This is a genomic window from Flavobacterium sp. 316 (assembly GCF_000967805.1).
Taxonomy (GTDB): Bacteria; Bacteroidota; Bacteroidia; order Flavobacteriales; family Flavobacteriaceae; genus Flavobacterium; species Flavobacterium sediminilitoris.
The window spans coordinates 38000-79308 of the sequence record NZ_JYGZ01000009.1 but is presented as its reverse complement, the minus strand read 5'-3'; the positions used below and the strand labels follow the sequence as shown (position 1 = coordinate 79308).

Below are 41309 nucleotides of genomic sequence, written 5' to 3'. Positions count from 1 at the left end.
CAAAAGCCCTCTGTTTGAATTACAGAAAATCTATAGTAATTGTTAAAGCTGTTTTTGCTTATTATCTTTACAATCAGACGTTTCTTTTTTTACTAATTCTTCAAGAGTTACGCTAAATACTTCACCTATTTTTTCTAAATGATTTGCCCAAGAATGACTAACTCCATTTTCTATACGAGCATAAGCAGACTGAGAAATAGCTAAATAATCTGATGTTTCCTCTTGCGACCATCCTTTCTGTTTGCGAAGCATTTTTAATTTATCTCCTATTATCTTATTCATATCTACTCTATTCTTAGCTATAAAAGTTATTTTTTACTATTTTTGTTATTGTTTTATATTATTTAAATTCAAATGTAGTAATTATATTTACTAAAACCAAAAAATGGACATTAAAATTTCCAATATTAAAGAAAGAATTTTATATTTTGCTAAAAATCAAAGTATTAGCTATGAATTTTTTTGTGAATCCATAGGCATGACATACGGCAGTTTTAAAGGAATTGCTAAAAAAAGACCTTTAAACTCAGATGCTTTAGAAACTTTAATTACCAAATATCCACAAATTAATTGTGAGTGGCTTTTGACTGGAAAAGGAAGCATGCTTTTAAATGATATCCCTACTACTATAAACGAAAGTGCTTTATTAGAGGAATTAGAATTAAAAAATAAAACATTAGCACTTTATAAAGAAAAAGTGACTTTTTTAGAAGATAAAATGAAGAGGATTAGTACTGGAAATGAAAGTGATGAACCTGCATTATTGCAAATGATTAAAGAAATACATCATATTGTAGTTAGTAATGCGATAAATGATATTATTAAGGTAAATGAAGAAGAAGGGACTAAAGAAAAAGGACAAAAACAAGTTAATACTTAATAAAAAAACTACTTCAATGAAAGTAGTTTTTTATTAAAATTCAATTCTTGAAATTAATTTATCCATTATCCCTTTAGACACATCATCATCTAATTCTTGAAGTTTCTGTTTAATTTGCAAGAAGACCTTATTAGCTTCCTCTGAAGTAATAAGCCCTTCTTGTTTATCCTTAAGAGTTGACTTTGCTAATGATAATAAAATTATTAGTTCATTATTTTTCATGAATTGCAATTTTTAAATCTAACAAAGCTTCTAATAGTGATACTTTATTTTTATAATACTTTTCTTTCTTAATGAACTTATCTACAAAAAGAATGAGTAGTATAAAACAAATTACTACTGCAAATGCATAATGATAAGAATATCCCATGTCAGAATCATTATCACTGACCATCCAAAATAGATTTGCGCTAAATATAAAAATAGGGAACACAAAACTTATTCTCAATGGTCTAAAATTAGCACCTATAGCCAAAATAATAGGAGATAACGTTGTAGTTAAAGCAAAAATAAAATTTTCAGTACTACTATAACCAAAATTATAATCCAACTCAAAACCCAACTTATCAGTATAAGTAATTAATGCTGATAAAACCACTAAAAATGTTCCTATAATTCTATTTTTCATAAATTAATTTTTATCCCCGTGGAGGAATCCTAACTCCACCATCTTTTGTTCTTGAAGACTCATCACTTTCTGTCTCTATTGAATCTGTAACATCGTCTCCTCCAACAATTGTAAGCAATTCTTTTTTTGTTAAGACTTTAGCTTTTAATTGTATATTTTTTAGAATTTTCATACTAAACTTTTTATTTGATTAATAATAGTTATAAAAGTAATCATTCTAAACAATTTATAAAAGTTACCACAAATTTAAATGAAAGCCTTATATTTTTAGTTACAGAAAATCTATAGTAATTGTTAAAGTTGCTGTTTTGAGTATTTTTATCTATTTTAATTTAGCAATTAAGTTAATACATTGCATCATTAAATTTAACCCGCTGAGTGTAATTAATTTTTGATGATTTTTTTATCAGTTCGAGTGTTTTTCGACAGAAAATCGTATCGAAAACAAGAAAAATTTCATTAAAAACGGTTCTCGATACATTTTTTGTTCCGTTTTACTGCACAAAAAACACTCGAAATGACGTTTTTAATAATTACACCCAACGGGTTAAATTTATTACTGGGAAAGAATAATTACAATGATGAAAAATGTGTTATGCAAAAAAAGAACACTATTACCCGAAAAACGCATAAGACTCTAAAAGAAAACTTTTTAATTTAGCCTTATAATTTTTTATGTATAACAAATTAATAAGCAATAATTATGGGAAAAATCAATTCAATCATTATAGTAGCTTTAATTATTTTATCGTGTAATGATGTTAATACTATTGAAAACAACATTAAAACAAAAGATATAAACAATAAATCAACCCAATCGGGAATTAATGTTTACCAGAAAGGGAAAGAGTATCAAGCATGGTATTTTTTATCGGATCCAGATACTGGAGAAAGAATACGGTTCTTAAAACAGCAATAAGATTTGCTTAAAATCTGCTAAAATGAAGAAAAATGTAGAAGTTTTTAGAATATAGTATAAAAATAAACGCATAAAAAAATCCCGATAAAATCGGGATTTTGTTTTTATAACACTACAGATAATTAGTAACGACCACCTCTATTGTTATCTCTGTTGTTAGAAAAGTTTCCTCTTCCTCCACCACCATTACCATTACGGTTGAAAGATCTTCTTTCACCTTCTGGTTTTGGTTCTGATTTGTTTACTACAATAGTTCTGCCTTCAACAGTTCCACCGTTTAACTCATCAATTGCTTTCTGAGCTTCTGCGTCATTTGGCATTTCAACAAATCCAAATCCTTTACTTCTTCCAGTAAATTTGTCAGAGATAATCTTAACTGAATCAACAGTTCCATACTCTTCAAAAAAACCTCTTAAATCTGCTTCCTCAATACTGAACGGAAGACTTCCTACAAAAATGTTCATAAATAAAATTTTATTTGCCAAAGGTAGTCTTTTAATAGATACAAAAATCTTTTATTTCATTTATTTTCAATGAAATAGAAAAAAACTTTTTATTTTGATGATTATTTTGCGCTTGTTAACTCAAAATATTGTCTTTCAATCATTTCTTGATGATCTGGGTGTGCAATCTTAACCATCTCATCAATCCTTTTCTTCAGTGTTTTACCGTATAAATCGGCAATTCCATTTTCTGTAATTATATATTGAACATGAGAACGCGTCGTTACAACTCCTGCTCCTTGTTTTAAATAGGGTACAATTCTACTTTCTCCTCTTTTTGTAACAGAGGGTAATGCAATTATTGCCTTACCGCCTTCGCTTAAAGAAGCACCTCGCATAAAATCCATTTGTCCTCCAACTCCTGAATACATTTTCCCGCCTATAGAGTCGGCACAAACTTGTCCTGTAACATCTACTTCTATTGCAGAATTTATCGCAATCATTTTTGGGTTTTTACGAATCACTGCTGTATCGTTTACCATAGATGATTCTCTTAACTCTACAAAAGGATTATCGTTTACAAAATCGTATAGCCTTTGTGAACCAATTAAAAACGTTGCTAAAGCTCTACCTCTAACCGTTCCTTTATAATTACAATTAATAACGTCTTTTTCTATCAAATCAATTACTCCATCGGAAAACATTTCAGTATGTAATCCTAGGTTTTTATGATTCGTTAATTTACTTAATGCTGCATTTGGAATATTTCCAATTCCCATTTGTAAGGTGCTTTTATCGTCTATTAAAGATGCAACATATTCTCCAATCTTCTCTTCAACATCTGTAAAAGGAGCTACTTCATGACAAAATATAGGCAAATTAACATCTACTAAATAATCTATCTCCGAAACATGGAGAATTCCATCTCCAAATGTTCTAGGCATTTGCGGATTTACTTGAGCAATTATTGTCTTTGAATTTTCAATAGCTGCAATTGTTGCTTCTACAGAAACACCTAACGAACAATATCCGTGCTTATCTGGTGGTGAAACATGAATAAATACTACATCTAATGGTAATACATTTTTTCGAAACAAGCGTGGTAATTCACTTAAAAAAACGGGTGTATAGGAACCGTTCCCTGCTTGTAAAGTATGTCGAACATTTTTTCCTATAAAAAAAGAATTTACATGAAAACTGTTCATTAATTCTGGATTAGCATATGGAGCTTCTCCTTCTGTGTGCAAATGACAAATTTCGACATCTCTTAATTCTGATGCTCTTTCTGATAATGCTTTTGTTAATATTGTTGGTGTTGCAGCAGCTGCTTGGACATATACTCTATCTCCAGATTTTACTATTTTTACAGCTTCCGCAGCCGTTACATACTTACTCATACCTAATGATTTTTATTTACTACAAATTTACTATTGAATGAAATCTTAAAACATGACATTTCTCAGGTTTGAATTATTTTTTATACATTTGAAAAAGCATCTTATCTCAACTATCAAACTTTATGAAATTAATTTTTCCTAGTTCTTTATTACTCTTATTTTTAGTTCTATCATGCTCTGAAAAAAAAACTGAATTAACCGTTTCTTATAAACTTCCGGAAAAACTAGATGAAGTTTCTGGTATTGCCTACATCAACAACAAAACCTTTGTTATTGAAGATAGTAAAAACAAAAATAGCATCTATATATTGAAAAAGAACGGAAAGATTGATACCGAAATAAATATCGAAAATATCGAAAACGAAGATTGGGAAGATTTAACTTCTGATGCTTTAGGAAATGTATATATTGGGAATTTTGGGAATAACAAAAATAACAGAAAGGATCTAAGTATTGATAAAATTTCTATAGATCAGTTAGATGAAGATTCTATTTCTGCAAATGAAAAAATTACTTTTTATTATCCTGAACAAACTCTTTTTCCTCCTAGTAAAAAAGAATTATTATATGATTGTGAGGCTTTTTTTGAATGGAATGGTTCTTTTTATTTATTTACTAAGAATAGAAGTAAGGGTTTTGATGGCACTACTTTGATTTACAAAATCCCTAACAAGGCAGGGCATCATAAAGCACAACTTTTAACTACTTTTAAAACTTGTGATGATTCTAAAACTTGTGCTATTACTAGTGCCGCAATAAGCAATGATGGCTCTAAAATGGTTTTATTAACTCATACTACTATTTGGTTGTTTGAAGATTTTACAGATGATTATTTTACTAAAGGGAAAATTAGTGCATTAGAACTGCATCATCAATCTCAAAAAGAAGCAATTTGTTTTAAGGATGATGATACTATTCTTATTGCTGATGAAAAGAAGACTAAAGATGATGGCAATATATATGTTGTTTCTTTAAAAGATTTAAAAACCAAATCCTAATCCGAAAGCGACTCTAATACCATCTGACGAATTAAAGATTCCTAAATTAGCTGTTATCAATTCTACTCCATTTATAAAGAGACCTCCTCCGTAGGAATTATTCCATTTGTTTGAATCTTCTCCTTTTAGCCAAACTCTTCCGTAATCGAAACCTCCATAAACTCCTATTCGCACAGGAATAAATCTTGTTTTTACACTATTAAAGCTATATCTTAAATCAGTATTTTGATAAAAAGATTGATTCCCAACGAAGCGTTGGTTTCTATATCCTCTTAATCCATCTGTTCCTCCAATTGATGCTCCTTGATAGAATTCAAAATTATTGCCAAAAACAATATGACTTTTAAATTGTGTGGCTAATACTAATTTCCCTGAAGCATTTAGTTTATGATTGAAGCTTACTTCTGGAATTAAATATCCATAATTTCTATTTCTTTTATCTATATTTGATTTATATCCTACAGATAGAGCAGTTTTCATTCCTAATGTTGGATAAGCTTTGTTATCATAATTCTCAAAATGATAATTAATTTCTGCTCCTACAAATTGTACCTCATCAAATATATATTTTGGTAATTGAATGTTATTTTCTACAAATCTGTCTTTTGTATCGTCTACTTCAATTGATTCATAAGTCATTTTAAATGTGGCTATACTTCCTGATCTGCTTCGCCATTTTAATGAAGGAGAAATACTAAATGTTCTTACTTTTACACGATTATAATTTAGGCTATAATCATCATCAAAATTCTTTGTTTCATTTCCATATCCAAAGAAGTTTTGCGTAAAGTTTGGACTTTGCAATCCTGTTTCAATTTCAAAATTAAATTTACCTAATATCCTGGCTATTTCTAGTTTATAGAATAGTTCATATCCTTTTGTAGCAAAATAATAAGCTCCTTTTAATTGATGCTGGCTCGAAAATGGGTTTCGCTCAAATCCATATTTGGTAAAAACATTTGTAAATCCAATTTTAAATCCATCATCTGGATTGGCTCCAATAACAGGAATTATTTGGTTTGTGTTGTTTTTTATTTTTTTATAATCATATACGTTTATATCGTAATCATCTTGTTTTTTGACTGTTGCTTTCTGCGCTTTTTCAAAATTGTTTTTCTTTGATTTATAATCATATATAACTATATTTTTTCCTTGTTCTACTTTATAATTATCGTTGTTTTGACCTCCAATAAGTCTGATTTTTATTTTTTCGCTTTTTCCTATTACTTCAAATGTATCATCATCGTCTAAGCCATAAATCCATATTTCTTTTGTTTCTTGAGGATTATAGGTTCTGTCATGAAATTTGTCTTGATAAGTATTGTCTTTTTTTCTATATAATGATACTTGAACTTTTCCGTTTTCTAAACAATTTACTTGTATATAATCGTCTTTATTTGTAGCTGTTAAAACAGCAAATTTATTTATCAATTTAAAATATCTATCTGCTATTTTTTGAAGGTTGTTTCTTCTGGCTTTTAGGATTTCTTTTATTTCAGAAATGGTTTCACCTTGTATTTCTTTAGGTATAGCCTGAAAAGCTTCATCTATTACCTCGTTTGTAATTTTATTTTGAATATGTTTTACTTGTTCATCCCAAATAGTTTTATCTGATTGATTTATAAATGCCATATCTAATGGGAAAGGTTCTAAATTAAATCCTTTTACATCTTTTAAATCTGCATCATATTTACGTAATATTTTTGCCACAGGAATCAGTCTCACAGCAGCTCCTAAAAGAAATCCATCAGACATTTTTGAGAAAGCTTGATCTCTATCTCTTGGTAAAGGTCTATAAATTATTTTTCCGTTTTCTTTAAATTCTAACCATCTCCATTGATCTTGATGTCTGTCCCAATCTCCTATTAACATATCAAATAATCGTGCTTTTATATAAGCTGTTTCATCGATAATTTTGGACTCATCTGAATGAATTTCTTGTAATAAATCGTTTGTGCTGATTATTTCTCCTGAAAAATTATCGCCTGCTAAGTCAACATGTCCATCTGATGCGTGCTCTTCTAAAAGATATAATTCATCACCAAATTCCTGATTAAAACTACCTAATGCTTTTTGCTTTGGAATATAAAACAATCTTGGATTTAAATGATATACTCCTATTGCATCGGAAAGCAATGTCATTGTAAGTGGCACATAAGGATAAGAACCTGTAAATACGTCTTTTACTAAGTTCTCAGAAGCTGTGTTTCTAAATTGACCTTCAACATATTGATTTTTAAACATAGCAGCTTGTATATATTGAGATGCTTCTTTTTTCATAGCTCTCATTACATATTGTTTTCCATCTTTTGCTTCTAATCGTAGGGCTTTTGATTGTGTTCCTCCTCCTTTTCTTACTGGAACTAATCCTCCAAATAACGTATCTAAGTTTACTGTTTTTGCTAAAACAGGGATACTATAGTCTTTTCTATATCGTTCTCCCCATAAAAAAGTATGAAACTTTCCTTTTTTGGTTTCTTCTGCTGTGTAAATCGATGCTTTTATAGAATCTTGTACAATTGGCAAAAGTGTTTCTTTAAATTGAATATCTGCAACTCCATAAACTTGAGTTGAATATTCTATGCTATCTTTTTTAGCATTAATAAACTTAACATTTGACGCTCCGTTCTCATATATTTCTAAAATTGCAAAACCGTTTGCAGCATGTGAATATTTTCCGCCACCAATGGTTCTTGTTGGAGTTGTTTTAGAACCTGAACCACTTATTATTTGTGGTAAATTATCTTCTACTAAATATTGTAAGCTATGTTCGTGTCCTGAAACGAAAATAACTCTATCATTAAATTGCGATGCTGCTATAATATTTTTTCGTAATTCATTATAATGCTTATTTTGCATATCTGCATTTACAACACCTGTCGTTTTTCTAAGTATATTTTTGATATATCCTAAAGGAAAAAAAGGTTGATGATAATTTTTAAAAGAATATTGTCCGCCATGTGGTCCATTACTAAACATTGGATGATGAATGGCTACTATTGTTGTTTTTCCTCTAGCTTTTTTGATTTCACTTCTAAATTCATCTAAAAACTGTGTTTTCGTTTTTATTTCACAATCGTCATTAATCGTAGGATGTTTATCCCAATTTGTAATGTACCATTCTGAATCTACTAGAATTAACACAATATCATCTTTTATTTTTATGGTTTCAATAGGACAACCATCTTTTGGTAAAAATGATTTTTTACCTAGTTTTTCTTCAACATATTCTTGCTGTCTTTTTAATCCTTCAACCCCATTGCTATACCAATCGTGATTTCCTGGCAAAAAAATAGTTTTCCCTTTAAATTGCTTAACTGCTTCTATCTGAACGTTAAGTTGATGTTCTGCTAATTCTCTTCCTTTGTCTTCTTTTTTAGGTAATCCCTTTGGATAGATATTATCTCCTAAAAACAAAACTGTAGCATTTTCATCTGTGACTTCTATATTTTTAGAGAATTTCTCTAGTGCAATTGTTGTACTATCTTTTTTAGCATTTCCTGCATCTCCCATCAAATAAAAAGTATAAATTACTTTTAATGAATCTTTCTCTAACGCTGTTATTGTTTTGTCTTTATCATCAATTTGTAATTGCATTGTAGCACACGAATTGAATAAGAATAATAAGAGGATTACTGTTGAATAGTAACGAAATGCATAAACATGTGTATTAACCCAAAACATTTTCATAAATTAGTCGGATAAAATGAAACCGATGAATTTGATTTTAAAAGCAGAAAATTTTGTAGAAAACTTATTTAAAGAAAAACTTTCCGAGTCTTTTACCTATCATAACTTTGATCATACTAATAGTGTGATTCAGGCTGTTATTGAAATTGCTAATTATTATCAAATTTCTTACGAAGATAAAGAAAAATTAATTATTGCTGCTTGGTTTCACGATACAGGTTATACTGTTGATACTAAAAATCATGAGGAAATTAGTGTGCAAATTGTAAAATCTTTCTTAGAAGAAAATAATGCGTCTGAAGACTATATTGATTTTGTATCTCAATTAATTAGAGCTACTGTTTTTGACTATGTTCCAAAAAACAAATATGAGCAAATAATGAGAGATGCTGATTATTTTCATTTTTCTAATAAAAATTATTTTAGCATTTGTGAAAAATTAAGAACAGAATGGGAATTAACTTGTAATAAAACTTTTACTGATGAAGAATGGGCAAAAGAAAATTATAAGATGTTAACAAAAACACATTCCTATTATACTTCTTATGCATTAGCTAATTGGAAGCCTAAAAAAGATAAAAACATTCAAAAAATAGAAAGTTTATTACTTAATGATACTTCTGTAAGTGATATTGAAATGGAAAAGAAAAAAAAGGAACCTAGACCTGAAAGAGGTATCGACACCATGTTTAGAGTTACGCTAAACAATCACACTCGTTTAAGTGAAATTGCAGATAGTAAAGCTAATATTTTATTATCCGTAAATGCTATTATTATTTCAATTGCGCTATCTACTATTATTCCAAAACTTGATAGTCCTAGTAACCAACATCTGATAGTACCTACATTCGTTATGTTGATATTCAGTGTTGTTTCTATCATTTTTGCTATTCTTTCCACTCGTCCTAAAGTAACTTCTGGAATCTTCACAAGTCAGGATGTAAAAGATAAAAAAGTGAATTTATTATTTTTTGGAAATTTTTACAAAATGCCTTATCATGATTATGAAGAAGCTGTTAATGAAATGATGAAAGATAGAAGCTATTTGTATAATTCTATGATTAAGGATTTATACTACTTAGGTATTGTTTTAGAGCGTAAATATAGATTGTTACGTATTACGTATAATATATTTATGCTAGGCATTATTATATCTGTTGTTGCTTTTGTTATTGCTTTTCAAACCAAATTGTTTTAACTCTTAACTGATTTCGTTTAAAAGGTCTTGGTAAGAATATTTTTTATCTAGAACAATATCATTTACTACTTTTACTCTAAGTGCTTTTAACCCAGAAACGCCTTGCAATTCTTCTATTTCAAATTGTTCAATTGAAGGTTCAAGTATGTTTTTATATTGAAGAAACTTGATATATTTTAGATATTCAACTTCTTCGTGACTATGAGAATAAACAATTGTTATTTTTTCTTTTGAAGTTATTCTTTCTTGTGTTCCTAAGATATGTGCTTTATCAATTCTCTTTTTTACTATCTCATATCTTGCATTATAAGATCCGTCAACATCAAAACGTTTTTCGTCCATTCTAAATCTAATGGATAAAGGTGAACTAAACACCAATATTAACGAAGTTACTTCTAATACGAAAGGCAATGTTTCTTTAATTTTATGGTGTTCTAATTCCATCTCGCAAAGTGTCTGCAATTGCCATAATCTTAAATTATTTAAATAAATTTTATCAAATGGCACAGATGGTGCTATTGTAGCTCCAATATACAAGTTATGCTCTACTCCATCGGTTTTAAAACGTTCGTAATAATGAGGATATATTTTTTGTGCTTCTGCTTGTTTTTCATCTAAAATAGAAGCCATTTTTTTATTGATAACCGACAATGTATAATCAAAATCTTTTCTGGATTTATAAAACATTCCTGTTTTGGGATCTAAACTTTCAAAGTAGTCTTTTATTTTTACTTCTACCGTAGAAATTGCTTTTGCCGATTCTGCAATAGGATGAATTTCTGTTTCTATATAACGTTGAATCTGTTGTTCGGTATCTGCTTTTAAAGGTGAATTTAGTTCTTCTAAAAAACCTATTAATTCAAACATTTTTTGATCTAAAATAATTAAGTCATTAGATTCTTTTATTGTACCAACGATGTCTATTAATGCTTCAATCTGACTTTTTAGATCTGATTTTACTGTTTGATTTCTCTTCTCCGAAGAACCTTTTATATCTATTTGACCATATAAAGGATATATTTCTTTAAAGGTTATTTCTTTAAAAATATAGTCTTTAGTATTTGATGCAGAACTAATGTAGTTTTGCGCTTCTTTTTTAAATTTCCAATAGACACTTGGGTGTATTGTTGTATATTCTTTTTGAATAATGGCTTGTTCTAAATTTTCAATTTCATTATAAGAACGTTCAACTGTATCTACAATGTAAGGCAAAATTAAGTCTATTTTATTAGCATTAATTGAATTTAATGCTCTTGGAATAGATGATACAACTTCAATTATGCCTAATAATTTATTGTCTTTTATTATTGGTACTAAAATGCAACTTTTAATATTTTGTTTAAGTAGTCTTTTTGCTAACGCTATTGATTGAAATTTTTCTACATCTGATACAACTATCTTTTCTTTTTTATCTAATAAAGATTCTAATGTAAAATTACACAAAACGCTTTCACAATTTACATCTTCAATATCATGTAACAAATAACTTACTAGCTTGTCTTCATTAAAAAATGATTTTTCAAAATTTGCAGTATAATCATTATACTTTGCGAAACCTATTTTAACATCTTTGGTTTTAAAAATAGATTTAAAAATATCTTCAAAATCATGTTCAAAGTTATGTTTTTCAACTTCCGATTTTAACAAATTAGTTTTAAGATTTGAAACAGCGCTTTCTACTGTTACATCTACAAGAGTTACAATTCCAAATCCTTTTAAAATCCAAGAATTAGGTGGGAATTTTTCTTTCCATAATGCTAAATCATCATAATTATCAATAAGTTCATAAATTTCTTCTTGACTTAGCGGTATCATTTTATCTGTTGGAATAACTTCAATAAAATCGGCATTATATAAAATTCTATAATGGTTCATAATTCCATTTTCATCTGGAATATCATAAAAAAGAGGTTGTCTATTATCTATATTTTGATTGTAATAAATATTTAAAATAATATGACAATTCATAATGTAAAATTGATGCTCATCAAAATCTCTTATTTCAAAATCAAAAGTTGTCCCTGATGAGTTTAATATCTTTTTAAATCGTTCGGTATAATTAAATGTAAAATTTATAAAAGGGAGTGTTACTGCTTTAATTTCATTATGAGTTAAAACAGTAGGAAATAAATCTGCTAATAAATTTCGTATTGTAGTTTCATTTTCTTTTATGAACGATACATCTTGAATTCCGTTTATAAGTTCGGGTTTATCTTCAACTTGTTTTAATAAACTTTTCGCATAATTAGCTCTATATTCAATATCAGACTTAGCTATTTCCTCTAACTGTTCAATTAAAAGATGGAAAGAAATAAGTGTTTTAAAAGGACTTGGATATAGATATTCTAATTCCATAAAAGTAAAATTTTACACAAAAATACGAATATTTATCTTAAAAATAGTGAATAGTTTGTTAAGACGAGTGTCTATTATTTACATTCAAATCTTATATTTATATAGAGCTAAAAGTAGAAAAAGGCTGTTATTGTATATCCTAATTTAGGATTGTTTTCTTTTTAAAAACAAATTAGATTCCTTATAAAAGAAATAGTCTTATAAAAGATTAAAAATTGTATTTTTGCGATTAGAATTTGATTATTATGATTATTATAAAAACCAAAGAAGAAATTGAATTAATGCGTGAAAGTGCATTAATCGTTTCTAAAACATTAGGAATGCTGGCTACAGAAATTAAGCCTGGTGTTACTCCTAACAAACTAGATAAACTAGCTGAAACTTTTATAAGAGACAATGGTGCTATTCCTGGATTCCTAGGGCTGTATGGTTGTCCTTCAACACTTTTAACAAGCGTTAACGAACAAGTAGTTCATGGGTTACCTACGGACAGACCTTTAGAAGATGGTGATATTATAGCTGTAGATTGCGGTGCTGTTTTAAATGATTTTTATGGCGATCATGCCTATACATTTGAAGTAGGTGAAGTTGCTGAGGAAACAAAAAAGCTTTTACAAGTTACTAAAGAATCTTTATATATTGGTATCAGAGAAACTAAAGTAGGTAATCGTGTAGAAGATATCGGTTATGCCATTCAACAGTATTGTGAAAAACATGGATATGGAGTTGTTAGAGAACTATGTGGTCATGGATTAGGACGAAAACTTCACGAAGATCCGGAAGTACCAAATTATGGCAAAAGAGGTCGTGGAAAAAAATTAGTAAACGGAATAACAATTGCTATTGAACCTATGATAAATCTTGGTGCTAGAAACATCAGAACTTTGAAAGATGGTTGGACAATTGTTACTGCTGATGGAAAACCTAGTGCACATTTTGAACATGATGTTGCTATTGTAGATGGAAAACCAGAATTGCTTTCTACTTTTGCATATATTTATAAAGCTCTTGGTATAATAAGCAATGAAGAAGATGAATTTAGACAAGTTCCATTAGTATTATAAATTTATGAATTGTAAATCTTGTTCATCAGAAATAAAAGAAAACAACCGTTTTTGCTCAAACTGTGGGTCAAAAATCGTCAATGACAGACTTTCTCTAAAAGGAACATGGGAAGAATTCGTTGGTCCTTTTTTTAGCTGGGATAATAATTTCTGGAGAACATTTTTTGATTTATTCACAAATCCTAAAGATGTATTAGAAGCCTATATAAGTGGTGCTAGAAAAAAATATTTTCAACCCTTTTCTTTTATAATTCTATATGCTACTATTGCTGTATTTTTTTATAAGTTTTTTCCATTGGAAATTATAATGGATTATTCTAAAGGTTTTACGGATGGACTCAACACCTCAAATCCATCAGCAAAATTGCCAAAATTTGACATGAAAAATTATATGGAGTCGATAATGAGCTATTATAATTTTTTTGTTTTGTTATTAATTCCAGTATACGCCTTAACCAGTCTCATTATATACAATAAAAGGGGACATAATTTTTTTGAACACCTAGTCTTTAATAGCTATATACAAACCAATTTAGGCTTCATATCTTTAGTGATGCAAGTTATTTTGGTTAATGTATTAGGGATGAATTTTGGTGTTTATTCTATTCTATTTTTGTTCATTTTTATATTTTTTACTATTTATATTTTTAAAAAACTCTATAACCAAAATTTAAAACAAAGTATTTCATCAGGAATTAAATATATCTCATTATTTTTTGCATTGTATTTTGGAATAATTGCCGTGTTTTCAATTTTATTTGGTATAATATATGCTTTGACACTTTTAAAATGAAAAAAATATTCAAGTTTATTCTTAATACAATTCCAAGACCAATTCTTATACGATTAAGTATTGTAGTTCGTCCTGTTATTGCTTTTTTATTAAAAGGAAACACGTTTACTGATCCTATTGATGGTAGAAGTTTTAAAATGTTTTTACCCTATGGTTATGGTACACAACGAAACAATGTACTTTCACCAAGTACTTTATCTTTAGAAAGACATCGTTTATTATGGTTGTATTTACAAAACGAAACTAATTTCTTTACTTCTGAAAAAAAGTTAGCAGTTTTACATTTTGCACCTGAACAAGAGTTTTACAAACGATTTAAAAAACAGAAAAATATAAAATACACTACTACTGATTTGTTATCACCTTTGGCTGATGTAAAAGCTGATATTTGCAATCTACCATTTAAAGATAACGAATATGATATCATTTTTTGCAATCATGTTTTAGAACACATTCCAGATGACACTAAAGCGATGCAGGAATTGTACAGAGTTTTAAAACCTGGCGGAATGGGTATTTTTCAAATTCCTCAAGATTTATCTCGTGAAACAACATTTTCAGATGATTCTATTACTGATGCTAAAGAACGTGCCAAAATTTTTGGTCAATATGATCATGTTAGAGTTTATGGTCGTGATTATTTTGATAAATTAAGAAGTATTGGTTTTAAAGTAGAAGAAGTAGATTATACAAGTACGATTCCATCAGAACTTGTAACGAGATATTGTTTAGCAAAAGGAGAAATTATCCCTGTTTGTTTTAAATAATCTAAACTATATGCCTTTTTCAGAAAATTCTAATCATGCTTTAGCATTTGATCTTTCATTTGATCCTATTTTAGAATCATATATTCCAAATGCTTTCATTGTTGAACAATTGGAAGGTGTTTTGTATTACATTAAAAAAAATGCAAATTCAAAAACAATCTCTGAATTGGATTACAATTTAGAGGCAAATGAATTACAATTACTTACGCTTTGTGAAAAATTAAATTCTAAAAATTTACTTTCTAAATATAAAATAAAAAATAAAGTAGCTAAAAGTTTGGAAGTTTTATTAAGTGATGATAAAACTAAGAAAGTAATTGACCATTATGTTCATTTTATACTTGAATCTTTTTTTAAAATAATTTCAAACACAAAATCACCATTAAGTTTAGACATCAATAAAAAGAATGTTTTTCATAAGCAACAAGTTTCTTTTTCTGATGTTGTTTTAGAACCTAAATTGCGTTTTTCAAAAACACCTGAGAATATTATTTATTGTTTAAGTCTTTTAAATCATAAAACGGTAATTTATCCATTTAAAACTAATTTTAAAATTTTATTTAATGAACCTTCTTGGGTTTCTATTAATAATACAATTTATACTATAAATCATATAAATGGAAATAAGTTAAAACCGTTTCTTTCAAAGAAAGAGGTTTTAATTCCTAATAAAAATAGTATTGAATATTTTAATACTTTTATTAAAAACGTCATCAAAAAAGTTCCTATTGAAGCTGATGGATTTACTGTAGAAACAAATAATAATTGTAAAGGTTGCAGAATAAAACCTATACTTCATCTTCAACATAAAATATATCTTTTAGAAATTATCTTTATATATGAAGATTATGAATTTTCCATTACAGATGAAAAAACGAAACATATTAATCTTAGCCATAATGATTTAGACGAATTTACCGTACATCAAATTATTCGAAATAAAAAGGAAGAAAAAAGAATTGTAAAAGCACTGGAACAATTAGGATTATTTTTTCTTACAGATGCGTTTGCTAGTTTTAATAAAAATCTTACTGAGTTAGACGAATTTTACAACATCACTGAATTAATCAATAATCATGAAAAAATAAGTAATGCTTCAATTGCTATAGATTTACAATTGAATAATACTAAGATTAACACGCACTCTTCTACTATTTCTTCAAATTTTATTGAGAAAAAAGATTGGTTTGACATTGAAATGATTATTGAAATAGAAGATTTTAAATTCCCTTTTTCTAATATTATTTCGCATTTAAAAACAGGAAATCGATTATATGAATTACCCAATGGAAGTCTGTTTCTTATTCCTTTTGAATGGTTTAGTCAGTACAAACCTTTAGCTGATTTTGGAAAAACAAGAAATAACACTATTCAAATTCAAAAGAATCAGTTTACTTTATTAGAAGAAACAGGAATTGCAACAGAAAAGGCTTTCAATAAAGATATTATAGCTTATAACACTACTGGAAATATAAAAGCCACTCTTAGAAATTACCAAGAAGAAGGTGTAAACTGGTTGATTAAAAATTACCAATTAGGCCTTGGATCTTGTTTAGCAGATGACATGGGATTAGGAAAAACCATTCAAAGCTTAGCTTATTTAGATTTTGTTTATACTCATTTTGAAAATGATTTTATTATTACCGAAGAGGTTTCAGATTCTTTAGATTTATTTAGTTCAAATCAACCTAGTATTACTAAAAAACTCAAAGCATTAGTTGTGGCTCCAAGTTCATTAACTTATAACTGGTTTAACGAAACTAAGAAGTTTACACCTTATTTTACGCGATTAAATTATACAGGTTTAGACAGAAAGATAAAACGAAAAAAACTAGATAAAGTAGATCTTGTTTTCACTTCATACAATCTACTTTTAAAAGATATAAATCTTTTAAAAACGCTTCATTTTAATTTTTTAATTATAGATGAAAGTCAGCAAATAAAGAATAGAAATTCACAGATTTACAAAGCTATAAACACTATAAATGCAACTCATAAGGTTTCTTTAAGCGGAACACCTATCGAGAACTCTTTAAGCGATTTATGGAGTCAAATGCAGTTTATAAACCCAAACTTATTAAATACTTATTCTTTTTTTGAATCTCATTTTAAAAAACCAATTGAAAAATCACACAATCTTCAAAAAGTAAAGGAATTAAAATCATTAATTAATCCGTATTTATTAAGACGAACAAAAACGGAAGTTGCTAAAGATTTACCTGAGATATCCGAACAGGTTTTTTATTCTGAAATGACAGATGAACAGAATAAATTATATGAAAATGAGAAATCAATTATTAGAAATTATTTAATTGAAAAACAAATTAACTCTGTTGACCAAAAGCCAAATTCAAAAATATCGATTTTAAATGCGCTTTCTAAATTAAGACAATTAGCGAATCATCCTATATTGATAGGAGAAGAAATGTCTTCTGGGAAATTTACTGATGTGACAGCTTATATTGAAACTTTATTACAAGCGAAACAGAAAGTTTTAATTTTTAGTTCTTATACTTCTCATCTAAAAATTTACACAGATTGGTGCGATAAAAACGGAACACTTTATAGCTTATTAACAGGAAGTACAAAAATAAAAGACAGAGAAACAGAAGTTGCTAATTTTCAAAAAGATGAAAACACATTGCTATTTTTCATTTCACTAAAAGCTGGTGGAGTTGGATTAAACTTAACAAAAGCTTCTTATGTTCTTATTTTAGATCCATGGTGGAATCCGTTTGCCGAACTTCAAGCAATAGGTAGAGCACACAGAATAGGACAGGAAAATCAAGTTAATGTAATTCGTTTTATTGCAAAAGATAGTATTGAAGAGAAAATTAGCCTTCTACAACAATCTAAAAAAGTAATTTCAGATAGTATTATAGAAAATACCATTCCTGAAGAAGTTTTTAATAATATTCATTATATTTTAGAATAAAAAAATCCCACAAAAGTGGGATTTTCTTTAGATACTTGTTTATAGTTTACTCTTCTGGCATCAATATAGCGATAACTTTTTCTTTCGTTAAGTATTTTTTGGCTACTGCTTGAATTTCTTTTGGAGTAATTGCTTTCACTTTTGCTTCATAATTTAAAATTTCTTCTGGATTATTATCGTTCATATAAGAACTTGTAAGGTTTGACATCCAAAAGCTATTTTCTTTTATTTTCTTTTTATAATCTAATTTTTCTGCTTCAATAAATTTATCAACATCTTTTTGTTCTGGTCCGTTTTCTATTATTTTATTTAATTCTCTCAATGCTGAAGCTGTTAATGTTTCTGCATTTTCTGGACCACATGGAAAATTAATTGAAAAACTAAAACTACCTGCTGGTACTTTATTCATATTTCCTCTTGCTCCTACTCCATAAACACCACTTTCATTTTCTCTTAGTTCTTCAACTAATTTGATGGTTAATACTTCTGCTAATGCATTTAAAGCAAAATCTTCTTTAGCATCATATTTACAATCTCCATAGAACATTATATTTACAGTACTTTTAGGATCTTTTCCTTTATTTATTATCTTTTTATGTTCACCTTTTAACATTCTATAACCTAAATCGATTGCTTTTTCGCTATCTTTTTTAGCAGGTAATGATGCTAAATATAATTCTGAATATTCTATTAATTTTGCTTCGTCAACATTTCCAACAAAATAGAAATTAAAGTCTCCTGCATTTGCAAATCTTTCTTTGTATATTTTATAAGCTAATTCATAATCTGCATTATCATAGTCTTCTGCTTTTGGAAAACCTAAGTATCTTGGATTTTCTTTGTTTAGATATGAGTATAACTCATTAGAAAAGTACATTGAAGGCATTGACAACATATTTGAAATAAATCCTTTTTGTTTTGTTTTATATCCTTCAAAAGCTTCCTTGTCCATGTTTAAATCTGTAAAATAAGCATGAATCATTTGCATAAGGTATTCAAAGTCTTTTGGTGTTGATGATCCTCTCATTCCTTCTACTGTTGAAGAAACAAAAGGATTAACTCTAGCGATTTTACCTGTCATGAATTTATTAATATCATTTTTATTCATGCCAGAAAAACCTGCTTCTGTTAAGCCACCCATTGCTACAGATACTTTTTTATAATCTTCATTAGAAAGTGTGTTTGAACCTCCAAAACTTAATGCTTGGAACATAATTTCATCGTTCTTGAAATCTGTTTTCTTATAGATTACTTTTGCTCCATTCGATAATGTAAATGTTGCAACGTCTAATTTGTCATTTTTTTCAGTTTTAACCACTTTTCCTTTTTTAACTGAATTTCTAAGTAAACTTTCTGCTACAGCAGTTTCTTCATACGGTTTTAATGCTTTTTCATCAATTTTCATCGCTTCTAAAACATCTTTCTCTGTTGGCTTTGCCACACCTTCTTTCTCTGGACCTGTTAGAATAACAACTCTATTGTCTTCTTTAATATATTTTGAAATTAAATCATTTGTTTCCTTTATAGAGATTGTTGGCAATAATTGTTTCATTGCTGCAAATGTCCATTCAATACTAGGCGCTGGTTCTTGCTCTAAAAAGTTACTTTGCATAGCCCAAACGTAGTTCTCAGACTCTGTTTTATCTCTCTCATTATATTGTCTCTCAACCTGATTTAGATATTTTGTTTTAGCTCTTTCCAATTCAGATTCAGTAAATCCATATTTTCTTACCCTTTCATTCTCTTCTATTAATACTTTTAAAGCATCTAATTGTTTGTCTTGTGCCACCATAGCAAAAGACTGAAAAGCTTCTTTATTTCTAGCAAATGTACCTCCATGATATGTGTATCCGTAAGTAAAAGGTGGTGTAGGTGAGTTTTGTTTTTCTTCTAATCTATTATTCAACATTGTTGAAAACAATCCTTCTATAAGTTCTGTTCTAAAATCTCCTACTGTAACTGTTTTCTTTGGTTCTGTATAGTCTTTATACAATAATCTTACTTGTGAAAAAGCAGCTTCTTTATCGCTTTCAACAGCTATAAATGTTTCTTTGTGATTTGGCACTTCAAACATTTTACGAGGCTTTTCCTTTTTTGGGTTTTTATATGAAGAAAAGTGGTCTTTTATTTTTTTCTCCATTTCTGCCACATCAATATCTCCAACAACTACTACACTCATTAAATTTGGTCTATACCAATCTTTATAGAAACTTGTTAATTTATCATAAGTGAAGTTTTCAAGAATTTCTTTTTGACCTATAGGTAAACGCTTTGCATATTGCGAATTATACATCATTTTTGGCATAAAACGTCCCATCATTCTTTTATCTGCTCCAAGTCCAAGACGATATTCTTCTAAAACCACACCTCTTTCTTTATCAATTTCTTCAGGAGTAAGTGTAGTATTAAACGCCCAATCTTCAATGATTTGGAATCCTTTTTCTAATTTTTCTTTATCATCTGAAGGAATTGGTAAGAAATAAACGGTTTCATCAAAACTAGTATAAGCATTTAAATGTTGTCCAAATTTAACACCTATACTTTGAAGATAATCAACTAATTTATTTTTTGGAAAACGTTTTGTTCCGTTGAAACACATGTGTTCCATAAAATGTGCTAATCCTTGTTGTTCATCTGTTTCTAGTATAGAACCTGCATTAATCATCAACCTAAGATCAACTTTATTTTCAGGTTTACTATTTTTTTTGATGTAATACGTTAATCCATTTTTTAATTTTCCTGTTTTAACGGTTGGATCCATAGGAATTGGACTGTCCATTTTAAGCTCTTGAGCAAATCCAATAGCAGACATTGCTGACAATAAGATGTAAAACGATTGTTTAATTTTTTTCATTTGTTATAGTATTTTGTTCTAAAACTAAACCTATAACACAAAAAAAACTAAATTATTATATATAAATTAACTTTTAATCTAAAGAAATAACATTTTAAAGAATTCTAAGTTATCATTATTTAATGTAACAATATATTTTTAAAGTTATCTGTTTCAAATCGTTGCATTTCATTATTTTCATCCGCATAAAGCAATAAAACATTTAATTCTGGATGCTTTTTTACGAATGTTTTCACTTGTTCTAAATCCATTATCATAAAAGCAGTAGCATAGCCATCAGCCATTATACAGGTAGGTGCTAAAACTGTTGCACTTAGAATAGTGTTTTTTTCTCTCTTCCCTGTTTTTGGATTTATAATATGAACAAATTTTTCTCCTGTAATAGAATCTGTTATTACTTTACGATAGTTTCCAGATGTTGCCATTCCAACATTCTCTAGTTGAATTGTTGCTATTAACTTTCTTTCATCTGGCTTTTGTAATGGATCATCTATACCTACAATCCAACTTTTATTATCAATACTGTTTTTTCCCAAGGCGAATAATTCTCCTCCTATTTCTATGATTCCATTTTCAATTCCTTTTGATTTTAAAAATTTCACTACAACGTCAACAGAATAACCTTGTGCTATTGAATTAAAATCGAAATAAATAGCAGCATATTTTTTTGAAATTGTTTTGTTTTCGTTTATCTTAACCTTATTAAAACCAACATATTGCAACAAACTATCAATTTGATTTTGAGTAAGATTTTGATGTTTTTTACTAGGTCCAAAACCATAAGCATTTACTAAAATTCCAATTGTTGGATCAAATAGTCCTTCTGTTTCATTAAAAATTTGATTTGAGGCTTTAAATGTATCAACAAAAAAATCATCAATAACAATAGTACTATCTCCCAAATTTATTTTAGAAATTTTAGAATCATTTCTATAAGTCGAAAGTGACATATCAAAAGCTAAGAGCAAAGAGTCTATTTGCAATTTAGAAACTAACTCTTCATTAGCAATATATTTAATTGCATAAGTACTACCTTGAGCTTCTCCTTGAATTACAAAAAAAGTATTTTCTTTTTTTTCACAAGAAGTCATTAATACAAAAAGTAGAAGTAGACTATAAAAGTTCTTTATATCCATTGTAATTGATTATATAATCGGATGAAACGTAAACTGGTTTTTCGAAATCTTCTGCATTGGCAATGCCAACGCCTGCAAATAATACTTTTGCATTTTTTGTTTTTGCATGATTAATAAATGTTTCTACAAACAAAACATTGGGTTCATCTGGATTTATAGGATAAGGAACCGCTTGTACCATGACAAAGTGTAATCTATTTTGTGTGTCTACACAAACAAATTGAGGATGTTTTTTTAATTGACTATTAATTGCAATAAATTCGAAACCTTTTTTTTCAAGGTCTTTCCCTACATGATTCATTGCAATTTGATGTAGTTCTTGTTCTGTAAGTTCTTCCATAGTACAAAAATACAAATAAGCTTGAATAGAAATTAAAAAACCGATTCATTTCTGAATCGGTTTTTTAAAATATTATCCTCCAAAATCATCAAATCTGATGTTCTCAGGATCAAGTCCGAAGTCTTCACCCATTTTTTGAACTGCTTTGTTCATCATTGGTGGACCACAGAAATATAATTCAATATCTTCTGGATTTTCATGATGTGATAAATAGTTATCAATTACTACATTATGAATAAATCCAACGAATCCGTCACCTTCTCCATTAACACCTTCTTTTACTTTCCAGTTATCTTCTGGTTGAGGCTCAGATAATGCTAAATAGAATTTAAAGTTAGGAAAATCTTTTTCTAACGCTCTAAAGTGATCTGTATAGAACAACTCTCTCTTTGAACGACCTCCATACCAATATGTTACTTTACGTCCTGTTTTAACAGTACGGAATAAGTGATATAAATGAGAACGCATTGGTGCCATACCTGCTCCTCCACCTACATATAACATTTCTGCTTCAGTTTCATTAATGAAGAATTCTCCATAAGGACCTGAAACCACTACTGGATCACCTGCTTTTCTTGAGAAAATATAAGAAGAAGCAACTCCTGGATTTACTTTTGCCCATCCGTTAATGTTTCTATCCCATGGTGGAGTAGCAACACGAACATTCAACATAATCTTTCTTCCCTCAGCAGGATAAGAAGCCATTGAATATGCTCTTTCTACTAATTCATCATTTTTCATTACTAATGGCCATAAATTAAATTTATCCCATTCTGCTTTGAATTTTTCTGGCTCACCTGGATGTTCTACTGGATGTGCTGTGATATCAATATCTGTATAATTGATTTCACATTTAGGAATCTCAATTTGGATATATCCTCCTGGTTCATAATGCATATCTTCTGGCAACTCAACGATAAACTCTTTAATAAAAGAAGCTACGTTATAGTTTGAATATACTTTTGCTTCAAATTTCTTAATTCCAAACACTTCTTCTGGAACTTCGATAACCATGTCACTCTTAACTTTCACCTGACATCCTAAACGCCATCCTTCTGCTAATTCTTTTCTACTAAAGTGAGGCACTTCTGTTGGCAAAGCTTCTCCACCACCGTCAAGAACTTTACATTTACATTGAATACAAGTTCCACCACCACCACAAGCTGATGGCAAGAAAATTTTGCTTGATCCTAATGTAGATAATAATGTATTTCCTGAACCTACTTCAATTTCATTCTCTCCATTAATTTTAATTTTAACTGGACCAGATGGAACCAATTTAGCTTTGGCAAATAATATAATTGCAACAAGAGCTAGTAATAAAATTAAAAAGGCTATTACTGTTGTACTGATTAAACCAGTAGTACTTACTTCTAAAGCTATCATAATTATTCCTGTACTGTTTGGGTTAATGAATCATTTGCTATTTGTTCTACCTCTGTTGAATCTGATACAATTTCTACTTTTTCTTCAATAGATGTAGAAGGCTCAACATTTTCAACAAGTTCTTTTTTAGGTTCAGCACTATCCCCTCCTGAAAGCATTCCTCCAAAAGACATAAAACCAATAGCCATTAAACCTGTTAAAATAAATGTCATACCTAAACCTCTAAAAGCAGGTGGAACATTTGAATATCTGATTTTTTCTCTAATAGCTGCAATAGCTAAAATTGCTAAGAACCAACCAATACCTGATCCAACACCATATACGGTTGCTTCAGTAATATTATTAAATTCTTTTTGTTGCATGAATAATGATCCTCCAAGAATAGCACAGTTCACAGCAATTAAAGGTAGAAATATACCTAATGATGTGTATAATGCTGGAGCAAATTTTTCAACGATCATTTCAACTAACTGTACCATTGTAGCAATAGTAGCAATAAAAAGAATAAATGTTAAAAAGCTTAAATCATAATCTGCATATTCTTCACCTAACCACACTAATGCACCTGGACGAAGTAAGTATTGATCTAATAAAAAGTTTAAAGGAACAGTTACTAACATTACGAAAATAACTGCTGCACCTAATCCTACTGCTGTAGAAACTTTTTTAGAAACCGCTAAGTATGAACACATTCCTAAGAATGTTGCAAATACCATATTATCAATAAAGATTGATTTTAAAAATAATTGTAATAATTCCATTTCTTAGTTTGTTTCTATTAGACTTTTATTTCTTGAACGTTGGAATCCGATAATTAATCCTAAAGTAATTAACGCCATTGGAGCTAATAACATAAAACCATTATTTTCATATCCTAATGCGTAAAGTCCTGTTTTTTCAACTGGATCACCAAATACTGGAAAACCTAATAATTTTCCTGAACCCAATAATTCTCTGAAAAAACCTACTACTACTAAAATTAATCCATATCCTGCTGCATTACCAATTCCATCTAAAAATGCTTTCCAAGGACCATTACCTAAAGCAAAAGCTTCAAAACGTCCCATGATAATACAGTTTGTAATAATTAATCCGATAAATACAGAAAGTTTTTTAGCCAAATCTGGCACATAAGCTTTCAGTGTTAAATCTACAATAATTACTAAAGCCGCAACGACAACAAGTTGAGCGATAATTCTAATTGCAGAAGGAATAATATTCCTCATTAATGAGATAACTACGTTACCAGCCGCTAGTACAAACATTACAGACAATGCCATAATAATTGACGCTTTTAGTTCAGCAGTAATTGCTAATGCAGAACATATTCCTAATACTTGAACCGTAATAGGATTACTATCTGTAAGCGGATCTTTTACTAAACCCATATTCTTTTTTGAGAACAATGGCTCTTTTACTGTGTTTTTATTTTCTGCCATAGCTTATTTTTTTATAGTTTCGAAATAAGGCAAATAAAGCTTAATCCCAGATTTTAACATTGCTCCAACTCCATTACCTGTAATTGTTGCTCCTGAGATAGCATCTACTTGATTATCTGATTTATCTACATTATTAGGATCTCCATTTGATTTAGAAATCTCAACTGATTTATAATTTCCTTCAGCATCAAAAATCATTTCTCCTTTGAAGTCATCTTCAAAAAATGCTTCAGTGATGTTAGCACCCAATCCAGGAGTTTCTCCTTTATGGTCAAAATACACACCATTGATACTTTTTAAATCATCGTTTAAAGCAACATAGCCCCAAATAGCATCCCAAAGACCATTACCTCTTACTGGAACAATATAGATTTTTTTACCTTCTTTTTCTCCTACAAATAAAGGTAATTTCTGAACTTTACCTTGTTTTGCATTATCTAATTCCTTCTTTATATTAATTAAATACGCTTCCTTATCTTCAGTTACTTTATCACCTTCAATAACGAATTGCTCTTTAATATATTTATTAAATGTTTCTGTAGCATTTGTTCTATCTGAATCAATGCCCATTGCACTTAAAATATCCATTTGCGTTTTAACTTTATCATTGTTATCACGCATCTCTTTTGTTGCACTTGCAAAAAATGCCAACAAAGAACCTACTACAACTACTAATATTACTGAGAATATTATAGTATATAAATTTGAATCTGTACGTTTAGTTGACATAATTATTAAGCAGTTTTAGTTTTTAAACGTTTCATTCTTCTTTTTACATTTCCTTGAACCACATAATGATCAATTGTTGGAGCAAATACGTTCATTAATAATATTGCCATCATTACTCCTTCTGGATAAGCTGGATTAAATACACGAATTAAAATACTGATAAATCCGATTAAGAATCCGTAAATAATTTTACCTTTATTTGTTTGTGATGCAGAAACAGGATCTGTCGCCATATACACAATACCAAAAGCTAAACCTCCAACTAGTAAATGTTTCCAAAAAGGGAAAGCCATTAAACCATAGAATTTACTTGACTCTGTGATAACACCTGCGTCTACTATTCCGTTAAAGATTAATCCCATTACAACAGCTCCAATGATTGAAGAAATCATAATTCTTGCACTACCAATTCCTGTAAAAATAAGGAAAGCAGCTCCTAATAATATTAAAAATGTTGATGTTTCACCTACAGAACCTGGAATATATCCAAAGAACATATCTGTAGCAGAATAGGCAACAGGTTTATTTGCTGCTAAAGTTCCTAAAATAGTTTCTCCTGATATTGCATCTGGTAATTGCTCTATACCTTGTAATTTAAGGTTTGCAATTTCATTAGCTCTTTCTACTGATCCGTGAACCCAAACTTTATCTCCCGACATCCAAGCTGCCCAGTTAAAGAACAAGAAAGCACGAATTGTTAAAGCAGGATTCAAAACATTCATTCCTGTTCCTCCAAATAATTCTTTTGCTATAATTACACCAAAAGCTACTGCAACAGCAAGCATCCATAATGGTAAATCGATAGGAACAATTAAAGGCACAAGCATACCTGTTACAAGATATCCCTCTTCTACTTCATGTTTCTTAACTGTAGCAAAAATAAACTCAATACCTAAACCTACTCCATAAGAAACAACCAATAGAGGTAGAATCTTTTTTAACCCAACAATGAAATTATCCATTGTTAAAAATTCAGCAACTCCATTAGTTGCCAAATTATACTGATAACCAGCATTAAACATACCGAATAAAAGAACAGGAACCATTGCCATGATTACTGTATTCATTACACGTTTTAAATCGGTAGCATCTCTAACATGTGACCCTGAATGAGTGGTTATGTTAGGTACATAAAGAAAAGTATGCAATGCATTGAAACCTTGTTCAAACTTAGTTCCTTTATACTTTTCTTTTAAATTATGTAAATTTTGTTTTAATCCCATTTTTTGTGATTTTAAAATTTATTTGAAAGATTTATCCTACCTCGTTTATCATTACATCTAATCCTTCTCTAACGATATGTTGATGATCTTGTTTTGAAACACAAATATATTCTGTCAATGCAAAATCTTCTGGAGCTACTTCATAAATACCTAATGCTTCCATTTGATCTATATCTTTTACTAAAATAGCTTTCAATAATTGCATAGGGTAAATATCCAAAGGAAATACTTTTTCATATTCTCCTGTTAATACAAAACCTCTATGTTCACCGTTAGTATTTGTGTTTAGATTGTATTTTTTCTTTGGTGTTAAGAAAGAAAACATATTTGCTCTATAAACACTAAATTTATTAGGTCTTGGAATATTCCATCCGAAGAAATCATAATCATCTCCTTCTGGAATTACTGTAATCTGGTTATGATAATATCCTAAGAAATCATCTTTTGATTTTTTATCTCCAGTTAACACGTTTCCACTTATAATTCTATAATTACCTTCTTTTAAGTTTCCAGAAACAACATCACTTATTTGAGCTCCGATTAAAGCTTTCACATAAGATGGTGTTTTAAAACCTGTTCCTGTTAAAGCAATTATTCTTTCGGAATTAAATTTCCCTGTTAAGAACAACTCTCCAATTATAGCAACATCTTCAATTTGAACAGTCCAAACTTTCTCCCCTTTATTTATTGGATCAATTTTAGCAATTTGAGTAGAAACTAATCCAACTGGATGCAATCCTTTCCCTTTATGAACTTTAACACCATCAACTGAAGGCATAAAATCTGATTTAGGAGAAACAGTTACATGAACTTTTCCAGATGTTAATTTAGTTAATGCTTCAAAACCAACTTTTAAAGCTTCTTGTTTTCCTTTTAAAACAAAATCCAAATCTCCTTGTAACGGAGCTGAATTTATTCCAGAAACAAAAATAGATTTTGGTGTATCAGCCGAATTCGCAATTACATCATAAGGACGTTGTTTGATAAATGACCAACAACCTGATGTTAATAAATGTTGCTTAACTTCTTCACCTGATAAATCTTTTGGGTTTTTCTTGCTATGCTCTACATGAACGTCCTGAATATCAGCAGTTATTCTAACTTCTAGAATTACTCTTTTTTCACCACGAACAATTTCTTGAATGGTTCCACTCACTGGTGAGACAAACTTTACAGCTTCGTCATTCTTAGAGTAGAAAATTACTTCTCCAGCTTTTACAGCTGCGCCTTCTTTAAGAACCATTTTAGGTGTTACTTTATGAAAATCAGAAGGTTTAATAGCATAGACTTTCGAGCGAGTTACTTCAGAAATTGTTTTTTCTGCTTCACCCTTCAACTTAAGGTCTAAACCTTTTTTAATTCGAATGTCTTTTGACATGTTTATTGAAGATATGGTTAGTACTATTTTATAAAACGTGCAAATTTAATTAATTAAGGAACACTACTCCAAAAATATAACTATTGATTTTCATTATTTATATCTATTCTAAATTATAAAATATCACGGTTTAAACTATAAAATTTGCATATCTATTTCTAGTTTTAGTATTTTTACAAAAAATCACACAAAAAGATGACTAAAAGAATCTATATTTTATTTTTTTTAATTTCATTTTCAAACAGTTACACGCAAGTAGAAAAAGAAATAGCACCTCCTTTTAATATAAAAACAGTTTCTTTTGTTCAAAACAACAACAACGTTTTACCCTTTTTTAAATTAGGAGATAATTTTGAACTTCAATTTGATGATTTATTCGGAAATGAAGCGGATTATTACTACACTATAACACAGTATAATTATGACTGGACACCTTCAAGTTTAGCCAAAGTAGAATATCTAAACGGAATGGATAATCAAAGAATCATTACCTATGAAAATTCATTTAATACTTTGCAATTATATTCTCATTACAGACAACAATTTCCAAATAAATTTAACAGAATAACAAAAACAGGAAATTATATTGTAAAAGTTTTTAATGATGAACAAGAAATTGTTTTTTCAAGAAGATTTATTGTTTATGACGAGTCAGTAAGCGTTGCATCAGAAGTAAGAAGAGCAAGAGACTTTGAATCAATAAATGAAAAACAAAATATTGAATTATCAATAAAATATGGGGACTTAGTTCTTCAGAACCCTATAAATAATGTGAAGATTTCCATATTTAAAAATGGAAATTGGGAAAATTCTATTTCAAATATAAAACCTCAATATACAATTGGAACAGAATTAATTTACAGATACAACAAAGAGACTCAGTTTTGGGCAGGAAATGAATTCTACACTTTAGATAATTCACAAATAAGAGTCACCAACAATAGCGTTGGAAGAGTTACTTCTGGAGACATTTACAATTCACATTTATACACAAACAATGCTAGAAAAAACAGCATTTACACCTATTTCCCAGACTTCAATGGTAATTTTGTTGTTCTAAATAACAATGCAGAAAACTCGCAAATTGAAGCAGATTACTCATGGGTATATTTCACATTAAACGCACCTGACTTCTTCGATAGAGAAAACATTTACATAACGGGTATGTTTAACAATTATGTTATGAATGAAGAGAATAAAATGGCGTACAATAAAGAAAGTGGCCTATATGAAAAGGCAATATTAATTAAACAAGGATATACTAATTATCAATATACAATTGCAAATAAGAATAAAGAAATAGATTACAAAAATGCTATCGATGGTAATTTCTATCAAACAGAAAATAATTATACCATTCTTGTGTATTACAGAGGAAACAATGACCGATATGATAGAGTAATTGGCATTGCTAACACCAATAGCGAAGGAATCCGTAATTAAACATGAGCAGAAAGGACACCATTTACAGAGGAACAAAATGCCTAAATTGTAATACTTCACTAGATATTAGTGAGAAGTATTGCCATCATTGCGGACAATTGAATTCAAAAAAAAGATTAACTATAAGTGATTTTATTGAAGAATTTTTGTCAAACTTTTACGCTTACGACTCTCGTTTAAGAAATTCTATTATTTCAATATTTACAAAGCCTGGAGTTTTAGCAAAAGAATTCAACGAAGGAAAAAGACAAAAATACGCTAATCCTTTTAGACTCTTTTTAAGTGTTTCTATTATTCTTTTTCTTACTTTTAATTTAAATGAAAAATCCTCAGGTAATTCAACCAACACAAACAATACTAATTTACTTGATTCAAGCGAATTAAAAAAAGAACTTAGTCAAATTAATGATAGCATACCAAGCACAGATAAATCATTTATAAAAGAGCAAATTAATTCCTTCAGAGATTTAAGTAAAGACTCTATCTATACCAAATCTGAACTAAAGAAAAACAAAATGGGTTTTTATTACGAATTTAGTTCATTTCGAAATTTCAACAGAAAATATCCAAACAAAACACCTGAAGAAGCACTAAAAGAACTAGAATACGAAAACACCCAATTCAATCGTTTTTTATTCAAAAAATCTATTCTATTCAAAACAAACGATATAAAAAATGAATTAACAGAATACTTTTATCAAAAACTACCCTTTTTAATATTCTTATCATTACCCATCATCACTATTATGTTTTGGCTAGTCTTTTATTCAAAAAAAATAAATTATACAGAACATTTAGTATTTACTTATACCTACTTTACTTTTATATTTTTGTGCATGATTTTGTTCAATATTATTGGGGAAATTTCAGAAAATTTATTTGAAATAACTACTTTTATTTATTTCATATTCATGTTACCAATCTATTTTTACAAATCCTTAAGAAATTTTTATGGACAGAATCGTTGGAAAACCATTTTAAAATTCATACTTTTGAATCCTTTATTTGGTATATTTTTATTAATTTCCATGTTGATAATGATATCTTTAGGTGTAATTTTGTTTTAAATTTATGGTAACTCAAATAACAAAAGGCATAAAAATCTCTGTATTGACTAGTTTTGAAGGGACTTACTTCAAAAACTACAAGATAAACTTTGCCTTTAGTTACCAAATCACAATAGAAAATTTTAGCAAAGATTCTGTTCAATTAAATTCTAGACATTGGGAAATTTACGATGCACTTAACAACATTGAAATTGTAGACGGTGAAGGTGTAGTTGGTAAAAAACCTGTTTTAAAACCTGGCGAGAAACACACTTACACGTCTGGATGTTTACTTTCTTCTCCAATAGGAGCTATGAAAGGGTTCTACAATATGATTAACTTTACTACAACAAAAAGTTTTAGAGTTATAATTCCTACATTTAAATTTAGTGCACCATTCGCACTGAACTAATCCTTTCTTGCAAGATTCTCATTCTAACATTTTCTTATACTATTTACATTATTTTTTTCTTAAATTTGCGAATCATTATTTAATAATTCATTAAAAAACAACACTATGTTAAAAGGATTTTTTAACGTTCCCAAAGCTGTAAATGAGCCTGTAAAAGCATATGCTCCTGGCTCACCTGAAAGAGAACTAGTTTCGGCTGTATACAAAGAAATGTGGAACTCAAAAGTAGATGTTCCATTATATATTGGTAACGAAGAAATTAGAACTGGAAATACAAAAACATTATCTGCACCACATGATCACCAACATATAGTAGGTACATATCATTTAGCAGAGAAATCTCATATAGAAAAAGCCATTAATAATGCGCTTGAATCTAAGAAAAAATGGGCTGCAATGTCATGGGAAAATCGTGCTGGTATTTTCTTAAAAGCAGCAGAATTATTAGCAGGTCCTTACCGTGCTAAAATAAATGCAGCAACAATGATTGCGCAATCAAAAACAATTCATCAAGCCGAAATTGATTCAGCTTGTGAATTAATCGATTTCTTACGTTACAACGTAGAATTCATGACTAAAATCTACGCTGATCAACCAGCATCTAATTCAGATATGTGGAACAGAGTTGAATACAGACCATTAGAAGGTTTTGTATATGCAATTACTCCTTTCAACTTTACAGCTATTGCAGGAAATTTACCATCAAGTGCTGCTTTAATGGGGAATGTAGTAGTTTGGAAACCAGCGGCAACTCAAATATATTCTGCAAATGTAATCATGCAAGTTTTCAAAGAAGCAGGTTTACCAGATGGTGTTATCAATATGGTAATGGGTGATTCTGGAATGGTTTCAGATGTAATTTTATCTAGCCCACACTTAGCCGGTGTTCACTTCACTGGATCTACAGGAGTTTTCAATGACATTTGGAAAACTATTGGAAATAACATTGCAACTTATAAAACATATCCAAGAATCGTTGGAGAAACAGGTGGAAAAGATTTCATTATTGCACATCCATCTGCTAACGCAAAACAAGTAGCAACAGGAATTACTCGTGGTGCTTTTGAATTCCAAGGACAAAAATGTAGCGCTGCTTCTCGTGTTTATATTCCACAAAGTTTATGGCCTTCTGTAAAATCTAATGTAGAAGCAGATTTAGCTTCAATAACAATGGGGTCTCCAGAAGACATGAGCAATTTTGTTACTGCTGTAATTTCTGAAGCGTCATTTGACAAATTAGCTCGTTATATCGATCAAGCTAAAAAAGACAGCGATGCAGAGGTAATTATAGGAGGAAATTATGACAAATCAAAAGGTTATTTCATTGAACCAACCGTTATCTTAACTACAAACCCTAAATATTCAACTATGGAAACCGAATTATTTGGTCCTGTAGTTACTATTTATGTTTATGAAGATGCAAAATGGACTGAAACTTTAAAATTAGTTGACGAAACTTCTGAATATGCATTAACTGGGGCTGTATTTAGCCAATGTCGTTATGCAGTAGAAGAAGCAACAGTTGCTTTACAAAATGCTGCTGGAAACTTCTATATCAATGACAAACCAACAGGTGCTGTTGTAGGAATGCAACCATTTGGAGGTGCAAGAGGTTCGGGAACTAACGACAAAGCAGGTTCGGCACAAAACTTATTGCGTTGGGTATCACCTAGAACAATCAAAGAAACTTTTGTTACACCAGAAGATTATAGATATCCATTTTTAGGATAACATATATAAAAAAATCCCGCAAATGCGGGATTTTTTTTATTTCTTATATTTAAGAGCTAAATGAACCACTTTTTTAGTTTCAAAAAACTCCTCAGTAAAATAATCTGATAAATTATACAAAGTTGCTTTAGGAAAAGTAGCTAACTCTTCACTTAAATCTCCTCCTTTTAAATATAAAATTCCATTTCTTAATTCATGCTTTGACTCTTTTTTTATTTTCCCATCAACCCAATTGACAAAATCAGGCATATTGGTTACTGCTCTACTAACAATAAAATCAAAATCACTACGAACTAATTCTGCTCTTTTTTGTTCCGCTTTAACATTCTTCAATCCTAAAGCAACAGTCACTTCATTTACTACTTTTATTTTTTTAGCAATAATATCTATTAAATAAAAATCAACTTCAGGATGCATAATCGCTAAAGGAATCCCTGGAAATCCTCCTCCAGTTCCTACATCTAAAATTTGAGTTCCAGGTTTGAATTCCAGAATTTTAAAAATCCCTAAAGAATGTAAAACATGACGAACATATAGTTCTTCAATATCTTTTCGAGAAATAACATTTATTTTTGAATTCCAATCTTCATACAAATCTTTCAACATCTCAAATTGTCTAATTTGAGTATTCGTTAAATTTGGAAAATATTTTAAAATTAACTCCATATCCTATTTTTGTTGCAAAAATACATTTTTTAACAAACAATTAGATTAAAATATACAGTGTCAATAAGATAATTATTATCTTTGGTCGCAAACCAAGTTTAGTTTATAAAATGAACACAAAAGCACCTATCTTCTCAAAAACTGACAATGCAAAATTTTTCAGAACACTAAATAAACGTGTAAATGACTATTTTAAGACGAATAATCTTAAGAAAACCGGAAACTGGAAATTACATTTAAAAACAATTGTAATGTTTGCTCTTTTCCTTACACCTTATTTCTTTTTAATTTCATTAACTATGCCTCTCTGGTTATATCTTCTATTAAGTATAGTTATTGGAATAGGAATGGCAGGAGTTGGAATGAATGTAATGCACGATGGAAATCATGGTTCTTATTCAACTAAAAACTGGGTAAATAAAATCATGGGAGGAAGTATATATATCTTAGCAGGAAATGTTTACAACTGGCAAGTACAACACAATGTTCTACATCATACTTATACAAATATACCAGGACATGATGAAGATTTAGATGCAGGAAGAATTATTCGTTTTACTAAAGAAGCAAAATGGTATAAATTTCATAAATTTCAGCATTACTATTCTGTATTTTTATACGGATTATTAACTTTCAATTGGTCATTAACTACCGATTTTAAGCAAATGAAAGGATATTTAAAAAGAAAACTTTCATACGGTAAAATAAAAAGTCCTAAAATTCTTTGGACAACACTAGTAATTACAAAAGTTATTTATTTTTCAATTTGGTTAGTAATTCCTATGATTCTAGGAATTGTATGGTGGAAAGTTTTAATTGGTTTTTTTGTGATGCACTATACTGCTGGTTTAATTTTAAGTATTGTATTCCAATTAGCACATATTGTTGAAGAAACAACAAACCCACTTCCTTCTGAAGCTGGAGAAATTGAAAATACTTGGGCAATTCATCAATTGTTTACCACAACAAATTTTGCTCCTAAAAACTGGATTGTAAATTGGTATACTGGCGGCCTTAATCATCAAATTGAACATCATATTTTCCCGAATATAAGTCATATTCATTATGGTAAAATAGCAGAAATTGTAAAACAAACTGCAAAAGAATGTAATCTGCCTTATTACGAATATAAAACAATGAGAAGTGCAGTAATTGCTCATTTCAAACATTTAAAAGAACTAGGACAACAACCTCAATTAGCATAAACAACTAACAACATTACATACAATGAATCCGTTATCAGATAGAATTAATAATTTATCTACATCACAAACCCTTGCTATGGCTGCATTAGCAAGAGAATTAAAAGCACAAGGAAAAGATATAATCAGTTTAAGTTTAGGAGAGCCTGATTTTAATACTCCTGATTTTATAAAAGAAGCAGCAAAGAAAGCAATTGATGAAAATTATAGCACCTACTCACCTGTTGATGGTTATGTAGAATTAAAAGAAGCTATCTGTAAAAAATTCAAAAGAGATAATGATTTGGAATACAAATCTTCTCAAATTGTTGTTTCAACTGGTGCAAAACAATCTTTATACAATATTGCTCAAGTAATGCTAAACGAAGGAGACGAAGTGATTCTTCCTGCTCCATATTGGGTAAGTTATTACGAAATCATTAAACTTTCTGGAGGAACTCCTATCGAAGTTCCTACTTCTGTTGATAGTGATTTCAAAATCACACCTGAACAACTTGAAAAAGCAATTACACCAAAAACAAAAATGATGTGGTTTAGTTCTCCTTGTAATCCTAGCGGTTCTGTTTACAACAGGGAAGAACTTACAGCGCTTTGTAAAGTTTTAGAAAAACACCCAAATATATATGTAGTTTCAGATGAAATATATGAGCACATAAATTTCTCAGGAACATTTTGTAGTATTGGATCTATTCCAGGTATGCTAGATAGAACAATTACGGTTAATGGAGTAGCAAAAGCGTTTGCTATGACAGGATGGAGAATTGGATATATTGGCGCTCCAGAATTTATTGCAAAAGCATGTACAAAAATTCAAGGACAAGTTACAAGTGGTGCTAATTCTATAGCTCAACGAGCAACTATTGCTGCTGTTGAAGCTGATCCAAAAGTATTAAACTACATGGTAGAAGCTTTTCATAAAAGAAGAGATTTAGTTGTTGGTTTAATTCAAGAAATTCCAGGATTAAAAATCAATGTTCCAGAAGGAGCTTTTTATGTATTTCCTGATGTTTCCGATTATTTTGGTAAAACTTTAAAAGGAACAAAAATTGAAAACGCAACTGATTTCTCTATGTATCTTTTAGCAGAAGCTAATGTAGCTACTGTAACAGGTGAAGCTTTTGGTAATCCAAATTGTATTCGTTTTTCTTACGCAACAAGCGAAGAATTATTAAAAGAGGCATTAAAAAGAATAAAGGAAGCGTTAGCATAACACTTCTAAAGCCATAAAATGAAAAGGGTGTAAATTAATAATTTACACCCTTTTCATTTTATAATAATTAGTTTTCTACAAAAAGTGTAGCAATATCTTTTGTAATTTGTGTAGGTGAGTTACAATCGCAATTTGATAACCCTATTACATAAACCTTTTCTTTTGGCAAATAAATGCCCATAGATTTAAACCCAAAAATACTTCCTCCATGCTCTATGGAGATAGAGTTATTAATTTCTTTTATATGCCAACCATAACCATAGTGAATTTCTTCTCCACTGTTTAGCTTATAGTTTGTCAATATCTTTTGCTTTGTTTTTGAGCTTACTAGCTTATTTGTATCCATTGCATTTTGCCATTTTAACATATCATCTACAGTTGACATAATTGAACCCGAAGCATAAGGCAAAGTAAAACTTATATAATCATTATTAATATATCCCTCTTTATTATGATAGCCTGATACTCTATTCTTTATAATTTTTCTGTGATTTGCATAATAAGTAGCCTCCATTTCTAATTTATCAAAAATATTTTTCTGGATGAAATCTTCATACGATTGTCCTGAAACTATTTCAATGATATAACCCAAAACAATATATCCTGAATTATTATATTTAAATTGTTCTCCTGAATTAAAATCCATAGGTTCATTTTTAAAAAAATCTACAAGCTCCTTTGGAGGTAAATCCTTTTTTGAAATACTCCTAAGCTCTTTCATTTTGGTAAAATCTTTAATACCCGAAGTATGTGTTAACAAATGATGTATTGTCATTTTATTTCCTTGTGTAGGATAATCTGGAATAAACTTTACAATTTCATCTTGAAAATTTAATTTCCCTTGTTCTTCAAGTAGTGCTATTGCTACAGCCGTAAATTGTTTTGTCATGGATCCAATTTCAAAGACAAACTCGGGTTGCATATCAATATTCATTTCTAAATTGGCTTTACCAAAAGCTTTTCTATAAATTGATTTTCCTTCTTTTGCTACTAGAAAAACAGCTCCTGGATTATCTGCTTTAAATTTAGAGATTATTAAACTGTCCATTTTTGATTCAATGGTCTGTGCATAAAAATTAGATTGTGCTAACAAAAACGCAATCAAAAATATCTTAAAAATTACTCTCATTCTTTTTATTATTTAAATTGATGATTTCTTTTTTAGACCTTATTATGCCAAAAGAAGTTACAAAAAAAGCGAACAATATTGTCCGCTTTTAATTTATAGTAGCATTTTAGAAATAAGTTATTATGACTGAAATCGTTTATCAAAATAGGATTTAATAAAGAATATTTGTAAAAGACTAAAAACAGAAAATACTAGCAAAGAATAACTCAATGTTTTAGAAAATTTGAGATTCGAAAACAACTGCCAAATAGAGTCATCAATTATTTCCCCAAATAAAGTAGTAAATGAATTGTCTTGAATTTTCCAATCTATAAAGTAAAACGCAGAGCTAAATAAAAGCAAAAGAAAGGTAAAAACTAACATCCAAACTTGCCTTGAAATCAAAGGTTTGTTTAGTTTATAAAATTGATTTTCTTTCGTTATTTCTTTCATTATTTTCAAAGTAAAATCAGTCGATGGTGATTCTAGAACTGATTTATCCATCATTTTTTTTATAAAATCTTCTTCTCTATTTTGCACTTCTTTCATAGTTTTCTATAATTTCTGTTGGTAATTGAGCTCTTAAAATATTTTCTAACTTCTTTCTACTTCTAAACAGTTTCACTTTTGCATTATTCTGATTAATATTTAGCACTTTAGAAATTTCTTCTAATGATTGATCTTCATAATAATATAAAGTTAAAAGAATACTTTCTTCATAAGGTAATAAATTTAGACATTTTTGAATACTAATTTGTTGTTCTTTTAAAACCAATGTATCAAATATGCTTTCTAATTCTATTAGTTGTGTTTCTGTATGTTCTTCTATCGGTATAAAATTATTCTGTCTATTATATTTCTTCAAAACATCTAAACACGTATTATAGGCAATTTTATAAATCCAAGTTGAGAATTTTGAATCTCCTTTAAATTTAGATAATGATTTAAAAATCTTCACAAAAACATCTTGGGAAACTTCTTCTGCTTCTTCCTTGTTTTTTAGTATCCTAATAGCTATTGTAAAGATTAAATCTTTATATCGATCTACTAAAATGGAAAATGAACTGACATCTCCATTCAGCACTTTATTAATATAAATTTGATCTTCTACTTTACTCATATATAAGATAAGACTGTTAAAAGTAAAAATGGGTTACATCATTTTAAAAAAATAAAAAACTTGTAACCAAAATATAAAAATGTTCGTCATAAGCTATAACACATTAAATGTAATCAATTAAAAAACAAAAGTTATGGGATCAGAAATCATTATTGTACCTGTGTTATTTTTATCCATTTTTGGAATATTCTATTTATTTTATAGTACTAGAAACAAAGAACGTTTAGCCCTTATAGAAAAAGGAGTTGATGCAAACATTTTTGTTTCTAAAAATCACTCCTCCATGTTTATTTGGAAAATTATCATTCTAAATTTAGCTTGTTTAATGATAGGAATTGGTACTGGAATATTATCTGCCTTATTTATTGAGTCTCTACTTGAAATTAATAACGGTCCTATTTATCCAGGGTTAATTTTCTTATTTGCAGGAATAGGTCTTTTGGTTGGTTTTAAAATTTCCAAAAACCTAGAATAAACATATTTAAAACAGATAAAATTGGGCTACTTAAATAAAAGTGGTCCTTTTTTATCTGTTTAAAATATTAAAAACTTAATTTTGTTTTGAAACTAATTCAAAACAACAACACAACAATGAATAAAAAAATTTTACTCTTAGGCTCTGGAGAACTAGGAAAAGAATTTGTAATTGCAGCACAACGTATTGGACAAACTGTAATAGCTGTTGATAGCTATGAAAACGCTCCTGCGATGCAAGTAGCGCACGGATTTGAAGTCATTAATATGCTTGATGGAGCTGAACTAGACAGCATTATAGCCAAACATAATCCTGATTTTATTGTTCCTGAAATTGAAGCCATTCGCACAGAACGATTTTATGATTATGAAAAGCAAGGAATAACAGTTGTGCCTTCGGCAAAAGCAGCCAATTTTACGATGAACCGAAAAGCCATTCGTGATTTAGCTTCAAAAGAACTGGGTTTACGAACAGCCAATTATCGCTATGCAACCTCATCGGAAGAATTGCAAAAAGCCGTTACTGAAGTTGGAATGCCTTGTGTTGTTAAACCATTAATGAGTTCGTCTGGAAAAGGACAATCTACTATAAAGTCAGAGGAAGATATTAGTAAGGCTTGGAATTATGCTGTAGAAGGTTCTCGTGGCGATGTGGTAGAAGTAATTGTAGAAGCATTTGTTAATTTTCATTCGGAAATTACACTTTTAACGGTTTCCCAAAATAACGATTTACCAACTTTATTCTGTGCTCCTATTGGTCATCGACAAGAAAGAGGAGATTACCAGGAAAGTTGGCAACCAGCAAAAATTTCTGATAAGGATTTATTTGAAGCACAAGACATGGCTGAAAAAGTCACAGAAGCCTTAGGTGGAGCTGGACTTTTTGGTGTTGAATTCTTTCTAACTGACGAAGGTGTTTATTTTTCAGAATTATCGCCAAGACCACATGATACAGGAATGGTTACTTTAGCAAATACTCAAAACTTTAATGAATTTGAATTGCATTTGCGTGCTATATTGAGTTTACCGATTGCCCAAATTACTTTAGAAAAGAATGGTGCCAGTGCTGTTATTTTAGCTTCTGAAAACTCAAACAATCCTACCTTTAGCGGTGTTGAAAATATAGCAGGTTTACCCAAAACAGATTTTAGATTATTTGGAAAGCCTACTTCAAGACCTTATAGACGAATGGGTGTTGTTTTAACAAATGACACTTTAGAAACTCCAATTGAAGCAATCACAGAAAGAGCAAAAGAAATCGCTAAATTGATAACTGTAAATTCATAAATCATGAAACATATTTTAAGTCTTATTTTTGTTTTTTTCATAACAATTGGAAATGCTCAAGAGAAAAAAACTCCCACAGAGAAAAAACAAACCGTTGAAGCATCTTGTGGGCAATGTCAGTTTGGAATGAAAGGTCACGGTTGTGATTTAGCTGTTAGAATAGATGGAAAATCTTATTTTGTAGAAGGTACACATATTGATAAACACGGTGATGCTCATGCGGAAGATGGTTTTTGTCAAACTATTCGAAGAGCAGAAGTTATAGGTGAGGTTAAAGACAGTGTATTTGTTGTTACACATTTTAAACTATTACCAAAAAAGAATAAATAATGGCTTTAATCCTTGAAAACATTGCCAAAATAGTATCTCTTTCAGAAAAGGAACAGTCCTTGTTCTTATCAAAAGTAGAGATTCAAAATCATAAAGCAAAAACAATACTTCACAATGCAGGTAAAATTTGCAAACATTCCTATTTTGTGAATTCAGGGATTCTAAGAAGTTTTAATATCAATGATAATATTGTAGAACATGTGCTCCATTTTGCTTGCGAAGGTTGGTGGATTGGAGACATGTATAGTTTATTATCTCAAAAACCAGGCAACTTATTTATTGAAGTACTAGAAGATGCTGAAATTGTGTTATTGTCTAAAGAAAATCAAGATGAATTGTATCTTGAGATTCCAAAACTAGAACGCTTTTTCCGCATCTTAACTGAAAACTCATTAGTAGCACATCAAGAAAGACTGATGGATAATTTAAGTTTATCTGCTGAAGAACGTTTTGAGAAATTCTGCTCAAAATACCCTACACTAATTCAAAAAGTACCACAAAAACAAATTGCTTCTTATATAGGTGTAACGCCTGAGTTTTTCAGTAAAATGAAAGCTCGGTTATTAAAAAAATAATTCCTTAATCTGTTTATTTTACTCTATACAACGATTCTTCATTTTGTTAATACAATTTGTTGTTCTTTTAAATACTATTACTCTTCCATACTGTTTCTATACACTATCCTCCCTTTATCCTAACCTTTAAGTAACCTTTAATATGGAGTAGTA

Annotated in this window: 39 protein-coding genes; 18 read left to right on the top strand and 21 right to left on the bottom strand. The window is 29.4% G+C overall.

What is annotated here, in order from left to right; all coding sequences use genetic code 11:
* Positions 1–42 precede the first annotated feature (42 nt).
* Positions 43–282: a helix-turn-helix domain-containing protein gene (locus SY27_RS17950; RefSeq protein WP_052705433.1), complete on the bottom strand. Its 240-nt coding sequence runs from the start codon at positions 280–282 to the stop codon at positions 43–45.
* 103 nt (positions 283–385) lie between these two features.
* Between SY27_RS17950 and SY27_RS18405 the strand changes: the two genes are divergently transcribed.
* Positions 386–880, top strand: a complete 495-nt coding sequence (locus tag SY27_RS18405; RefSeq protein ID WP_052705431.1) for a hypothetical protein — start codon at positions 386–388, stop codon at positions 878–880.
* Positions 881–913: 33 nt separating this feature from the next.
* On the opposite strand, the gene SY27_RS17940 is transcribed toward SY27_RS18405, so the two are convergent.
* From SY27_RS17940 to SY27_RS18945, 3 genes are read right to left on the bottom strand one after another with little or no spacing between them, the layout of a single operon-like run.
* A complete protein-coding gene (locus SY27_RS17940) occupies positions 914–1102 on the bottom strand; it encodes a hypothetical protein (protein WP_045972992.1) in 189 nt (62 codons plus the stop codon).
* Positions 1092–1508 (bottom strand): hypothetical protein, encoded by a 417-nt coding sequence (locus SY27_RS17935; RefSeq protein WP_045972990.1) that lies wholly within the window; start codon positions 1506–1508, stop codon positions 1092–1094. The genes SY27_RS17940 and SY27_RS17935 overlap by 11 nt, the downstream gene beginning before the upstream one ends.
* Positions 1509–1518: 10 nt before the next feature.
* Positions 1519–1680, bottom strand: coding sequence for a hypothetical protein (locus SY27_RS18945; RefSeq protein WP_161794175.1), 162 nt, complete (start codon positions 1678–1680; stop codon positions 1519–1521).
* 531 nt (positions 1681–2211) lie between these two features.
* On the opposite strand from SY27_RS18945, the gene SY27_RS17930 reads away from it, so the two are divergent.
* Entirely contained in the window at positions 2212–2427 is a 216-nt protein-coding gene (locus SY27_RS17930) for a hypothetical protein (protein WP_045972988.1), read from the top strand.
* Positions 2428–2549: 122 nt separating this feature from the next.
* Here SY27_RS17930 and SY27_RS17925 read toward each other — a convergent pair whose 3' ends face one another.
* Together SY27_RS17925 and SY27_RS17920 are read right to left on the bottom strand one after the other, a co-directional pair.
* Entirely contained in the window at positions 2550–2891 is a 342-nt protein-coding gene (locus SY27_RS17925) for an RNA-binding protein (RefSeq protein ID WP_045973005.1), read from the bottom strand.
* Positions 2892–2992: 101 nt separating this feature from the next.
* Positions 2993–4267 carry an acetyl-CoA hydrolase/transferase family protein gene (locus tag SY27_RS17920; RefSeq protein WP_045972986.1) on the bottom strand — a complete coding sequence of 425 codons (1275 nt, stop codon included), beginning with the start codon at positions 4265–4267 and terminating at the stop codon, positions 2993–2995.
* Positions 4268–4389: 122 nt separating this feature from the next.
* On the opposite strand from SY27_RS17920, the gene SY27_RS17915 reads away from it, so the two are divergent.
* Complete coding sequence (locus SY27_RS17915) at positions 4390–5265, top strand: hypothetical protein (RefSeq protein ID WP_045972984.1); 876 nt, start codon at positions 4390–4392, stop codon at positions 5263–5265.
* Here SY27_RS17915 and SY27_RS17910 read toward each other — a convergent pair.
* Entirely contained in the window at positions 5248–8955 is a 3708-nt protein-coding gene (locus SY27_RS17910) for a metallophosphoesterase (protein WP_235271040.1), read from the bottom strand. The two genes, SY27_RS17915 and SY27_RS17910, sit on opposite strands and share 18 nt — an antisense overlap.
* Before the next feature lie 25 nt (positions 8956–8980).
* Between SY27_RS17910 and SY27_RS17905 the strand changes: the two genes are divergently transcribed.
* Complete coding sequence (locus SY27_RS17905; protein ID WP_045972982.1) at positions 8981–10153, top strand: Pycsar system effector family protein; 1173 nt, start codon at positions 8981–8983, stop codon at positions 10151–10153.
* A gap of 3 nt (positions 10154–10156) precedes the next feature.
* On the opposite strand, the gene SY27_RS17900 is transcribed toward SY27_RS17905, so the two are convergent.
* Entirely contained in the window at positions 10157–12508 is a 2352-nt protein-coding gene (locus SY27_RS17900) for a GAF domain-containing protein (protein WP_045972980.1), read from the bottom strand.
* Between the two features lie 245 nt (positions 12509–12753).
* Between SY27_RS17900 and map the strand changes: the two genes are divergently transcribed.
* The 4 genes from map to SY27_RS17880 are packed head-to-tail and all read left to right on the top strand — an operon-like array spanning position 12754 to position 18067.
* Entirely contained in the window at positions 12754–13572 is an 819-nt protein-coding gene (gene map / locus SY27_RS17895) for a type I methionyl aminopeptidase (protein ID WP_045972978.1), read from the top strand.
* 4 nt (positions 13573–13576) lie between these two features.
* Positions 13577–14365, top strand: coding sequence for a DUF3667 domain-containing protein (locus SY27_RS17890; protein ID WP_045972976.1), 789 nt, complete (start codon positions 13577–13579; stop codon positions 14363–14365).
* Complete coding sequence (locus SY27_RS17885; protein WP_045972974.1) at positions 14362–15132, top strand: class I SAM-dependent methyltransferase; 771 nt, start codon at positions 14362–14364, stop codon at positions 15130–15132. The genes SY27_RS17890 and SY27_RS17885 overlap by 4 nt, the downstream gene beginning before the upstream one ends.
* A 10-nt stretch (positions 15133–15142) precedes the next feature.
* Positions 15143–18067, top strand: coding sequence for a DEAD/DEAH box helicase (locus tag SY27_RS17880; RefSeq protein ID WP_045972972.1), 2925 nt, complete (start codon positions 15143–15145; stop codon positions 18065–18067).
* 46 nt (positions 18068–18113) lie between these two features.
* Here SY27_RS17880 and SY27_RS17875 read toward each other — a convergent pair whose 3' ends face one another.
* The 9 genes from SY27_RS17875 to SY27_RS17835 all read right to left on the bottom strand — a co-directional run bounded on the left by SY27_RS17875 (position 18114) and on the right by SY27_RS17835 (position 28552).
* Positions 18114–20921, bottom strand: coding sequence for a pitrilysin family protein (locus tag SY27_RS17875; protein WP_045972970.1), 2808 nt, complete (start codon positions 20919–20921; stop codon positions 18114–18116).
* A gap of 119 nt (positions 20922–21040) precedes the next feature.
* Positions 21041–22057, bottom strand: a complete 1017-nt coding sequence (locus tag SY27_RS17870) for an FAD:protein FMN transferase (protein ID WP_045972968.1) — start codon at positions 22055–22057, stop codon at positions 21041–21043.
* Complete coding sequence (locus SY27_RS17865) at positions 22035–22397, bottom strand: hypothetical protein (RefSeq protein WP_045972966.1); 363 nt, start codon at positions 22395–22397, stop codon at positions 22035–22037. The genes SY27_RS17870 and SY27_RS17865 overlap by 23 nt, the downstream gene beginning before the upstream one ends.
* 72 nt (positions 22398–22469) lie before the next feature.
* Complete coding sequence (gene nqrF, locus SY27_RS17860; protein WP_045972964.1) at positions 22470–23783, bottom strand: NADH:ubiquinone reductase (Na(+)-transporting) subunit F; 1314 nt, start codon at positions 23781–23783, stop codon at positions 22470–22472.
* 2 nt (positions 23784–23785) lie between these two features.
* Positions 23786–24544 (bottom strand): NADH:ubiquinone reductase (Na(+)-transporting) subunit E, encoded by a 759-nt coding sequence (nqrE, locus tag SY27_RS17855; RefSeq protein WP_082084396.1) that lies wholly within the window; start codon positions 24542–24544, stop codon positions 23786–23788.
* A gap of 3 nt (positions 24545–24547) precedes the next feature.
* A complete protein-coding gene (locus tag SY27_RS17850) occupies positions 24548–25222 on the bottom strand; it encodes an NADH:ubiquinone reductase (Na(+)-transporting) subunit D (protein WP_045972960.1) in 675 nt (224 codons plus the stop codon).
* Between the two features lie 3 nt (positions 25223–25225).
* A complete protein-coding gene (nqrC, locus tag SY27_RS17845) occupies positions 25226–25951 on the bottom strand; it encodes an NADH:ubiquinone reductase (Na(+)-transporting) subunit C (protein ID WP_045972958.1) in 726 nt (241 codons plus the stop codon).
* A gap of 5 nt (positions 25952–25956) precedes the next feature.
* A complete protein-coding gene (locus SY27_RS17840) occupies positions 25957–27174 on the bottom strand; it encodes an NADH:ubiquinone reductase (Na(+)-transporting) subunit B (protein WP_045972956.1) in 1218 nt (405 codons plus the stop codon).
* A 31-nt stretch (positions 27175–27205) separates the two neighbouring features.
* Complete coding sequence (locus SY27_RS17835; protein WP_045972954.1) at positions 27206–28552, bottom strand: Na(+)-translocating NADH-quinone reductase subunit A; 1347 nt, start codon at positions 28550–28552, stop codon at positions 27206–27208.
* A gap of 195 nt (positions 28553–28747) precedes the next feature.
* On the opposite strand from SY27_RS17835, the gene SY27_RS17830 reads away from it, so the two are divergent.
* The 4 genes from SY27_RS17830 to pruA all read left to right on the top strand — a co-directional run bounded on the left by SY27_RS17830 (position 28748) and on the right by pruA (position 33184).
* Positions 28748–29995: a DUF5103 domain-containing protein gene (locus tag SY27_RS17830; RefSeq protein WP_045972952.1), complete on the top strand. Its 1248-nt coding sequence runs from the start codon at positions 28748–28750 to the stop codon at positions 29993–29995.
* 2 nt (positions 29996–29997) lie between these two features.
* Entirely contained in the window at positions 29998–31062 is a 1065-nt protein-coding gene (locus SY27_RS17825) for a DUF3667 domain-containing protein (RefSeq protein ID WP_082084395.1), read from the top strand.
* A gap of 4 nt (positions 31063–31066) precedes the next feature.
* Positions 31067–31453 carry a Co2+/Mg2+ efflux protein ApaG gene (gene apaG / locus SY27_RS17820; protein ID WP_045972948.1) on the top strand — a complete coding sequence of 129 codons (387 nt, stop codon included), beginning with the start codon at positions 31067–31069 and terminating at the stop codon, positions 31451–31453.
* Between the two features lie 105 nt (positions 31454–31558).
* Positions 31559–33184: an L-glutamate gamma-semialdehyde dehydrogenase gene (gene pruA / locus SY27_RS17815; RefSeq protein ID WP_045972946.1), complete on the top strand. Its 1626-nt coding sequence runs from the start codon at positions 31559–31561 to the stop codon at positions 33182–33184.
* A 36-nt stretch (positions 33185–33220) separates the two neighbouring features.
* On the opposite strand, the gene rsmG is transcribed toward pruA, so the two are convergent.
* Positions 33221–33850: a 16S rRNA (guanine(527)-N(7))-methyltransferase RsmG gene (gene rsmG / locus SY27_RS17810; RefSeq protein ID WP_045972943.1), complete on the bottom strand. Its 630-nt coding sequence runs from the start codon at positions 33848–33850 to the stop codon at positions 33221–33223.
* A gap of 110 nt (positions 33851–33960) precedes the next feature.
* Here rsmG and SY27_RS17805 point away from each other — a divergent pair, with 110 nt between their 5' ends.
* Positions 33961–35055, top strand: a complete 1095-nt coding sequence (locus SY27_RS17805) for an acyl-CoA desaturase (RefSeq protein WP_045972941.1) — start codon at positions 33961–33963, stop codon at positions 35053–35055.
* 22 nt (positions 35056–35077) lie between these two features.
* Entirely contained in the window at positions 35078–36262 is a 1185-nt protein-coding gene (locus SY27_RS17800) for a pyridoxal phosphate-dependent aminotransferase (protein ID WP_045972938.1), read from the top strand.
* 67 nt (positions 36263–36329) lie between these two features.
* Here SY27_RS17800 and SY27_RS17795 read toward each other — a convergent pair whose 3' ends face one another.
* From SY27_RS17795 to SY27_RS17785, 3 genes are all read right to left on the bottom strand, one after another.
* Entirely contained in the window at positions 36330–37310 is a 981-nt protein-coding gene (locus tag SY27_RS17795) for a serine hydrolase (RefSeq protein ID WP_235271038.1), read from the bottom strand.
* A 201-nt stretch (positions 37311–37511) separates the two neighbouring features.
* Complete coding sequence (locus SY27_RS17790; RefSeq protein WP_045972934.1) at positions 37512–37919, bottom strand: hypothetical protein; 408 nt, start codon at positions 37917–37919, stop codon at positions 37512–37514.
* The gene (locus tag SY27_RS17785) at positions 37900–38490 is read right to left on the bottom strand and encodes an RNA polymerase sigma factor (protein WP_045972932.1); all 591 of its coding nucleotides are present in this window, start codon (positions 38488–38490) and stop codon (positions 37900–37902) included. Before SY27_RS17785 ends, SY27_RS17790 begins: the two co-directional genes overlap by 20 nt.
* Before the next feature lie 133 nt (positions 38491–38623).
* Between SY27_RS17785 and SY27_RS17780 the strand changes: the two genes are divergently transcribed.
* The 4 genes from SY27_RS17780 (at position 38624) to SY27_RS17765 (ending at position 41156) form a co-directional block, all read left to right on the top strand.
* Positions 38624–38965, top strand: a complete 342-nt coding sequence (locus SY27_RS17780; RefSeq protein ID WP_045972930.1) for a DUF6249 domain-containing protein — start codon at positions 38624–38626, stop codon at positions 38963–38965.
* Positions 38966–39051: 86 nt separating this feature from the next.
* Positions 39052–40251 carry a formate-dependent phosphoribosylglycinamide formyltransferase gene (gene purT / locus SY27_RS17775; protein ID WP_369793082.1) on the top strand — a complete coding sequence of 400 codons (1200 nt, stop codon included), beginning with the start codon at positions 39052–39054 and terminating at the stop codon, positions 40249–40251.
* Between the two features lie 3 nt (positions 40252–40254).
* Positions 40255–40581, top strand: coding sequence for a DUF6370 family protein (locus tag SY27_RS17770; RefSeq protein WP_045972926.1), 327 nt, complete (start codon positions 40255–40257; stop codon positions 40579–40581).
* Entirely contained in the window at positions 40581–41156 is a 576-nt protein-coding gene (locus SY27_RS17765) for a Crp/Fnr family transcriptional regulator (protein ID WP_045972923.1), read from the top strand. The genes SY27_RS17770 and SY27_RS17765 overlap by 1 nt, the downstream gene beginning before the upstream one ends.
* Positions 41157–41309: the final 153 nt, after the last annotated feature.

What these genes read in the sequence shown, in the direction of transcription:
- SY27_RS17950 (WP_052705433.1), bottom strand. Translation starts at nt 282, where the DNA reads ATGAATAAGATAATAGGAGATAAATTAAAAATGCTTCGCAAACAGAAA.
- SY27_RS18405 (WP_052705431.1), top strand. Translation starts at nt 386, where the DNA reads ATGGACATTAAAATTTCCAATATTAAAGAAAGAATTTTATATTTTGCT.
- SY27_RS17940 (WP_045972992.1), bottom strand. Translation starts at nt 1,102, where the DNA reads ATGAAAAATAATGAACTAATAATTTTATTATCATTAGCAAAGTCAACT.
- SY27_RS17935 (WP_045972990.1), bottom strand. Translation starts at nt 1,508, where the DNA reads ATGAAAAATAGAATTATAGGAACATTTTTAGTGGTTTTATCAGCATTA.
- SY27_RS18945 (WP_161794175.1), bottom strand. Translation starts at nt 1,680, where the DNA reads ATGAAAATTCTAAAAAATATACAATTAAAAGCTAAAGTCTTAACAAAA.
- SY27_RS17930 (WP_045972988.1), top strand. Translation starts at nt 2,212, where the DNA reads ATGGGAAAAATCAATTCAATCATTATAGTAGCTTTAATTATTTTATCG.
- SY27_RS17925 (WP_045973005.1), bottom strand. Translation starts at nt 2,891, where the DNA reads ATGAACATTTTTGTAGGAAGTCTTCCGTTCAGTATTGAGGAAGCAGAT.
- SY27_RS17920 (WP_045972986.1), bottom strand. Translation starts at nt 4,267, where the DNA reads ATGAGTAAGTATGTAACGGCTGCGGAAGCTGTAAAAATAGTAAAATCT.
- SY27_RS17915 (WP_045972984.1), top strand. Translation starts at nt 4,390, where the DNA reads ATGAAATTAATTTTTCCTAGTTCTTTATTACTCTTATTTTTAGTTCTA.
- SY27_RS17910 (WP_235271040.1), bottom strand. Translation starts at nt 8,955, where the DNA reads ATGAAAATGTTTTGGGTTAATACACATGTTTATGCATTTCGTTACTAT.
- SY27_RS17905 (WP_045972982.1), top strand. Translation starts at nt 8,981, where the DNA reads ATGAATTTGATTTTAAAAGCAGAAAATTTTGTAGAAAACTTATTTAAA.
- SY27_RS17900 (WP_045972980.1), bottom strand. Translation starts at nt 12,508, where the DNA reads ATGGAATTAGAATATCTATATCCAAGTCCTTTTAAAACACTTATTTCT.
- map (WP_045972978.1), top strand. Translation starts at nt 12,754, where the DNA reads ATGATTATTATAAAAACCAAAGAAGAAATTGAATTAATGCGTGAAAGT.
- SY27_RS17890 (WP_045972976.1), top strand. Translation starts at nt 13,577, where the DNA reads ATGAATTGTAAATCTTGTTCATCAGAAATAAAAGAAAACAACCGTTTT.
- SY27_RS17885 (WP_045972974.1), top strand. Translation starts at nt 14,362, where the DNA reads ATGAAAAAAATATTCAAGTTTATTCTTAATACAATTCCAAGACCAATT.
- SY27_RS17880 (WP_045972972.1), top strand. Translation starts at nt 15,143, where the DNA reads ATGCCTTTTTCAGAAAATTCTAATCATGCTTTAGCATTTGATCTTTCA.
- SY27_RS17875 (WP_045972970.1), bottom strand. Translation starts at nt 20,921, where the DNA reads ATGAAAAAAATTAAACAATCGTTTTACATCTTATTGTCAGCAATGTCT.
- SY27_RS17870 (WP_045972968.1), bottom strand. Translation starts at nt 22,057, where the DNA reads ATGGATATAAAGAACTTTTATAGTCTACTTCTACTTTTTGTATTAATG.
- SY27_RS17865 (WP_045972966.1), bottom strand. Translation starts at nt 22,397, where the DNA reads ATGGAAGAACTTACAGAACAAGAACTACATCAAATTGCAATGAATCAT.
- nqrF (WP_045972964.1), bottom strand. Translation starts at nt 23,783, where the DNA reads ATGATAGCTTTAGAAGTAAGTACTACTGGTTTAATCAGTACAACAGTA.
- nqrE (WP_082084396.1), bottom strand. Translation starts at nt 24,544, where the DNA reads ATGGAATTATTACAATTATTTTTAAAATCAATCTTTATTGATAATATG.
- SY27_RS17850 (WP_045972960.1), bottom strand. Translation starts at nt 25,222, where the DNA reads ATGGCAGAAAATAAAAACACAGTAAAAGAGCCATTGTTCTCAAAAAAG.
- nqrC (WP_045972958.1), bottom strand. Translation starts at nt 25,951, where the DNA reads ATGTCAACTAAACGTACAGATTCAAATTTATATACTATAATATTCTCA.
- SY27_RS17840 (WP_045972956.1), bottom strand. Translation starts at nt 27,174, where the DNA reads ATGGGATTAAAACAAAATTTACATAATTTAAAAGAAAAGTATAAAGGA.
- SY27_RS17835 (WP_045972954.1), bottom strand. Translation starts at nt 28,552, where the DNA reads ATGTCAAAAGACATTCGAATTAAAAAAGGTTTAGACCTTAAGTTGAAG.
- SY27_RS17830 (WP_045972952.1), top strand. Translation starts at nt 28,748, where the DNA reads ATGACTAAAAGAATCTATATTTTATTTTTTTTAATTTCATTTTCAAAC.
- SY27_RS17825 (WP_082084395.1), top strand. Translation starts at nt 29,998, where the DNA reads ATGAGCAGAAAGGACACCATTTACAGAGGAACAAAATGCCTAAATTGT.
- apaG (WP_045972948.1), top strand. Translation starts at nt 31,067, where the DNA reads ATGGTAACTCAAATAACAAAAGGCATAAAAATCTCTGTATTGACTAGT.
- pruA (WP_045972946.1), top strand. Translation starts at nt 31,559, where the DNA reads ATGTTAAAAGGATTTTTTAACGTTCCCAAAGCTGTAAATGAGCCTGTA.
- rsmG (WP_045972943.1), bottom strand. Translation starts at nt 33,850, where the DNA reads ATGGAGTTAATTTTAAAATATTTTCCAAATTTAACGAATACTCAAATT.
- SY27_RS17805 (WP_045972941.1), top strand. Translation starts at nt 33,961, where the DNA reads ATGAACACAAAAGCACCTATCTTCTCAAAAACTGACAATGCAAAATTT.
- SY27_RS17800 (WP_045972938.1), top strand. Translation starts at nt 35,078, where the DNA reads ATGAATCCGTTATCAGATAGAATTAATAATTTATCTACATCACAAACC.
- SY27_RS17795 (WP_235271038.1), bottom strand. Translation starts at nt 37,310, where the DNA reads ATGGACAGTTTAATAATCTCTAAATTTAAAGCAGATAATCCAGGAGCT.
- SY27_RS17790 (WP_045972934.1), bottom strand. Translation starts at nt 37,919, where the DNA reads ATGAAAGAAGTGCAAAATAGAGAAGAAGATTTTATAAAAAAAATGATG.
- SY27_RS17785 (WP_045972932.1), bottom strand. Translation starts at nt 38,490, where the DNA reads ATGAGTAAAGTAGAAGATCAAATTTATATTAATAAAGTGCTGAATGGA.
- SY27_RS17780 (WP_045972930.1), top strand. Translation starts at nt 38,624, where the DNA reads ATGGGATCAGAAATCATTATTGTACCTGTGTTATTTTTATCCATTTTT.
- SY27_RS17770 (WP_045972926.1), top strand. Translation starts at nt 40,255, where the DNA reads ATGAAACATATTTTAAGTCTTATTTTTGTTTTTTTCATAACAATTGGA.
- SY27_RS17765 (WP_045972923.1), top strand. Translation starts at nt 40,581, where the DNA reads ATGGCTTTAATCCTTGAAAACATTGCCAAAATAGTATCTCTTTCAGAA.